The 54053-nt window shown below is 57.4% G+C and carries 37 protein-coding genes, 8 pseudogenes and 1 riboswitch; of the genes and pseudogenes, 18 read left to right on the forward strand and 27 right to left on the reverse strand.

Features of this window, described 5'->3' with window-relative positions:
* A partial coding sequence (locus HA41_RS21200; protein WP_208612758.1) for a hypothetical protein occupies window positions 1-380 on the forward strand: 380 nt, incomplete at its 5' end.
* 109 nt (window positions 381-489) lie between these two features.
* On the opposite strand, the gene nfo is transcribed toward HA41_RS21200, so the two are convergent.
* Both nfo and HA41_RS10515 read right to left on the reverse strand, forming a co-directional pair.
* Complete coding sequence (gene nfo / locus HA41_RS10510) at window positions 490-1335, reverse strand: deoxyribonuclease IV (RefSeq protein ID WP_094120746.1); 846 nt, start codon at window positions 1333-1335, stop codon at window positions 490-492.
* 54 nt (window positions 1336-1389) lie between these two features.
* Entirely contained in the window at window positions 1390-2445 is a 1056-nt protein-coding gene (locus HA41_RS10515; RefSeq protein ID WP_094120781.1) for a YeiH family putative sulfate export transporter, read from the reverse strand.
* Between the two features lie 106 nt (window positions 2446-2551).
* On the opposite strand from HA41_RS10515, the gene HA41_RS10520 reads away from it, so the two are divergent.
* The 5 genes from HA41_RS10520 to HA41_RS10540 all read left to right on the forward strand — a co-directional run bounded on the left by HA41_RS10520 (window position 2552) and on the right by HA41_RS10540 (window position 7633).
* On the forward strand, window positions 2552-2917 hold the full coding sequence (locus HA41_RS10520; protein WP_094120747.1) for a YkvA family protein: 366 nt from the start codon (window positions 2552-2554) through the stop codon (window positions 2915-2917).
* Between the two features lie 18 nt (window positions 2918-2935).
* Window positions 2936-3802: a DNA-binding transcriptional regulator YeiE gene (gene yieE / locus HA41_RS10525; RefSeq protein WP_094120748.1), complete on the forward strand. Its 867-nt coding sequence runs from the start codon at window positions 2936-2938 to the stop codon at window positions 3800-3802.
* Between the two features lie 117 nt (window positions 3803-3919).
* The gene (locus HA41_RS10530; RefSeq protein ID WP_094120749.1) at window positions 3920-5386 is read left to right on the forward strand and encodes an amino acid permease; all 1467 of its coding nucleotides are present in this window, start codon (window positions 3920-3922) and stop codon (window positions 5384-5386) included.
* 382 nt (window positions 5387-5768) lie between these two features.
* Window positions 5769-6845 carry a FecCD family ABC transporter permease gene (locus HA41_RS10535; protein ID WP_094120750.1) on the forward strand — a complete coding sequence of 359 codons (1077 nt, stop codon included), beginning with the start codon at window positions 5769-5771 and terminating at the stop codon, window positions 6843-6845.
* Window positions 6845-7633, forward strand: coding sequence for an ABC transporter ATP-binding protein (locus HA41_RS10540; RefSeq protein ID WP_094120751.1), 789 nt, complete (start codon window positions 6845-6847; stop codon window positions 7631-7633). The genes HA41_RS10535 and HA41_RS10540 overlap by 1 nt, the downstream gene beginning before the upstream one ends.
* A 74-nt stretch (window positions 7634-7707) precedes the next feature.
* Here the strand turns inward: HA41_RS10540 and fghA are convergent, their stop codons facing one another.
* The 3 genes from fghA to ptrR form a co-directional block, all read right to left on the reverse strand.
* A complete protein-coding gene (fghA, locus tag HA41_RS10545) occupies window positions 7708-8553 on the reverse strand; it encodes an S-formylglutathione hydrolase (protein ID WP_094120752.1) in 846 nt (281 codons plus the stop codon).
* Window positions 8554-8565: 12 nt separating this feature from the next.
* The gene (locus tag HA41_RS10550; protein ID WP_094120753.1) at window positions 8566-9690 is read right to left on the reverse strand and encodes an S-(hydroxymethyl)glutathione dehydrogenase/class III alcohol dehydrogenase; all 1125 of its coding nucleotides are present in this window, start codon (window positions 9688-9690) and stop codon (window positions 8566-8568) included.
* A gap of 224 nt (window positions 9691-9914) precedes the next feature.
* A complete protein-coding gene (gene ptrR, locus HA41_RS10560; RefSeq protein WP_094120755.1) occupies window positions 9915-10826 on the reverse strand; it encodes a putrescine utilization regulator PtrR in 912 nt (303 codons plus the stop codon).
* Window positions 10827-10954: 128 nt separating this feature from the next.
* Here ptrR and HA41_RS10565 point away from each other — a divergent pair, with 128 nt between their 5' ends.
* The 7 genes and pseudogenes from HA41_RS10565 to mglC all read left to right on the forward strand — a co-directional run bounded on the left by HA41_RS10565 (window position 10955) and on the right by mglC (window position 19205).
* A complete protein-coding gene (locus tag HA41_RS10565; protein ID WP_094120756.1) occupies window positions 10955-12082 on the forward strand; it encodes a YbfB/YjiJ family MFS transporter in 1128 nt (375 codons plus the stop codon).
* A 125-nt stretch (window positions 12083-12207) separates the two neighbouring features.
* Complete coding sequence (folE, locus tag HA41_RS10570; protein WP_094120757.1) at window positions 12208-12873, forward strand: GTP cyclohydrolase I FolE; 666 nt, start codon at window positions 12208-12210, stop codon at window positions 12871-12873.
* Between the two features lie 50 nt (window positions 12874-12923).
* On the forward strand, window positions 12924-14084 hold the full coding sequence (gene yeiB / locus HA41_RS10575) for a DUF418 domain-containing protein YeiB (RefSeq protein ID WP_094120758.1): 1161 nt from the start codon (window positions 12924-12926) through the stop codon (window positions 14082-14084).
* A 147-nt stretch (window positions 14085-14231) separates the two neighbouring features.
* A pseudogene (galS, locus tag HA41_RS10580) lies at window positions 14232-15271 on the forward strand (HTH-type transcriptional regulator GalS).
* Window positions 15272-15591: 320 nt separating this feature from the next.
* Window positions 15592-16587, forward strand: a complete 996-nt coding sequence (gene mglB, locus HA41_RS10585) for a galactose/glucose ABC transporter substrate-binding protein MglB (RefSeq protein ID WP_094120759.1) — start codon at window positions 15592-15594, stop codon at window positions 16585-16587.
* 68 nt (window positions 16588-16655) lie between these two features.
* Window positions 16656-18175 (forward strand): annotated as a pseudogene (gene mglA, locus HA41_RS10590) (galactose/methyl galactoside ABC transporter ATP-binding protein MglA).
* 19 nt (window positions 18176-18194) lie between these two features.
* Entirely contained in the window at window positions 18195-19205 is a 1011-nt protein-coding gene (gene mglC / locus HA41_RS10595; protein WP_094120760.1) for a galactose/methyl galactoside ABC transporter permease MglC, read from the forward strand.
* A gap of 619 nt (window positions 19206-19824) precedes the next feature.
* On the opposite strand, the gene sanA is transcribed toward mglC, so the two are convergent.
* From sanA to metG, 6 genes and pseudogenes are all read right to left on the reverse strand, one after another.
* Complete coding sequence (sanA, locus tag HA41_RS10600) at window positions 19825-20544, reverse strand: outer membrane permeability protein SanA (protein ID WP_094120761.1); 720 nt, start codon at window positions 20542-20544, stop codon at window positions 19825-19827.
* A 134-nt stretch (window positions 20545-20678) separates the two neighbouring features.
* A complete protein-coding gene (locus HA41_RS10605) occupies window positions 20679-22376 on the reverse strand; it encodes an NAD-dependent malic enzyme (RefSeq protein WP_094120762.1) in 1698 nt (565 codons plus the stop codon).
* Between the two features lie 270 nt (window positions 22377-22646).
* The gene (gene cdd, locus HA41_RS10610) at window positions 22647-23537 is read right to left on the reverse strand and encodes a cytidine deaminase (RefSeq protein ID WP_094120763.1); all 891 of its coding nucleotides are present in this window, start codon (window positions 23535-23537) and stop codon (window positions 22647-22649) included.
* A 120-nt stretch (window positions 23538-23657) separates the two neighbouring features.
* The gene (locus HA41_RS10615) at window positions 23658-24350 is read right to left on the reverse strand and encodes a CidB/LrgB family autolysis modulator (RefSeq protein ID WP_094120764.1); all 693 of its coding nucleotides are present in this window, start codon (window positions 24348-24350) and stop codon (window positions 23658-23660) included.
* On the reverse strand, window positions 24343-24735 hold the full coding sequence (locus HA41_RS10620) for a CidA/LrgA family protein (RefSeq protein WP_094120765.1): 393 nt from the start codon (window positions 24733-24735) through the stop codon (window positions 24343-24345). Before HA41_RS10620 ends, HA41_RS10615 begins: the two co-directional genes overlap by 8 nt.
* 211 nt (window positions 24736-24946) lie before the next feature.
* Window positions 24947-26979, reverse strand: a pseudogene (gene metG / locus HA41_RS10625) (methionine--tRNA ligase).
* 177 nt (window positions 26980-27156) lie between these two features.
* Here metG and apbC point away from each other — a divergent pair.
* Window positions 27157-28268 (forward strand): annotated as a pseudogene (gene apbC / locus HA41_RS10630) (iron-sulfur cluster carrier protein ApbC).
* Here apbC and HA41_RS10635 read toward each other — a convergent pair.
* Window positions 28265-28720 (reverse strand): GNAT family N-acetyltransferase, encoded by a 456-nt coding sequence (locus HA41_RS10635; protein WP_094120766.1) that lies wholly within the window; start codon window positions 28718-28720, stop codon window positions 28265-28267. The pseudogene apbC and the gene HA41_RS10635 overlap by 4 nt on opposite strands.
* 237 nt (window positions 28721-28957) lie before the next feature.
* On the opposite strand from HA41_RS10635, the gene ahpC reads away from it, so the two are divergent.
* Together ahpC and ahpF are read left to right on the forward strand one after the other, a co-directional pair.
* Window positions 28958-29521: an alkyl hydroperoxide reductase subunit C gene (gene ahpC, locus HA41_RS10640; protein ID WP_010617942.1), complete on the forward strand. Its 564-nt coding sequence runs from the start codon at window positions 28958-28960 to the stop codon at window positions 29519-29521.
* Window positions 29522-29592: 71 nt separating this feature from the next.
* Entirely contained in the window at window positions 29593-31161 is a 1569-nt protein-coding gene (ahpF, locus tag HA41_RS10645; protein ID WP_094120767.1) for an alkyl hydroperoxide reductase subunit F, read from the forward strand.
* Window positions 31162-31212: 51 nt separating this feature from the next.
* On the opposite strand, the pseudogene HA41_RS10650 reads toward ahpF, so the two are convergent.
* Window positions 31213-32171 (reverse strand): annotated as a pseudogene (locus HA41_RS10650) (AEC family transporter).
* A gap of 98 nt (window positions 32172-32269) precedes the next feature.
* The gene (locus HA41_RS10655) at window positions 32270-32467 is read right to left on the reverse strand and encodes a hypothetical protein (RefSeq protein ID WP_094120768.1); all 198 of its coding nucleotides are present in this window, start codon (window positions 32465-32467) and stop codon (window positions 32270-32272) included.
* Window positions 32468-32772: 305 nt separating this feature from the next.
* Window positions 32773-32869, forward strand: a riboswitch (TPP riboswitch).
* Window positions 32870-32903: 34 nt separating this feature from the next.
* Here HA41_RS10655 and thiM point away from each other — a divergent pair.
* Together thiM and thiD are read left to right on the forward strand one after the other, a co-directional pair.
* Window positions 32904-33700: pseudogene (gene thiM, locus HA41_RS10660) on the forward strand (hydroxyethylthiazole kinase).
* Window positions 33687-34487, forward strand: coding sequence for a bifunctional hydroxymethylpyrimidine kinase/phosphomethylpyrimidine kinase (thiD, locus tag HA41_RS10665; protein WP_094120769.1), 801 nt, complete (start codon window positions 33687-33689; stop codon window positions 34485-34487). The pseudogene thiM and the gene thiD overlap by 14 nt, the downstream one beginning before the upstream one ends.
* A 38-nt stretch (window positions 34488-34525) precedes the next feature.
* On the opposite strand, the gene HA41_RS10670 is transcribed toward thiD, so the two are convergent.
* The 13 genes and pseudogenes from HA41_RS10670 to HA41_RS10735 all read right to left on the reverse strand — a co-directional run.
* The gene (locus tag HA41_RS10670) at window positions 34526-35212 is read right to left on the reverse strand and encodes a GntR family transcriptional regulator (protein WP_094120770.1); all 687 of its coding nucleotides are present in this window, start codon (window positions 35210-35212) and stop codon (window positions 34526-34528) included.
* A 100-nt stretch (window positions 35213-35312) separates the two neighbouring features.
* Window positions 35313-36775: pseudogene (locus HA41_RS10675) on the reverse strand (mannitol dehydrogenase family protein).
* 67 nt (window positions 36776-36842) lie between these two features.
* A complete protein-coding gene (locus HA41_RS10680) occupies window positions 36843-38126 on the reverse strand; it encodes an MFS transporter (RefSeq protein WP_094120771.1) in 1284 nt (427 codons plus the stop codon).
* An 81-nt stretch (window positions 38127-38207) separates the two neighbouring features.
* Window positions 38208-39218 carry a Zn-dependent oxidoreductase gene (locus tag HA41_RS10685; RefSeq protein WP_094120772.1) on the reverse strand — a complete coding sequence of 337 codons (1011 nt, stop codon included), beginning with the start codon at window positions 39216-39218 and terminating at the stop codon, window positions 38208-38210.
* Window positions 39219-39228: 10 nt separating this feature from the next.
* Entirely contained in the window at window positions 39229-40443 is a 1215-nt protein-coding gene (gene manD, locus HA41_RS10690; RefSeq protein ID WP_094120773.1) for a D-mannonate dehydratase ManD, read from the reverse strand.
* A 145-nt stretch (window positions 40444-40588) separates the two neighbouring features.
* Window positions 40589-41488 (reverse strand): lipid kinase YegS, encoded by a 900-nt coding sequence (gene yegS / locus HA41_RS10695; RefSeq protein WP_094120774.1) that lies wholly within the window; start codon window positions 41486-41488, stop codon window positions 40589-40591.
* 221 nt (window positions 41489-41709) lie between these two features.
* Window positions 41710-43092 carry a prephenate-dependent tRNA uridine(34) hydroxylase TrhP gene (gene trhP, locus HA41_RS10705; RefSeq protein ID WP_094120775.1) on the reverse strand — a complete coding sequence of 461 codons (1383 nt, stop codon included), beginning with the start codon at window positions 43090-43092 and terminating at the stop codon, window positions 41710-41712.
* Between the two features lie 126 nt (window positions 43093-43218).
* Complete coding sequence (gene baeR / locus HA41_RS10710; RefSeq protein WP_094120776.1) at window positions 43219-43926, reverse strand: envelope stress response regulator BaeR; 708 nt, start codon at window positions 43924-43926, stop codon at window positions 43219-43221.
* 6 nt (window positions 43927-43932) lie between these two features.
* Entirely contained in the window at window positions 43933-45321 is a 1389-nt protein-coding gene (gene baeS / locus HA41_RS10715; protein WP_094120777.1) for an envelope stress sensor histidine kinase BaeS, read from the reverse strand.
* Complete coding sequence (gene mdtD, locus HA41_RS10720) at window positions 45318-46724, reverse strand: MFS transporter (protein WP_094120778.1); 1407 nt, start codon at window positions 46722-46724, stop codon at window positions 45318-45320. The genes baeS and mdtD overlap by 4 nt, the downstream gene beginning before the upstream one ends.
* A 70-nt stretch (window positions 46725-46794) precedes the next feature.
* Window positions 46795-49869: a multidrug efflux RND transporter permease subunit MdtC gene (gene mdtC / locus HA41_RS10725; RefSeq protein WP_094120779.1), complete on the reverse strand. Its 3075-nt coding sequence runs from the start codon at window positions 49867-49869 to the stop codon at window positions 46795-46797.
* Window positions 49866-52987, reverse strand: a pseudogene (locus HA41_RS10730) (MdtB/MuxB family multidrug efflux RND transporter permease subunit). Before HA41_RS10730 ends, mdtC begins: the two are co-directional and overlap by 4 nt.
* Window positions 52987-54053 (reverse strand): MdtA/MuxA family multidrug efflux RND transporter periplasmic adaptor subunit (locus HA41_RS10735; RefSeq protein ID WP_094120780.1); only part of this gene is annotated, 1067 nt, incomplete at its 5' end. The pseudogene HA41_RS10730 and the gene HA41_RS10735, both read right to left, overlap by 1 nt.

Raw genomic sequence — 54053 nt, forward strand, 5'->3', positions numbered from 1 at the left:
GAGCACCGCTGCTGCTGCCGGCCGTCTCGCGCCGCTCACGCGGTACCTTCGGCTTTGACGTCGTGCCGACGAACCGTTCGGGGATCGGCCTTCCCTGGCCGGCCCCGAACTCTCCACGCTTCCCGGCGTGGCGTTCTGGCCTGGCGTCACGCCTCTGCGCTGCGGATAGCCCTTTCAGCAGCAGAGGCGCTAAGGCCTCTGCCATCGTGCTCTTTTTAACGACACGCACTGAAGCTTCAGAGCAGGCTGGGGTCGGGCAGGCGCAGGCAATCCGCAGCGCTGAACAGAATGAGTCTGCCAGGAGAGCCCGCAGGACGCGGGCGAAAGGCGGGGCGGCACAGGATGTGCCATCCCCGGCGGTCCGTCAGGCAGACGAATGAAGTGAAGGCACCGCGCAGCGGCGCGAGGACCGCCAGCCCCTGCCCGGCACCAGACTGCGTTATCACCGGTCTCTTAACTGACGAGCATTAAGCCAACTGGCTCCCTGTTTTACCCCTGCTGTTGGGACTTCAGCCAGGCAATTTCATCTTTCCAGATATCCGGGTTGATGGTTTCGAGGATCAACGGAATCCCGTCAAAACGCGCATCCTTCATCATCCAGCTGAACACGATTTTACCGATATTGCCTTCACCCAGGCTGTGATGACGGTCAACGCGGCTGCCAAAGGTGCTTTTTGCATCGTTGAGATGCATCCCGCGCAGATATTTAAAACCAACGATGCGCTCAAACTCCGCGAAGGTGGCGACACAGTCCGCTTCGGTACGCAGATCGTAGCCACCGGCAAAGGCGTGGCAGGTATCCAGGCAGACCCCGACCCGCGTCTTATCCTCAACCTGATCAATAATTTCCGCCAGATGCTCAAAGCGGAAGCCCAGATTACTGCCCTGACCGGCGGTGTTTTCAATCACTGCTGTAACGTTGCGGCTCTGGTCGAGGGCAATGTTGATCGATTCGGCGATGCGCTTCAGACACGCCTGCTCGTCAATCTGATGCAGGTGGCTGCCCGGATGAAAGTTCAGCAGCGTCAGGCCAAGCTGATCGGCACGCTGCAGTTCATCAATAAAGGCAGCGCGGGATTTTTCCAGCGCCTCAGCCACCGGATGACCAAGGTTAATCAGAAAACTGTCGTGCGGCAGGATTTGCTGCGAACTGAAGTGATATTTCTCGCAGGCGGCGCGAAAGGCATCAATCACCTCAGTGGAAAGCGGGGCGGCTTTCCACTGCCGTTGATTTTTGGTAAACAAGGCGAAGGCGGTGGCTTCGATCTCATGGGCGCGAATGACTGCCTGATCCACACCACCTGCCGCACTGACGTGTGCGCCGATATATTTCATGCCGTTCTCCTGAAGGGGCTATGCACTGACGAGCAGGCATGATACCCGATGCGGTTAGCCCATGAAATGTTGCACCAGCAGATTGATGGCACCGCCGCCGACAATCAGCCAGCTAAACACCATCGCACCCAGCAGCAGCGGTTTCACGCCCGCCTCACGTAATGCACTGAAACGAGTCGTTAATCCCAGCGCCGCCATCGCCATCGCCAGCAGTAATCCGGCCAGCTGATTCAGTATCGCGACAACGTCAGCCGGTAACAGGTGCAGCGAGTTAAACAGCGCAACCGCAATAAACAGCAGCGCAAACCACGGAAAGGTCACCGGACCCGAGGCCTGTGCGCGTGGCGTCTGACGGCGCAGCACCGCACTGAGGCAGAGCAGGAACGGCGCCAGCATCATTACCCGCAGCATTTTGGCAATCACTGCGCTATTTTCGGCATCCGGCCCGATGCTGTGTCCGGCCGCGACGACCTGCGCCACTTCATGAATGGTAGAGCCGGTAAACACGCCAAACTGCGCCTGATCAAGGCCAGGGAACAGGCTGTGTGCCAGCGGCCACAGCAGCGGATAGATAAAAATGGCCAGGGTACCAAACAGCACCACCGTGGCGATAGCGACCGCGACTTTTGACGCTGCCGCTTTAACCACCGGTTCGGTCGCCAGCACCGCCGCCGCACCACAGATACTGCTACCGGCACCAATCAGCCAGACGGTATCGCGATCCAGCTTCAGCAGGCGCATCCCCAGCAGACAGGTAATAAAGAAGGTGCTGCTCAGGGTCAGTGCATCAATCAGGATGCCGCTGACGCCGACGTCAGCGATCTGTTGCAGCGTAATGCGGAAGCCGAACAGAATCACTCCCAGCCGCAGCAGCTTCTGTTTCGCCAGTGCCACCCCGGCATCGCACTGTGGGGCCAGCGGTGCGTAGACGCTGTTGCCGATAATAATGCCCAGCACAATTGCCAGCGTCAGCGATCCCAGCCCCCAGGATGCAATCGCCGGTTGCCCGGCCAGCCAGCTGGCGGCAGCGGCAATCAGTGCGGTCAGCAGCAAACCAGGGAGCCAGAGCTGAAGCGGTGGATGCGTTTTGTGAATGCTCAGATCTGCCATGTCGGTTCCTCCTTCTGATTGAGACCCGATCATGGCGCTGACTGGCTTAAAAGTGAAATTGATAATATATTTATAATTGACCAGAATAAACGATAAGGCGGCAATCATGCTATTTTCGCGTCTGCGCCGGTGGGCGACGCTGATCAAACGGGACATCGTGGTGTTGTGGTTTGCCTTTCGCGATCCGCGTACCCCCTGGTGGAATAAGCTGGCGATGCTGGGGCTGGTCGCTTATGGCATCAGCCCGATCGATATCATTCCGGATGTGATCCCGTTTATGGGTCTTCTGGATGATGCGGTGATCATTCCCTCTGGCGCAATGATACTGCTGCGTCTGCTGCCGCGTGAAGTGCGCATCAGCAGCAGCGAAAGGGCGCAGTCCCAGCGTGCGCGTGGCAAAAAGATTGCGGGCTGGCTGGTACTGATCGCGCTGATCTGGCTGGCGGTGGTGATCTATCTCATCAGGCAATAAGTGAGTTAAGGAGCGCCGATGCACATTACGCTGCGGCAGATAGAAGTGTTCACGGAAGTACTGAAAAGTGGCTCGACCACTCAGGCGTCACAGCTGCTGGCGTTGTCACAGTCGGCAGTCAGCGCGGCGCTGGCCGATCTGGAAAATCAGCTCGGCGTACAGCTGTTTGATCGGGTCGGTAAGCGGCTGGTGCTGAATGAGCATGGGCGACTGCTCTATCCGCGTGCGGTTGGCCTGCTGGAGCAGGCCAGCGAAATTGAGCAACTGTTCAAAGAGGACAACGGGGCGATTCGTATTTTCGCCAGCAGCACCATCGGCAACTATCTGCTGCCGGGCATGATGGCCGCTTACCGGCGTGATTTTCCCGGCCTGCCGCTGGAGCTGAGCGTCGGCAACAGTCAGGATGTGATCACTGCGGTGTCCGATTTCCGCGTTGACGTTGGCCTGATAGAAGGACCCTGCCACATGACCGAACTGGTCAGCGAACCCTGGCTGGAGGATGAGCTGGTGGTGTTTGCCGCCCCGGATGCAGCGATCCTGCAACAGCCGGTGACGCTGGAGACGCTGGCGGCTGCGCCGTGGATCCTGCGTGAGCGCGGCTCTGGCACCCGTGAAATCGTCGATTACCTGCTGCTGTCGCATCTGCCGACTTTTCAACTGGGTATGGAGCTGGGTAATTCCGAGGCGATCAAACATGCGGTGCGCCACGGCATGGGCATCAGCTGTCTGTCACGCCGGGTGATTAGCGATCTGCTGGAGGCCGGCACGCTGGCTGAACTGTCGCTGCCGCTGCCGCGTCTGACCCGAACGCTCTATCGTATTCATCACCGGCAAAAGCATATCTCGAAGGCGCTGACACGTTTTTTATCTTATTGTCGCGAGTGATTACTAATAATCCGGGCGCGATCATGAACGTAACTTATAACAGCGCGGCATTCGCTATACAGCGCAGGCTTAGCTGCTACAATCGCGCCTCATTTTTACCCAGCGTAGCGTTTACACATGCATAATGACTCAAATACAACACAACAACCTGCGTTACGACGTGCGTTAAAAGCACGTCATCTGACGATGATCGCCATTGGCGGTTCTATTGGTACCGGCCTGTTTGTCGCCTCCGGCGCGACCATTGCTCAGGCGGGGCCTGGCGGCGCGCTGCTCTCCTATATCCTGATCGGTCTGATGGTCTATTTCCTGATGACCAGCCTCGGTGAGCTGGCGGCTTTCATGCCGGTATCGGGCTCCTTTTCCACCTACGGCGCGAAGTATGTCGAAGAGGGTTTTGGTTTCGCGCTCGGCTGGAACTACTGGTACAACTGGGCGGTGACCATCGCGGTTGACCTGGTGGCCTCGCAACTGGTGATGAACTACTGGTTCCCGGATACCCCTGGCTGGATCTGGAGTGCGCTGTTCCTCTGCCTGATGTTCCTGATGAACTACATCTCGGTGAAGGGCTTTGGCGAGGCAGAATACTGGTTCTCGCTGATTAAAGTAGCGACCGTGATTATCTTTATCGTGGTGGGCGTACTGATGATCACCGGCATCATGCGCGGCGCAGAGCATGCAGGCTGGCAGAACTGGCAGGTGGGTGACGCACCGTTTGCCGGCGGTTTTGCGGCGATGATTGGCGTGGCGATGATTGTCGGATTCTCCTTCCAGGGTACCGAACTGATCGGTATCGCGGCGGGCGAATCTGAAGATCCGGCCAAAAACATCCCGCGCGCGGTGCGGCAGATTTTCTGGCGTATCCTGCTGTTCTACGTGTTCGCCATCCTGATTATCAGCCTGATCCTGCCGTATACCGATCCGCAGCTGCTGCACAACGATATCAATGATATCAGCGTCAGCCCGTTCACCCTGGTGTTCCGCAATGCCGGGCTGCTGTCGGCGGCGGCGGTGATGAATGCAGTGATCCTGACGGCGGTGCTGTCAGCCGGTAACTCTGGCATGTACGCCTCGACCCGTATGCTCTACAACCTGGCAAGCGAAGGCAAAGCGCCACGTATTTTTGCCCGGCTGTCAAAAGGCGGGGTGCCGCGCAATGCGCTGTGGGCCACCACCGTGGTGGCGGGGCTCTGCTTCCTGACCTCGAAATTTGGCAACCAGGAGGTTTACCTCTGGCTGCTCAACACCTCGGGTATGACCGGCTTTATCGCCTGGCTGGGTATCGCCATCAGCCACTACCGCTTCCGTCGCGGCTATGTGGCGCAGGGACACGATCTGAACGCGCTGCCGTACCGTTCCGGCTTCTTCCCGCTGGGTCCGATCTTCGCCTTTGTGCTCTGCCTGATTATCACCCTCGGTCAGAATTACCAGGCGTTTCTCAATGACCGCATCGACTGGTACGGCGTGGCGGCGACCTACATCGGTATTCCGCTGTTCCTGATTATCTGGTTTGGCTACAAGCTGACGCGCGGCAGTCGCTTCGTGAAATACAGCGAAATGGAATTTCCGGTTCACAAAGAGTAATTGTGTGTGCTGACACCGAAACGCGGTGCCTGCCGCCGTTCTGGCAGGCCGCAGATAACGTAAAGCGATAGGAGCATACGCCTGTAGCAAAGCATCGCGGACCACGGACAAAACCGCCGGGCGCGTTTTTGAACAACGTAAAGCGTTGGCCCGGCTACGGGCGCACCTCAGGGATGAGGTGCGTAATCGCCCGCGCTGAACGGCCAGGGATGGCGGTTTTCCGTCTTTGCGAAAGGCGTAGGCTCCCTGAGCCAGCATCCTGCCTGCAACTCCCTTTTTTACTTTTTTTTCACGTCTCGCTTATGTTCACGAATTGATAATTATTATCACCTGCACTATTGTGGCTGCGTTTTCTGACGGGATCGCCACACAGGGTTAATACATGACTACCGAAACTTCGCGGCTGGCGGGGGAAGAGACGCTTCAGCACACCATGCAAAACTACCATCAGGTGCTGCGCCGCCGCCTGTTCTGGATTGGCATACTACTGCTGACGATACTCGCCTCGCTGATCCTCGACTTCACCCTGGGCCCGGCCGGTCTCTCACTGCAAACGCTGTGGAACACGCTGCTTAGTCCTGAGAGCGTCGATGCCGGCACCCGCGTTATTGTCTGGGACATTCGTCTGCCCTATGCGCTGATGGCGATTGTGGTTGGGCTGTCGCTGGGCCTGGCGGGTGCAGAGATGCAGACCATCCTGAATAACCCGCTCGCCAGTCCGTTTACCCTTGGCGTCTCGTCTGCGGCGGCGTTTGGTGCCGCGCTGGCGATCATTCTCGGCATCGGCATTCCCGGCGTCCCTGATCAGTGGCTGATCTCCGCGAACGCCTTCGTGTTTGCGCTGTTTGCTGCCCTGATGCTGGATGCGGTGACCCGCTGGACCCAGGTTTCGTCGGCAGGCGTAGTGCTGTTCGGCATCGCGCTGGTGTTCACCTTCAATGCGCTGGTCTCGATGATGCAGTTTATTGCCAGCGAAGATACATTGCAGGGACTGGTGTTCTGGACCATGGGCAGTCTGGCGCGCGCCTCATGGGAGAAGCTGGGCGTACTGACCGTGGCGCTGGCCATTCTGGTGCCGTTTTCACTGCTGAGCAGCTGGAAGCTGACGGCGCTGCGCTTAGGCGAAGACCGCGCGGTGAGCTTTGGCATTGATGTGCGCCGTCTGCGTCTGGCGACGTTGCTGCGCATCAGTATTCTCTCTGCGCTGGCGGTAGCCTTTGTCGGCCCAATCGGCTTTATTGGCCTGGTGGCACCGCACATCGCCCGCATGATGTTCGGTGAGGATCATCGCTTTTATCTGCCAGCCAGTGCGCTGGTGGGGGCGCTGGTGCTGTCGCTGGCGTCCGTTGCCTCGAAGAACCTGATCCCGGGCGTGATCATTCCGGTCGGCATTGTCACCTCGCTGATTGGCGTGCCGTTCTTCCTGAGCATTATTTTGCGTCATCGGGGGACAGTCTGATGGAACAGGGTCTGACGTTACGTGGTTTCAGCGCCGGTTATCCAAAGCACAAAGTGATTGAAAACCTCAATGTTAAGCCGCTGCCGCGCGGTGAAATCACCGTGCTGCTTGGACCCAACGGCTGTGGCAAGTCAACGCTGCTGCGGGCGCTGGCCGGGCTGAATAAAGGCCGTGGCGAATTGTGGCTCAACGGCGAAAACCTGATGACTCAGCCGTTTGCTCAGCGAGCAAAGCATGTGGTCTATCTGCCCCAGTCGCTGCCTGCCGGCGTGCATCTGCACGTGCTGGAGTCGATTATCGTGGCGCAGCGTGCCTCCGGTGGCCTGCACAGTGCCAACAGCCAGGCGGAAGTGATGCATCTGCTGGAACAGCTGGGCATTGCGCATCTGGCGATGCGCTATCTGGATCAACTATCGGGCGGGCAGAAGCAGCTGGTTGGGCTGGCGCAGTCATTGATTCGTCGTCCGTCGCTGCTGCTGCTGGATGAACCGCTCAGCGCGCTCGACCTGAATTACCAGTTTCACGTGATGGATCTGGTGCGCCGTGAAACGGCTCAGCGCAACATGGTGACGGTAGTGGTGGTGCATGACATCAATATCGCGCTGCGCCATGCCCAGCATGCGTTAATGCTGAAGCACGGCAGCCTGGTCGCCGAAGGCCAGCCGGATCGGGTGATCACGCCCGCCACGCTGGCACAGGTGTATGGCGTGGAGGGCCGGATTGAGCACTGCAGCCGCGGTATGCCGCAGGTAATGATCGACGGGCTGGTACACGACGCGCTGGTGTAACGCTGAAGCGGGGCGGTTAACTGCGAAGAAGAGAAACACCCCATCGCCTCCGGCAGGAGACGATGGGGTGAGGTTTAACGCGCCAGCAGATGCTGCGCGTGGAAGCGCAGGTGATCTTCAACAAAACTGGCGATGAAGAAGTAGCTGTGATCGTAACCCGGCTGAATACGCAGGGTCAGCGGGAAGCCCGTTTCCTGGGCCACCGTCTCTAACCGCTCCGGCTGCAGCTGATCGGCTAAGAACTGATCGCTATCGCCCTGATCGATCAGCATCGGCAATCGATGTGACACTTCGGCCATCAGCTGACAGCTGTCATAGTCACGCCAGGCGGCACGATCGTCGCCCAGATAAGCCTGAAACGCTTTCTGTCCCCACGGCACATCCATCGGATTAACAATCGGCGCAAAGGCCGAGGCCGAGGCAAAGCGGCCGCCCAGACGCAGCGCCAGCATCATCGCGCCATGTCCACCCATTGAATGTCCCATGATCGACTGACGTTCGCTGACCTTGAAGTTATCCGCAATCAGCGCTGGCAGCTCACTGCTCAGATAATCGAACATACAGAAATGGCGGGCCCACGGCTGCTGAGTGGCATTGAGGTAGAAACCGGCGCCCTGTCCGAGATCGTAACCCTCATCATTCGCCACCCCTTCACCACGCGGACTGGTATCCGGCATGATCAGCACCAGACCCAGCTCCGCCGCGACGCGTTGCGCCCCGGCTTTGGTGGTGAAGTTTTCATCATTGCAGGTCAGGCCGGCCAGAAACCAGACTGCCGGCGGCGGTGCATCACCGTGCGGGGGCGGCAGATAGATGCTGAAGGTCATCGGGCAGTTCAGTACGGCCGACTGATGACGCCAGCGCTGTTGCCAGCCGCCGAAAATGCGATGTTCTTCCAGAAGCTCCAGAGTGGATGCCATAACGCCTCCTGATTACTTGTTAAAATGCACCACCGAGCGGATCGATTTTCCTTCGTGCATCAAATCAAAGGCGTCGTTAATCTGTTCCAGCGGCATGGTGTGGGTGATGAAATCATTCAGCGCAAACTTACCGTCGAGATAATCCTGCACGATGCCAGGCAGCTGTGAACGGCCTTTCACGCCGCCAAACGCCGAACCGCGCCAGACGCGACCGGTCACCAGCTGGAAAGGACGGGTCGAGATCTCCTCGCCCGCGCCGGCCACGCCGATAATCACGGATTCGCCCCAGCCCTTGTGGCAACACTCCAGCGCCGAGCGCATCACGTTGACGTTACCGATACATTCAAAGGAGTAATCGACGCCGCCATCGGTCAGTTCAACGATCACTTCCTGGATCGGCTTATCGTAATCCTTCGGGTTAATCAGGTCGGTGGCACCCAGCTTGCGTGCCAGATCGAACTTACTGGTGTTGATGTCGATGGCAATGATGCGTCCAGCTTTCGCCATTTTGGCGCCGATCACCGCGGAGAGGCCAATACCGCCGAGACCGAAGATCGCCACGGTGTCGCCTTCTTTCACTTTGGCGGTGTTCATCACCGCGCCCATGCCGGTAGTGACGCCACAGCCCAGCAGGCAGACTTCTTCCAGCGGGGCTTCTTTACTGATTTTTGCCAGCGAAATTTCCGGAATGACCGTGTATTCCGAGAAGGTCGAGGTACCCATGTAGTGGAAAATCGGCTTACCATCTTTGAAGAAACGGGTGGTGCCGTCTGGCATCAGGCCTTTGCCCTGGGTGGTACGAATCGCCTGGCAGAGGTTGGTTTTGCCGGACAGGCAATATTTACATTGACCACACTCTGGCGTGTAGAGCGGAATCACATGGTCGCCGACTTCGACGCTGGTGACGCCTTCGCCTACAGCTTCAACGATGCCACCGCCTTCATGGCCAAGGATCGCCGGGAAAACGCCCTCAGGATCGGTGCCGGACAGGGTATAAGCATCGGTATGGCACACGCCGGTCGCCACGATGCGGACCAGCACTTCACCTTTCTGCGGCGGCATTAAATCCACTTCTTCAATTTTCAGCGGTTCGCCAGCAGCCCAGGCAACAGCGGCACGGGTTTTGATCATATTCATGCAATCCCTCTTCCAGTCAGATTGTGACGCGCAGTGGCGTCCGGTTGGTCGTGATGATTCAGAGCCTGGCCCGCCAGGCTATTTTATTTGCCAGTCTGAACCTGGGCAGTGCTCACAATCCTCACGTACTACGTGTACGCCTGCTTGTTCCGCGCTGTCCGCGTTCAGACTGCCTGCAACAATTACGCCTGGCCCGCCAGGCTCTTAAACATAGCGTGGAACGCTTATTCCGCCGCCTGTAATGGGTGGATCAGCTCATCGTTGAGCGGACGATCGTCAAATTGTTCAATGATCAGGTACTTCAGCGCTTCGACATTCGGGGTAAACGCATCGCGTCGCCACATCAGCCAGGTGGCCGTATCGCGATAGCCCGGCGGCAGGGTGTGCGCCTGCACCCGTGAGCGATCCGCCATCTGTTTCAGCACCGAGGCGGGGATCATCGCCACGCCCGCACCGCCTGCTACACAGGCCAGCATGGCGTGATAGGACTGAATCTCCATCACGTTGTCAGGCGCGGTCTGGCTGTCGCGATACCAGCTCTCCAGCTTCACCCGATAGGAACAGCTGTTGCGAAAGGCAAACAGCGTATCACCCTGTACGTCTCGCGCGCTGCTGATCGGCGCGTGATCCAGCCCGGTGATCAGCACCATCTCCTCGCGAAAGGCGATACAGCCGTTGAGATCGTCATGAGAAACCGGACCATCGACCAGCGCGGCGGCTAAGGTGCCTTCACGCACCCGATCGATGATTTCGCCCGAGGTGCCAGTGATCAGTGACAGCGCCACTTTAGGAAAACGCTGGTGATAGGCGGCCAGCAGACCGGGCAGTCGGGTCGCCGCGGTACTCTCCATCGAGCCTAAAGCAAAGTTACCGGCCGGTTCGCCGGTGCGTGTCATACTCATCGCTTCTTCGCTCAGCGCCAGGATACGCTGCGCATAATTCAGAAAATTATGGCCCATTGGCGACAGTCGAATGCGCTGCTTCTCACGAATAAACAGATCAACGCCTAACTCTTCTTCCAGCTGGCGCAGCCGGGTGGTCAGATTAGAGGGTACGCGATGCAGCTGTTCTGCCGCGCGCGCCAGCGAACCGCTTTCGGCGACGGAACAGAACATACGTAGCTGAACTAAATCCATATCTTCTCTTCCCGTAAACAACTTGGTTAATATTATTCACTTTCCGTGAGTTTAAACATCCTGCATGCTGTAAGCAAGTCAGAAAAGATCTCAGGTCAGCACCAGTCCAGCACAACAGGAGTTCAGCCATGGCGGTACGCGTCGCGCTAAGCGCATTTTTAACCTTATTTGTGGCAATGGGGATCGGGCGCTTTGCCTTTACGCCGCAGGTACCGCTGATGATTCAGGAGCACCAGCTGACGCTGACCAGTGCCAGCCTGGTGGCGGCGTTAAACTATCTCGGTTATCTGTGTGGCTCCTTTGATGCGATGCGCGCGCACCGTCGGGTAGAGCTGCGGTTGCTGGCCGGCGTCTGGGGGGCGGTGATCCTGACGCTGCTCTCGGCCTGCGTCAGCGGGCCCTGGTTGCACGGCGCGATTCGTTTCCTGATTGGCTGGGCCAGCGGCTGGGCGATGGTGCTGGTGGCTGCCTGGAGCAATGAGCAGCTGCATCGGCATGGCCGGGCAGGGTTATCGGCAGCGGTGTTTGCCGGTCCGGGTTGCGGTATTTTTGTCAGCGGTCTGCTGGCGGTGGTGCTGCACAGCTTTCAGGTGTCGGCCTCGCTGGCATGGGCCGCTTACGGCGCGCTGGCGCTGCTGCTGATTGCGCTGATTAGCCGTCATCTGCCGCGTCGGGGTGAACTGCATCGGCCGGATCAGGCACCTGAACCGCTGGTGCTGAACCGCGATCTGAAACGGCTGGTACTGAGTTACAGCCTGGCGGGCTTTGGTTACATTTTGCCCGCCACCTTCTTATCGCAAATGGCGGCGGCACGCTTTCCTGATGGGGTGTTCGCGCAGTTCGTCTGGCCGATTTTTGGCGGGGCGGCGATGGTCGGGATTGTGATCGGCATTATGACCCGGCGCTGGGGCAGCAGTCAGGCCCGGCTGGCGCTGGTGTTGTGGGCGCAGGCGCTGGGCGTACTGGCGGCGGCGTTGTTGCCGGGCTTCAGCGGCTTGCTGATCGGGGCGCTGCTGGTGGGGGGCGGCTTTCTCAGTGTGGTACAGCTCTCCTTGCTCTGTGCGCGTGAACTCGCTCCGCAGCATCTGCGGTACATGGCCGGATTACTGACTACCGGTTATGCGGTCGGGCAGCTGGTCGGCCCGCTGCTGTCGTTTCTGTCAACCGCGCTGCTGCACCGTCTGGAACCGGCGTTGTGGGTGGCAGGCGCCAGTCTGGTATGGGCCGGGCTGCTGGTCTGGCGACGCGCCGCCTGACGCAGGGTGATCACCAATCTGATTGATTGCTGGATTCCCCGCAAAGAAAGTTTCACAATACGCGCTCAGTAACAGGGCCCGCAGGCATTCACCGGCGGGCGCAACACCAGCCGGAGAAGAGTACGATGAGCACCTTAAGTCAGGAAGCTGCCCTGGTTCATGAAGCGCTGTTAGCGCGTGGCCTGGAAACGCCGTTACGTGCGCCAACGCGCGACCTCGATGACGAAACGCGCAAGAGCCTGATTGCAGGCCACATGACCGAAATTATGCAGCTGCTGAATCTCGATCTGGAAGATGACAGCCTGATTGAAACCCCGCACCGCATTGCCAAAATGTATGTTGATGAGGTGTTCTCCGGTCTCGACTACGCCAACTTCCCTAAAATCACCGTCATTGAGAACAAAATGAAGGTTGATGAGATGGTAACCGTGCGTGACATCACCCTGACCAGCACCTGTGAACACCACTTTGTGATTATCGATGGTAAAGCGACTGTCGCTTATATTCCGAAAGATAAGGTAATTGGTCTGTCGAAAATTAACCGCATCGTGCAGTTTTTTGCGCAGCGCCCGCAGGTTCAGGAGCGCCTGACGCAACAGGTGCTGGTGGCGTTGCAAACGCTGCTGGGCACCAACAATGTTGCGGTGTCGATTGACGCGGTGCACTACTGTGTGAAAGCGCGCGGCGTAAAAGATGCCACCAGCGCCACGACCACCACCTCACTCGGCGGACTTTTCAAGTCCAGTCAGAACACCCGCCAGGAATTTCTGCGCGCGGTACGCCATAGTTGAGTCAACGGCGGGCGCATTCTGGCGCCCGCGTCGTCAATGCAGGGTGCCGCATGCAACGCTATCACGCGCTGGATTTCATACGTGGATGTGCCATTCTCGGCATCCTGCTGCTTAATATTGTCGGCTTCGGACTGCCGTCCGCCGCCTATCTCAATCCTGCCTGGCAGGGCAGTGTCACGCTGTCCGATGCCTGGACATGGGCGATCTCTGACGCGCTGGCTCAACTCAAATTCCTGACCCTGTTTGCGCTGCTGTTTGGCGCGGGCCTGCAAATGCAACTGCCGCGGGGCAGCCGCTGGCTGACCGCTCGCCTGACACTGCTGGTCTTATTCGGTTTTCTGCACGGCGTGTTTCTGTGGGAAGGCGATATTCTGCTGGATTACGGCATTATTGGTCTGGTGGTATGGCGGGTCTTGCGCGATGTGCCTTCCACCCGCAGCCTGATGCACACCGGTATTCTGCTCTATCTGCTGGGCTGTGGCGTGTTACTGGTATTCGGTTCCATTTCCGATCATCAGCCGACCCGTTCCTGGCTGCCGGGCGCGGCCGATTTGCAATATGAACAATACTGGAAACTGACTGGCGGCTGGGATGCGGTGCAGAATCGGCTCGATCAGCTTGCCTCGGGTTTAATGGCGCTGGCGGCACAGTATGGCTGGCAACTGGCGGGCCTGATGATGATTGGCGGGGCGCTGCTGCGCAGTGGCTGGCTGACCGGCGAATTTTCACCACTGCACTATCGTCAGGCGGCGGCGCTGCTGCTGACGATGGGGCTGTCGATCGCGGTGGCCGGCGTGGCAGCGCAATGGCTGTTACATTGGGAATTTCGCTGGACCGGTTTTTATCTGCAAACTCCGCGTGATTTAGCGAGTCCGCTGATCAGCCTCGGCTATGCTGCGCTCTGTCTCGGCTACTGGTCACGCATCAGTCGATGGCGTATTAGCTATGCTATTCAGTGTGTTGGCCGGATGGCGTTAACCAATTACCTGCTGCAAACCCTGATCTGCACCACGCTGTTTTATCGCTTCGGGCTGTTTATGCATTTCACGCGTCTGCAACTGGTGATGATGGTGCCCGCAGTGTGGCTGATCAATCTTCTGTTTTCACTCATCTGGTTACATTACTTTGCGCAGGGCCCGCTGGAGTGGCTATGGCGGCGTCTGACGCTGCTGGCCGCCGGTAAACCTGCCGTCACTGACAACGTCAGATAATGACCGCCATCACAAAGGTTGCAGAATTGTATGTAACCGTTTTCATTGATGTGACGCAATTCACGCTGCCTCTCTCCCGCCCCTGACAAAATAGCGCCGGTGTTCAACCCGGCGTGATGCCTTATTCTTCCTCTGTGGAACTGCTGCATGATAACGATTCGTGATGTTGCCCGTCAGGCTGGCGTGTCGGTAGCGACCGTCTCGCGCGTACTCAACAATAGTAGCGCTGTCACGTCTGATACCCGTGACGCCGTGTTACAGGCTGTTGACGCGCTGGGATATCGCCCTAACGCTAACGCGCAGGCGCTGGCTACTCAGGTCAGCGACACCATTGGCGTGGTGGTGATGGATGTTTCCGATCCCTTCTTTGGCGCGCTGGTCAAAGCGGTCGATACCGTGGCGCAGCGCGTGCATAAGCATGTGTTAATCAGCAACTCCTGGCATCAGGAAGAGAAAGAGCGCCATGCGATTGAGGTGCTGATCCGGCAACGGTGCAGTGCGCTGGTAGTCCATGCGAAAACGCTTTCAGACCATGAGCTGGCTGAATTTATGCAACATGTACCGGGTATGGTGGTAATCAACCGCATCGTGCCCGGTTTGAACACCGCAGCGTCAGCCTTGATAACGTTACCGGCGCGCTGATGGCCTCTCGTACGCTGTTACAACAAGGGCATAGCCGCATTGGTTACCTCTGTTCCAGTCATCCGATTGAGGATGTCGCCCAGCGCCGCGAAGGCTGGCTGCAGGCGATGGCGGAGCAGGGCATCCGGCCGCAGGAAAGCTGGATCGCCAGCGCCGAGCCCGATATGCAGGGCGGTGAAGCCGCAATGGTGGAACTGCTGGGGCGCAATCTCAATCTGAGCGCGGTGTTTGCCTATAACGACGGCATGGCGGCGGGTGCGCTCACAGCATTAAAAGACAACGGCATTCAGGTTCCACAGCATTTTTCTGTCATTGGCTTTGATGATATTCCGATTTCGCGTTACACCGATCCGCAACTGACAACCGTACGCTATCCCATTGTTTCTATGGCTAAACTGGCCACGGAACTGGCGTTGCAGGGCGCGGCAGGGTTGCTGGATGACACCGCAACACACATCTTTATGCCGACGCTGGTACGTCGTCATTCAGTGGCGCAGCGGCAAAATGTGGAGTCCGTCACTAATTCAAGCGATTCAGCCATGTAACCGTTTTCAATCTGTGATTACATTCACAGTTAATTAACATTGCCCTCACTATGATGGCAGCGTCTCACCGGACTGAAACATTATGTAACGCCCGCATAACCGCATCAGGCACCGCTTCAGTCACTGGATGAAATGGTTCATAACATATTCATATTCACGGAAGCGTTTAGGTACAGGGAAGTCAGATTTTGGACGGCGGTCCAGCGGCTTAGCGTAACGTTGTGTCTATTCCGCGTCGCCGATCAGTTTTACCGATTGTTCTCCCGCCTCTGTGGCGCGGCAGAGCTAAAAAGACCCTGCATAAAAAAACCGGAGATACCATGAATAAGAAGGTTTTCACGCTCACAGCACTGGTTGCCAGCATGATGTTTGGTGCAACCGCTCACGCAGCTGACACCCGTATCGGCGTGACCATTTATAAATATGATGACAACTTTATGTCGATGGTGCGCAAAGACATTGAGAAAGAAGCGAAAACCATCGGTGGCGTTCAGCTGCTGATGAATGACTCGCAGAACGACCAGTCAAAACAGAACGATCAGATCGATGTGCTGATGGCAAAAGGCGTGAAAGCGCTGGCGATTAACCTGGTTGACCCGGCAGCCGCCGCGGTAGTGGTCGATAAAGCGCGCGCGAATGATGTGCCAATCGTTTTCTTCAACAAAGAACCTAACGCCAAAGTGCTGGCCGGTTATGACAAAGCCTATTATGTCGGTACCGACTCTAAAGAGTCCGGCATTATCCAGGGCCAGCTGATTGAGAAACACTGGAAAGCGACCCCGGCATGGGATCTGAACAAAGATGGTCAGATTCAGTTTGTGCTGCTGAAAGGCGAGCCAGGTCATCCTGATGCTGAAGCACGTACCAAATATGTGATCGATACCCTGAACAAAGATGGCCTGAAAACCCAGCAGTTAGCAATGGATACGGCGATGTGGGATACCGCTCAGGCGAAAGACAAGATGGATGCCTGGCTGTCAGGCCCGAATGCCAAAAAAATCGAAGTGGTGATTGCTAACAACGATGCTATGGCGATGGGTGCGGTTGAAGCGCTGAAAGCGCACAACATGTCCTCCATTCCGGTCTTCGGCGTCGATGCACTGCCAGAAGCGATGGCGCTGGTGAAATCGGGCGCGCTGGCCGGTACCGTGCTGAACGATGCGGAAAACCAGGCGAAAGCAACGCTGGATATGGCGAAGAACCTGGCTGACGGCAAAGCCGCCACCGAAGGGACTAATTTCAAAATGGTCGATAAAATCGTCCGCGTACCTTACGTACCGGTTGATAAAGAAAACCTGTCACAGTTCCAGAAATAATATCGATAACGGGCGCGGCCAGAGTCGCGCCTTTTTTACGTCACCACCGTTTTTTAGCCAGGTAAATTATGGCCAGTGATAATACGACCGCGCAGCGAGAATATCTGCTGGAAATGACCGATGTCAGTAAATCATTTCCCGGCGTTAAAGCATTAGATAATGTGAATTTAAAAGTGCGGCCTCACTCTGTTCATGCATTAATGGGCGAGAACGGCGCCGGTAAATCCACCTTATTAAAATGCCTTTTTGGTATTTATAAGAAAGATACCGGCAGCATTTTGTTTCAGGGTAAAGAGATCGATTATAAGAGCTCCAAAGAGGCGCTGGAAAATGGCGTGTCGATGGTGCATCAGGAATTAAACCTGGTATTACAGCGTACCGTGATGGACAACATGTGGCTGGGGCGTTATCCCCGCAAAGGCTTCTTTGTCGATCAGGAAAAAATGTATAACGACACCAGGGCGATCTTTGACGAGCTGGATATCGATATCGATCCACGCGACAAAGTGGCGCATCTTTCCGTGTCGCAAATGCAGATGATTGAAATTGCCAAAGCGTTCTCTTATGACGCGAAAATTGTGATTATGGATGAGCCTACCTCCTCGTTAACCGAGAAAGAGGTTAATCATCTGTTCACCATTATTCGTAAGCTAAAAGATCGCGGCTGCGGCATTGTCTATATCTCGCACAAGATGGAAGAAATTTTCCAGCTGTGTGACGAAATCACTATTCTGCGCGATGGACAGTGGATCACCACCCAGCCGCTTGACGGGCTGGACATGGATAAGATCATCTCAATGATGGTTGGCCGTTCACTGAATCAGCGCTTTCCGGACCGGACCAACGTGCCGGGTGAAACCATTCTTGAGGTGCGCAACCTGACGTCATTGCGTCAGCCATCGATTCGCGATATCTCGTTTGATCTGCGTAAAGGGGAGATTCTCGCATTGCCGGACTGGTGGGCGCCAAACGTACCGATATCGTCGAAACGCTGTTTGGCATTCGCGAGAAATCGGGCGGCACCATTAAACTGCACGGTAAACCGATTAATAATCACAGTGCCAACGAAGCCATTAACCACGGTTTCGCGCTGGTAACGGAAGAACGTCGTTCGACCGGGATTTATGCTTTTCTGGATATTGGTTTTAACTCGCTTATTTCCAATATCAAAAAATATAAAAACAGTATGGGGCTGCTGGATAATAAACGCATGAAGAGTGATACCCAGTGGGTGATCGATTCAATGCGGGTGAAAACGCCAGGTCACCATACGCAGATTGGTTCGCTTTCGGGTGGTAACCAGCAAAAAGTGATTATTGGTCGCTGGTTATTGACCCAGCCTGAAATCCTGATGCTTGATGAACCGACGCGCGGTATTGATGTCGGAGCAAAATTCGAAATTTACCAGCTGATTGCTGAGCTGGCGAAAAGAGAAAAGGGCATCATTATTATCTCTTCCGAAATGCCAGAGCTGTTAGGCATTACCGACCGTATTCTGGTGATGAGTAATGGTCTGGTAGCAGGCATTGTTGATACCAAAACCACCACGCAGAACGAAATATTGCGTTTAGCGTCATTACACCTTTAATGAAGCAAGGGCTGTTAACATGAAAGCGACTACAAAAAAGAATGCGCTAACCTGGTTAAAAGAGGGCGGCATTTATGTCGTGCTGCTGGTACTGCTGGCTATTATTATTTTCCAGGACCCGACATTTTTAAGTTTAATGAACCTGAGTAATATTCTGACCCAATCTTCGGTGCGCATTATCATTGCACTGGGTGTGGCGGGGCTGATTGTTACCCAGGGTACTGACCTTTCCGCTGGTCGTCAGGTCGGTCTGGCCGCCGTCGTCGCGGCAACGTTGTTGCAGGCGATGGACAACGCTAACAAGGTGTTTCCGTCGCTGGATACCGTGCCGATTCCTCTGGTGATCCTCACCGTCTGCATCATTGGCGGCGTGATTGGTCTGGTCAACGGCGTGATCATTGCCTACCTCAAGGTGACCCCGTTTATTACCACCCTCGGCACCATGATCATCGTTTATGGCATTAACTCGCTCTATTACGATTTCGTCGGTGCGTCACCGATTGCCGGCTTTGATGCGGGCTTCTCAAAATTCGCTCAGGGCTTCTTGCGCTTCGGTGATTTCAAACTCTCTTTCATCACCTTCTACGCGGTGATTGCGATTGTGTTTGTCTGGGTGTTGTGGAACAAAACCCGCTTCGGTAAAAACATTTTTGCTATCGGTGGTAACCCGGAAGCGGCGAAAGTCTCAGGCGTTAACGTCAACCTGAACCTGATCATGATTTATGCCCTGTCAGGTGTGTTCTACGCCTTTGGCGGGATGCTGGAAGCGGGCCGTATCGGCTCGGCAACCAACAACCTCGGCTTTATGTATGAGCTGGATGCGATTGCGGCCTGTGTGGTCGGCGGCGTCTCCTTCGCCGGCGGTGTCGGTAGCGTGGCGGGCGTGGTGACCGGTGTACTGATCTTCACCGTTATCAACTACGGCCTGACCTATATCGGTGTTAACCCTTACTGGCAGTACATCATCAAAGGCGGCATCATCATCTTCGCCGTGGCGCTGGATTCACTGAAATACTCGCGCAAAAAATAATGCGCTGGCGATGACGTCAGAAAACCAGAGCGACCTTCGGGTCGCTTTTTTTATGGGAACAGTGCTGGCGTTGTTGCTGTGAGATTGGGGCTGCTTAGGGAGGAACACCGCCAGACTGGAAAAACGCTAAGGCCAGTCCATGACACGTCCGGCCCGCGCCATCCCTGGCGCGGGACGCTTTCCTCTTCTGACCGTGTTCCCTGCGCGTTGAGCTTAGTCATTGCTATCAGATTCACTCTGCTTCAACTTCTCAGCAATCTGTAGTGACCCTAAGGGGGATTTGTGCTGAATATGCTGTAGTAGCATCAGAGGTGTGAGCTTAAACATCACAGCAGACTGGTCTTCACTTTTAGACGGCGACAAAAGTTAAAGCGAAGGGTCATACGCCGGTAGCGAAGCATCGCGGACCAGGGACAAAATGTCGGGAGCGTTTTTGAACAACGCAAAGCGTTGGCCCGGCTACGGGCGCGCCTCAGGGATGAGGTGCGTAATCGCCCGCCAGGAATGGCGGTTTTGCGTCTTTGCGGAAGGTGCAGACTCCCTGAGCCAGGCACGTTCCGACCAGACCACAGCATTGGAGTCACAGTCAGCACAGCATAAAGAAGCCGCAGCGCGTCAGCTATTTACGCAGCTTCTGTTCCAGTTCCAGTAACTGTTCCGGTGTCACCGCCGGGTAACTTTGCGCATCCTCGGGGATCTCACGCACCGCCGGAATCGGCACCAGCGGCCCGAGGAAGCGGGGTTCCCGCTTCAGCAGGAACAGGTCAGCCAGCGCACCCAATCGCGCACCGACCTCACGGAAACGCACGCTCAGCATGTTTTTTGGCGAGGGTACGGCATAGCACTGCGCCTGAATGCCGAGCTGCAGCGCGATAAACAGCGCACGCTCACAGTGGAAGCGCTGGGTGATGATAATGAAGTCGTTGGTATCGAATACTTTTCGGGTGCGGACAATCGAATCCAGGGTACGGAAACCGGCATAGTCCAGCACGATATCTGCCGGATCAACGCCTGCCTTAATTAAGTCGCGGCGCATGGTCATCGGTTCGTTGTAACTCTGTAGCGCATTATCGCCGCTCAGCAGCAGGTAGTTGACTTTTCCGCTGTTATAGGCGTTGAGCGCGCCCTGCATCCGATAGAGGTAATACTGATTGATGACCCCGGTACGATAATATTTAGCGGTGCCCAGCACCACACCCACCTGGCGGTGCGGCAGTGAGGAGACATTCTCGTAGATTAAGGGCGCAGTTTTCCAGCTGATCCAGCGATCAAGGCCAAGCGCCGTCGCCACCATCAGCAGGATGATGAAAAGCAGTCCAATAAAAACGCGTTTCAGCATGCGCCTGGAGACTCGATATCAGAATGGTGAGATGGCACAAGGCTACTTGAGCCGCCGCAGCGAAGCAAGTTAGTGCCGGCTGGCTGGTCTCTTTTTGAGCATTGCCGGACCAGTATCGGTCCGGCAGCGCACGATTAGATCGAGGTACGGCGGTAATGACGATATTGCGGCAGCCAGAAGTTGTTGGCAATTGCCTGTGACAGCACATCTTCGGAGGTGACGACAGCCACACCGGCCAGCTGTGCCGCTTTACCGACTTCCATGGCAATGATTTTCGACACGCCCTGGATATCTTTGATTTCAGGCAGGACCGGACCTTCGCCATCGTTGACCAGCGGAGAGCAATCAGCCAGGGCACGGCTGGCGGTCATCAGCATGGTATCCGTCACGCGGCTGGCGCCTGAGGCGATGACGCCCAGACCAATGCCCGGGAAGATATAGGAGTTATTACACTGGGCAATCGGGTAAGTTTTCCCGTTCCAGTTGACCGGCGAGAACGGGCTGCCAGTGGCGACCAGTGCCGCGCCGTCGGTCCAGGCGATAATGTCGGCTGGCGTCGCTTCAACGCGTGAGGTCGGGTTAGAGAGCGGCATGACGATCGGGCGTTTGCAGTGCTTGTGCATCTCGCGGATGATCTCTTCGGTGAACAGCCCTGGCTGACCCGACACCCCAATCAGAATATCCGGCCGGGCGTTGCGCACCACGTCGAGTAGCGAAATCGCGTCGCTGGTGACATCCCAGTGCTGGATATTTTCGCTTTTCTGCACCAGCTTGCTCTGGAAATCGAGCAGGTTAGGCAGCTTGTCGGTCAACAGACCAAAGCGATCCACCATCATGACCCGGCTGCGCGCTTCTTCATCGCTCAGGCCTTCCGATTTCATCTGAGCAATAATCTGTTCCGCGATACCACAACCGGCAGAACCGGCGCCCAGGAACACCACTTTCTGTTCGCACAGGCGGCTGCCGGCGGCGCGGCTGGCGGCGATCAGTGTCCCCACGGTGACCGCGGCGGTGCCCTGAATATCGTCGTTAAAGCAGCAGACTTCATCACGATAGCGGTTAAGCAGTGGCATGGCGTTCTTCTGGGCGAAATCTTCGAACTGCAACAGCACTTTCGGCCAGCGGCGCTTTACCGCCTGAATAAATTCGTTAACGAAGGCGTCGTACTCTTCGCCGGTAATACGGGGATGACGCCAGCCCATATAGAGCGGATCGTTCAGCAGCTGCTGGTTGTTGGTACCGACATCCAGCACCACCGGCAGGGTATAGGCCGGGCTGATACCGCCACAGGCGGTGTAGAGCGACAGCTTACCGATTGGAATACCCATGCCGCCGATGCCCTGGTCGCCCAGGCCCAGAATGCGCTCTCCGTCCGTGACCACAATCACTTTCACGTTCTGTTTTGTGGCGTTCTGCAGCATATCTTCGATACGATCGCGGTTCGGGTAAGAGATGAAGACCCCGCGCGCCCGGCGATAGATTTCAGAGAAGTGTTCACAGGCAGCGCCGACGGTCGGGGTATAGATAATCGGCATCATCTCTTCGAGATGGTTATCCAGCAGGCGATAGAACAGCGTTTCGTTGGTGTCCTGGATGTTACGCAGGTAGACGTGCTTATCGTTATTGTTTTTGAAGTCCTGGAACTGACGCCAGGCACGCTGCGCCTGCTCTTCAATTGACTCTACCGCTTCCGGCAGCAGGCCATTGAGATTAAATTCGTTGCGTTCGTCGATGCTAAAAGCACTGCCTTTGTTGAGCAGGGGAAATTCCAGCAAAATCGGGCCAGCGTAAGGGATGTAGAGCGGACGTTTACTTTCGTAGTCGAGTTCCATGCAGTGATGCTCCGGTTGCAGTGTTGTCTGGCGTCACGCCGGAAAGGTAGCGCCAGTTTACTTACCCGTTATAGCTCAGGCTGCAGGAGCAGTGCAGCGGCCGAGTCTCCGCTGCGAATCATTCACGTACCTGCTGCTATCCTGCAACCCGAATTATTCAGAGTAATTTGTCATGACGTGAATTCTGGCGCCAGATCCTATGAAATTTCCCACAGAAGTACAGCATTTGTTCATATAAGCTGACAAAACTGTGGCCTTTCTGACAGCCGGTTATGCTTTGTGCAACCTGACTGCCAGCAGCTCATTGCAACCAAAGGTCTGTAATGTCGCCTGCGTGGCGGCAAACTGGCTCAGCGTGGCATTTTCGACTTCTGCCAGCACCGCTCTTTTTATCTGGCTGCTGTCTCCGCCCTGCATATTCAGCAGCACCAGCGCGGCCTGCAACGGCGGAAAGCTGGGGTTAAACGCCGCATTCTCAGCATAGCGACCGGTCACAATGGTGCCGGATTCGGTTTCCAGCGCCACGCCGCTATGCGACTGGCTGTAGGGCGCATGACTGGCATTGGCCGCCGCAACCGCAGCCTGCACCAGCGGATCGCCGTCAGCACGATAGCCGTGGTCGACCGCATCCATCAGCAGGGTGGTGATGTCGAGATCGCGCGGGCCAAAAGCATCAGGCAGGTAATCCGCCAGGGTACTGATGGCGCGTTGCGGCAGCGAAATACGAATCTCTGTGCCGCTATTGAGTTCATTCATAAACTGACGGCAGTGACCGCACGGCGTGTAGTTGACCGTGATGGTATCCAGCTGGCGTTCGCCGCGTAGCCAGGCGTGGGTAATTGCACTCTGCTCAGCGTGTACCGTCTGTTGCAGCGGCGTGCCGGTAAACTCCATGTTGGCACCAAAGTACCAGGTACCGCTAACGCCACGGGCGATGGCACCGACGTTAAAGTGTGACACCGTTGCTACGGCACAGGCGGCTGCCAGCGGCAGTAAAGCCAGTGCCAGCGCATCGGCGTCCATCTGGGTCTGGTGCTGCAGCGACGCGACCTGGTCGGCGCTCAGCACTGCCTGGAAATCTGGTGCGTCCAGCAGCGGAGCCAGCGCCGTTTGCAGAGTTGACGGCAACGCCTCGAAGGCGGAGAGAAAACGTGAATGCATGAGAGCCTCATTAAATTCAGCAGGGCGATATGCCAGTCACCGGTTTATATGTGATCCACGTCGCTCTGACAATGCAACCTGCGTTGCATGTTTCAACTTTGCGAGATCTCTCGCAAAGTTTTAGCCAAACCAGAGCAGCAGAACCGGAAAAATAATCGGGGCAAGCAGGGAGGTAATAATGCCGCAGATCACCAGCGCCAGTGAGCTGAATGCCCCTTCCTGATAATCGAGCTCCGCGGCGCGGGCGGTGCCAAGGGCGTGAGAGGCGTTGCCGATCGCCAGACCGCGCGCCGCTTTAGATTTGACGCCAAGCAGATTCAGCAGCATATGACCAAACACCGCGCCCAGCACGCCAGCGATCAGCACGCAGATCGCGCTGATCGCCGGAATCCCGTGCAGCGAACCAGCCACCGCCATCGCTATCGGCGTGGTCACCGACTTGGGAATGATCGTGGCGGCGATTTCCGGCGTAGCGCCCAGCCACAGAGCGATGGCGGTACCCGATACCATCGCCGTCAGGCTGCCAATAAAGCAGACGCCAATGATCGACTTCCAGCGGGCGCGAATCTGATGCATCTGCTCATACAGCGGCAGCGCCAGCGCCACCACCGCCGGTTGCAACAGCTGATTGAGAATCTGACTGCCAGCAAAATAGCGCGAGTAGGGCAGCTGCAATAGCAGCAGAATTGGGATGATAATCGCCATCGCCACCAGCAGCGGATTGAGCAGCGAGATTTTCAGAGTCAGCGCCAGCTTGCGCGCCAGAAAGAATGCCGCCAGCGTCAGCGGCAGCGACCACCAGATATCACTCATCCTCTGACTCCTTCACCGGGCGGCGGCTATGGAGCTGGTGAGCGCTGACGCCGACCACTGCCAGCACCACAAAGGTACTGACGATGCAGGAGATGACGATCGGACCAAACTGGGCGCTGAGAATATCGGTGTGGCTCATCACGCCGACGCTGATCGGCACAAACAGCAGCGCCATGTAACGAATGATCAGGTGGCAGCCCGGTTTTACCCAGCTTACCGGCAGGATTTGTGATGCCAGTAGGGCGAACAGGATCAGCATCCCGAGAATACTGCCGGGAATGGTGATGGGCAGCAGCGAGGCGATGCCGTTGCCACTGTATAAGCAGAGATAAATAATGATAAAGGCACGTAGGTAGCGCCCGCAGACAGACAGCACGGTGAGCATGACAGGCTCCTGTTTTCACTGAGCTTCATCATACGCATTAACCGCTTAGCGTGCTAGCGATCACATAACAGGCGGCAGGCAGACGATCGGTGGCGCAGCGTCGGAGATAAACGCGCGCAGTGTGGGAACGAGGGCGGAGGAAAAAGAGGAGGGGAGAAACGATCTTCCCCTGCTGCGGTCTCCAGCAGCAAAGGAAGATCATCGGTGGCGGTTACTTAACCGGCATTCCCGGTACCGCACCGCTGTCTACCGACAGCACAAACAGATCTTTGCCGCCAGGACCGGCTGACAGCACCATCCCTTCGGAGATGCCAAAGCGCATTTTACGCGGTGCCAGGTTAGCCACGATGATGGTCATCTTGCCGACCAGCACCGACGGATCGGGATAGGCCGCGCGGATACCAGAGAAGATCTGACGCTTCTCGCCACCCAGATCGAGTTGCAGACGCAGCAGCTTATCCGAACCCTCAACCAGCTCCGCCTGCTCAATCAGCGCCACCCGCATATCGACTTTGGCAAAATCGTCGATGGTGATGGTGTCACCCACCGGCGCATCCGCCAGCGGACCGCTGACCGCCGGCGTGCTGGCCGCGGCGGCATCTTCTTTCGACGCCTCAATCAGCCCCTCGACCTTCGCCATTTCAATCCGGCTGTAGAGCGCTTTAAACGGCGCGACCTGGTGATCCAGCAGTGGCTGCGGGATCGCATCCCAGCTCAGTTCGCAATTAAGGAAGCCTTCTGCCCGCGCACTCAGCGACGGCAGCACCGGCTTCAGCCAGGTCATCAGCACGCGGAACAGGTTAATCCCCATCGAGCAGATCGCCTGCAGATCGGCGTCACGGCCTTCCTGCTTCGCCACCACCACGGTGCCTGCTCATCCACATAGCGGTTCGCCAGATCGGCCAGCGCCATGATTTCACGGATGGCACGGCTGTACTCGCGGCTCGCCCAGGCTTCACCGATCTTCTCTGACGCATCCACAAAGGTCTGATAGAGCGCCGGGTCGGCCAGTTCAGCCGCCAGCTTGCCGTCAAAGCGTTTGGTGATGAAGCCTGCATTACGTGATGCCAGGTTAACCACTTTATTCACAATGTCAGCATTCACCCGCTGAACGAAATCTTCCAGATTCAGGTCGATGTCATCGATGCGTGAGGAGAGCTTGGCTGCGTAATAGTAACGCAGGCTGTCGGCATCCAGATGCTGCAGCCAGGTACTGGCTTTAATGAAGGTGCCACGTGATTTCGACATCTTGGCACCGTTCACCGTTACATAACCGTGGACAAACAGGTTGTTCGGTTTGCGGAAGTCGCTGCCTTCCAGCATTGCCGGCCAGAACAGGCTGTGGAAGTAGACGATATCCTTACCGATAAAGTGATAGAGCTCGGTGGTGGAGTCTTTGCGCCAGAACTCGTCAAAGTCGATGTCACCACGCTTGTCACACAGGTTCTTAAACGAGCCCATGTAGCCGATGGGCGCATCCAGCCAGACATAGAAATATTTGCCTGGCGCATCCGGGATCTCGAAACCGAAATAGGGCGCATCACGTGAGATATCCCACTGTTGCAGACCCGATTCGAACCACTCCTGCATCTTGTTGGCGACCTGATCCTGCAACGCACCGGAGCGGGTCCAGGCCTGCAGCATGGCGCTGAACGACGGCAGATCAAAGAAGAAGTGTTCAGAGTCGCGCAGCACCGGCGTCGCACCAGAGACCACCGACTTCGGATCAATCAGTTCGGTCGGGCTGTAGGTCGCACCGCAGACTTCACAGTTATCACCATACTGATCGGCGGATTTACATTTCGGGCAGGTACCTTTGACAAAACGGTCCGGCAGGAACATCCCTTTTTCCGGATCGTAGAGCTGAGAAATGGTGCGGTTCTTAATGAAACCGTTCTCTTTCAGGCGGCCGTAAATCAGCGCCGAGAGCTGGCGGTTCTCGTCACCGTGCGTTGAGTGATAGTTATCATAGCTGACGTTGAAACCGGCAAAATCCGCTTCGTGCTCCTGTTTCATTTCAGCAATCATCTGCTCCGGCGCGATGCCAAGCTGCTGCGCTTTCAGCATAATCGGCGTGCCGTGCGCGTCATCGGCGCAGATGAAGTAAACCTGATTGCCACGCATTCGCTGGTAACGCACCCAAATGTCTGCCTGAATATGCTCGAGCATGTGGCCGAGATGGATTGATCCGTTCGCGTAAGGCAGCGCGCAGGTTACCAGAATTTTTTTAGCGACTTGAGTCATAGTTTGCGTAGCTTTCTGTTGATTGAAAAAACGGGCTTAGATGGTAACCGAAGGCTCCGCTGGCGTAAACACAAGGGATTCGCCATCGCCAGTCGCCGCGAAACCCTGGGCATCTGATATCATTGAGAGGACATCGCTGAAGCACAGCGTAAGAACAGCAGAAAAAAGGAGTGGGGGATGACAGCACAATCCCGGGAACCGCATACGCCTGAAGCCCTGCGCGCCATCGTGGTCGGCGTACTGAGAGGCTTTGAGCATCCAACGCTTCAACAGAATCTCACCGCGCTGAAAGCGTTGCATCACGTGGCGCAGCTCGACGGTAAACTGCATATCGAACTGATCATGCCGTTTGCCTGGGCCAGCGCCTTTGAAGAACTGAAAGCAGAGACCAGCGCCGAGCTGCTGCGCCTGACCGGCACCCGCGCGATTGACTGGCGTTTAAGCATGATATCGCCACCCTGAAACGGGTGAAAAATCAGCCGGGCGTCAATGGCGTGAAGAATATTATCGCCGTCAGCTCCGGCAAAGGTGGCGTGGGAAAATCCAGCACCGCGGTTAATATGGCGCTGGCGCTGGCCGCCGAAGGCGCGCGTGTCGGCATCCTCGACGCCGATATTTACGGCCCGTCGGTGCCGAATATGCTCGGCACCGAACATGAGCGGCCCACTTCGCCCGATGGGACCCATATGGCACCGATTATGGCGCACGGGCTGGCCACTAACTCGATCGGCTATCTGGTGACGGACGATAATGCGATGGTGTGGCGCGGCCCGATGGCCAGCAAAGCGCTGATGCAGTTGCTCAACGAAACCCTGTGGCCGGAGCTCGATTATCTGGTGCTGGATATGCCGCCAGGCACCGGTGATATTCAGCTGACGCTGGCGCAGAATGTCCCGGTGACCGGCGCGCTGGTGGTCACCACGCCGCAGGACATCGCGCTGATCGACGCCCGCAAAGGCATCGTGATGTTTGAGAAAGTCAGTGTGCCGGTGCTGGGCGTGGTAGAGAACATGAGCCTGCACATCTGCAGCCAGTGTGGCTTCCACGAACCGATCTTCGGGACCGGTGGGGCACAAAAACTGGTGGCCGATTACCAGACTCAGCTACTGGCCCAGTTACCGCTGCACATTAACCTGCGTGAAGATCTCGATGAAGGCCAGCCGACGGTGATTCGCCGGCCGGAGAGTGAATTCACTGCGCTCTACCGCCAGCTTGCCGGACGGGTCGCCGCCCAGCTTTACTGGCAGGGCGAGGTGATCCCTGGCGATATCGCGTTCCGCGCGCTCTAAGCCCGGGCCGACCCGCTGGTGTATTCAGATGCCAGCGGGTAGTGCATCAATACATAGCCTCCCTGTTCCCCTTCGCCCTGTGAAATCATCTTCCAGCCATGTTTCAGGTAAAAGGCCTGCGCCGCTTTGTTCATCGACAAACACTTCAGCGCGCCGGTCGAGGTGAAGCGCGCCTGAACCGCTTCCAGCAACGCGCTGCCTGCACCGCGACCCTGCCAGTCAGGCGCGACATAGAGGCTGTGCAGGAAATTGTCGTTCTCCAGCAGGCCGGCAAAGCCAACCCGCTGACCATCGCTCTCAGCCACCAGCACGGTTTCACCCAGGATCACACTATCAAAGTCTTCCAGCTGCCAGTCGCTGCCATCCAGCCAGTGCCAGTTATGCCGACGCGACGCCAGAAACAGCGTACGCAAAAAAGGTCGATCGGCTTCAGTAAACGGACGAATCTCCACAAGTCAGCTCCCTTTATCTCCGGTCTTACAAAGCTAGCAGCGATTGGCGGAAAAGATTTGAAAAAGATAAAGCGGGTTAATTGCCTCGCCATTCGCTGTACACTGCCTCGCGGGCCAGAAAGCATCATGCTTTCTGCGTTTGATAGCTTTCGTTTATTTAATTGATAACGACTGCTTATTAGATGTTGGCCCGAAAATTCTGTAACGTACATCACATAATTCAACGGAGGCCATCAGATGTCTATTATCAATACCAAAATCAAGCCGTTTAAAAACGCAGCATTCAAAAACGGCGAGTTCATCGACGTAACCGAGAAAGACGTTGAAGGTAAATGGAGTGTGTTCTTCTTCTACCCGGCTGACTTCACCTTCGTTTGCCCGACCGAACTGGGTGACGTAGCCGATCACTACGAAGAATTCCAGAAACTGGGCGTAGATATCTACTCCGTTTCAACCGACACCCACTTTACCCACAAAGCCTGGCACGGTTCTTCAGACACCATCGCGAAGATTCAGTATGCGATGATCGGCGACCCGACTGGCGCGCTGACCCGCAACTTCGAAATCATGCGTGAAGCGGAAGGCCTGGCTGACCGTGGTACTTTCATCGTTGACCCGGAAGGTATCATCCAGGCGATCGAAATCACTGCGGAAGGCATTGGCCGTGACGCCTCTGACCTGCTGCGCAAAGTGAAAGCGGCACAGTATGTCGCCTCTCACCCAGGCGAAGTGTGCCCGGCGAAATGGAAAGAAGGTGATGCAACACTGGCTCCATCTCTGGATCTGGTTGGCAAAATCTAATCTCGCTTCGGCCTTTCGATCTTTCTCTCATCGGGTGCCACGGCACCCGATTTTTTGACCAGGATATCACTATGCTCGACACAAATTTGAAAACTCAGCTCAAGGCCTACCTTGAGAAATTAACCAAACCTGTTGAGTTGATTGCCACTCTGGATGAGGGTGCCAAATCAACCGAGATCCGTGAGCTGTTGGTCGACATCGCGGGCTTGTCTGATAAGGTCAGCTTCCGCGAAGAGAACGATCGTCAGGTCCGTAAGCCGTCGTTTTTAATCACTAACCCAGGTTCCAACAGCGGCCCGCGTTTTGCCGGTTCGCCACTGGGTCACGAATTTACCTCACTGGTGCTGGCGCTGCTGCAGACCGGTGGGCATCCATCGAAAGAAGCGCAGAGCCTGCTGGATCAGGTTGCCGCGCTGGATGGCGATTTCCATTTCGAAACCTACTATTCGCTGTCATGCCATAACTGTCCTGACGTGGTGCAGGCGCTGAACCTGATGGCGGTGCTGAACCCGCGCATCAGCCATACCGCGATTGACGGTGGCCTGTTCCAGAATGAAATTCAGGAACGCAACGTGATGGGCGTGCCAGCGGTTTACCTCAACGGTAAAGAGTTTGGTCAGGGCCGCATGAGCCTGGCGGAGATTGTCAGCAAAGTGGACACCAACGCCGATAAACGCGCCGCTGAAGAGCTGAACAAGCGTGACGCCTATGACGTGCTGATTATCGGTAGCGGCCCGGCGGGTGCAGCAGCGGCAATCTATTCTGCCCGTAAAGGCATTCGTACCGGTCTGATGGGCGAGCGTTTCGGCGGCCAGGTGCTGGACACCGTTGATATCGAAAACTACATTTCTGTGCCGAAAACCGACGGGGCAAAACTGGCTGGTTCACTGCGCGCGCACGTCGATGATTACAATGTTGATGTGATTGAGAGCCAGAGCGCCATCAAACTGATCCCGGCAGCCGCTGTGGGTGGCCTGCATGCGGTGGAAACCGCCTCGGGCGCGGTACTGAAATCACGCAGCATTATCCTGGCGACCGGCGCACGCTGGCGTAACATGGGTGTGCCGGGTGAAGAAGAGTATCGCACCAAAGGTGTCACCTACTGTCCGCACTGTGACGGCCCGCTGTTTAAAGGCAAGCGCACCGCAGTGATCGGCGGCGGTAACTCCGGCGTTGAAGCGGCGATTGACCTGGCTGGCATCGTTGAACACGTCACGCTGCTGGAATTTGCCGGTGAGATGCGTGCTGACAAGGTGCTGCAGGATAAACTGCGCAGCCTGAAAAACGTCGATGTGATCCTGAATGCCCAGACCACCGAAGTGAAAGGCGACGGCAGCAAGGTAACCGGTCTGCAGTATATCGACCGTACCAGCCAGACCACTCACGAACTGCCGCTGTCCGGCATTTTCGTTCAGATCGGCCTGCTGCCTAATACCCCGTGGCTGGAAGGCGCCGTTGAGCGCAACAAAATGGGCGAGATCATTATTGATGCCAAATGCGAAACCAGCCTGAAAGGCGTCTTCGCAGCCGGTGACTGCACCACGGTGCCGTACAAGCAGATCATCATCGCCAGCGGCGAAGGTGCAAAAGCCTCGCTCAGCGCCTTTGATTATCTGATTCGTACCAAATCGGCTGAATAAGTTTTGCGATAGCCACGCAATAGCCCCTCGACAGATGTTGAGGGGCTTTTTTTAGTATCCTGCCAGCGTCATCAGCATCATCCACAACGGTGTCGTCACCGCAGCAAACAGGGTTGAAAACAACATGCTGGCGGCAGCCGGGCCAGTAATCACGTTAAACTTCTGCGACATCAGGTAGACATTCACCCCGACCGCCATCGATCCCAGCAGCACCACCACTTTACTCTCCAGCGGCGGCAGGCCGGTCAGCCAGGCGATGGCCCATACCGTCATCGGTTGCAGCACCAGCTTGAGCAGGCAGAGGGTATAACTCTCTTTCAGCCTTCCCGCACCCGATAATGGGCCAGACTCATGCCCAGCGTGACCAGCGACAGCGGGGCGGCGATCGATCCCAGCATCCGTAGCGGCTCAGCGGCCAGCAACGGCAGCGGACGCTGCAGAAAACTCCAGGCGGTGCCGCTGAGAATGCCGATGATCAGCGGGTTCTTCAGCACGCCAATCGCCGTGCGTCCCAGCCCCTGCAGCGAGAAGCTGCCCTGTTTCGCCCATTCAACCGACACCGTTAACAGCGTCCAGAGGATCAGGCTGTTAAACACCAGCACCAGCGCCACCGAGGGCAGTGAGGCGGGTCCCAGCAGCACCGTCGCCACCGGAATGCCCAACATCACGTTATTCGAAAAGATGCCACCCAGCGCGAACACTGAGCCCGCCACGCCATCCAGCTGAAACAGCCGTTTCGCCACGATCCGGCCGACGATAAACACCAGCAGGCAACTGCCAAAGAAGGCCAGCAGCAGCCGCGCGTCAACCGGCGGACTCTGGTAGAAATGGCTCATCACGCCAAACAGCATGCAGGGCAGCGCGACGTTGAACACGAAGCGGTTCATCCCTTCGCTGATGCTGGCGGGCCATTTACCCAACCGTGTCAGGCCGTAGCCGAGCAGGATCAGGATAAACAGCGGGGCGGACAGATAAATTTGATGACTGAGGCTATTGAGCAGAAGAGGCATACGGGCGTTCAATTCAGGCAGCTAATAATTATCAGCCTAACAAATTGTTAACCAACAGGTAACCTGCCGCGGCCATAAATCTTGCTCAGGCACGCTTTTTAGCCCAGCCAGCGACGCGCCTGCCGATCGCTGATATCGCGATAATAGACACGGTGAATCATTTTGCCGCAGCCCGAACAGCGGGCGGAAATATAAGTGGAAAGATAGTGTCTGCCATTTGGCGCAGTGGCACCGTGACGTTCGATAATAATGTCCTGCCATCGATGGCGGTGAGGAATAAGCGCTAACAATCGCATCATACATCCTGAATAGTATGAAGTTCCGCTTCCGGAGTATTTTAACCCCATGAAAATGAATGTTTTTTTGCGATACTGTGCGCAGGCTAATTATTATGGCGTGATGCAGGTTAAAGTGGAAATAACGCCCCCGCAGGGCGCTAATAATACCTACCTCAAAAGAGGTATATTTATAACCCGCAGCATTAAGCCTGTTTTTAACGTGACAGGAATTGATCGGGATCATACGAAGTGTCACCGGCACGATGATTGATCGCGCTGGGGTGACTTGCTTTCGCCGCGGCACCTCCTTATGCTGCAATCTGTAACATGACTCGGGGTGCCCTTCCACGTGAAGGCTGAGAAATACCCGTTGAACCTGAACTGGATAATGCCAGCGTAGGGAAGTCTGATGCCTGACCGCATTCGCCTTCTTGTTCGCCGGTTGGGAGCTATGATGAATCATCAATCTCAACACCTTTCTGCTGCGCAATACGCGCCCATTCTGCACCGCTTCCGTCGCCAGTCACCGCTGGTGCACTGCATGACCAATGATGTGGTTCAAAACTTTACCGCCAATGTACTGCTGGCGCTCAACGCTTCGCCAGCGATGGTGATTGATGCAGAGGAGGCCGCGCAGTTCAGCGGTTTTGCCGATGCCTTGTTAATTAATGTCGGGACGCTGACCGCTGAACGCCAGCAGGCGATGCAGGCGGCAATCACGGCTGCCCGTCAGGCCGGCACGCCCTGGACGCTGGACCCGGTGGCCGTTGGCGCACTGACGCTGCGCACGACTTTCTGTCAGCAGCTGCTGACCCAGCAGCCAGCGGTGATCCGCGGTAATGCGTCAGAGATTCTGGCGCTGGCGCAGCAGACCAGCGGTGGACGTGGTGTCGATAGCCTGCATCAGGCGGATGCGGCGCTGGAGGCGGCCTGCCAGCTCGCTCGTGACTATCAGACGCTGGTGATCGTGACCGGTGAAGTGGACTACGCTACCGATGGTCAGCGTACTTTTGCCATTCACGGCGGCAGCCGCTGATGACGCGGGTGGTCGGCACCGGCTGCGCATTGTCGGCGGTGGTGGCGGCCTTTAGCAGCCTGACCGGTGACCGGCTGCTCAACGTGGCTACGGCCTGTCAGGTGATGGCACGCGCCGGTGAGCAGGCAGCGGCAGGCTCGACCGGCCCCGGCAGTTTTGCCACGGCATTTATTGATGCGCTCTGGACGCTGGAGGTGAACCATGGCGCGCATTAATGCCCTGACCATCGCCGGCACCGATCCCAGTGGCGGAGCGGGGATTCAGGCCGATCTGAAAACCTTTTCGGCGCTGGGCGCGTACGGCACCAGCGTGATCACCGCGCTGGTGGCGCAGAATACCTGTGGCGTCCAGTCGGTTTATCGCATCGATCCTGACTTTGTCGCCGCCCAGCTCGATTCGGTACTGGACGATGTGCGTATCGACAGTGCGAAAATCGGTATGTTATCGGAAACCGCGATAGTAGAACGGGTTGCGGCACGGCTGAAGCGCGCTGAAATTCCCTTTGTGGTACTGGATACGGTGATGGTGGCGAAAAGCGGCGATCCGCTGCTTTCTCCGGACGCGATTGCCAGCGTGCGTGAGCTGTTACTGCCACAGGTGTCGCTGATCACCCCCAATCTGCCGGAGGCGGCGGCGTTGCTGGGATGTGCTGTGGCGCAGAATGAAGCGCAGATGCGGGCGCAGGGCGAGGCGTTACTGGCAGCGGGATGTCAGGCGGTGTTGATGAAAGGCGGACATCTTACGGCTGACGACAGCCCGGACTGGCTACTGACGCCTTCGGATCAGCTGCGGTTCAGCACGCCGCGCGTCAATACCCGGCATACCCACGGCACCGGTTGTACGCTATCAGCGGCGCTGGCGGCGTTACGTCCTCGTCATGCGAACTGGGCGGATACGGTGGCTGAAGCCAAAGCCTGGCTGCAGCAGGCGCTGTTGCAGGCAGATTCACTGCAGGTCGGGCAGGGGATTGGGCCGGTACACCACTTTCATCAATGGTGGTAACAACGGTGCGTCGTCTCTGACAGGGCGACGCAGCGGTATCAGGGGGCTTCAAACCATGCGCTGTTGCGCTCGGCGATAGGGGTAATCGAGAAGATCATCTCCTGCAGATGGCGGCGCATCGCCGCTTCGGCAGCATCGGCGTCGTGCTGTTTTAACGCCGCGAAAATCTCCTCATGCTGCTCAATCAGGCTTTCCGGCGGGGAAACTTCACTCAGGGTCAGAAAACGCACCCGGTCCATCGCCGCTTTGATGTTCTCGACCGTTTCCCACGCCAGCTTACAATCAATACTTTCGGCAATCAGCCGGTGAAACTCATCATCCAGGCTGAGAAACGCCTGGCTGTCGTGCCGCTCAGCGGCCATACGCTGTAGTTGCAGGTTGTGCGCCAGCACCATCAGCGCCGGTTCGCCAATCTCCAGCGCGGCACGACGCACCACAGACACTTCCACCGCTTCACGGATAAAGCGACCATCCGCCACCCGTTTGGCAGAGATCTTACGCACAAAGGTGCCGCGCTGCGGCAATACCTGTACCAGTCCGGCTTCTGCCAGTTTGATGAAGGCCTCGCGCACCGGCTGGCGTGAGACGTTAAAACGTGCAGAGACCTCTTTTTCCGACAGCAGCGAACCTGGCTGAATCGCACAGGTCACGATATCTTTGCGCAGAAACCGGTAAATCTGCTGATTCACCGGTTCGCTGGTGGTAATGGTATAAGCGATCGACATGCAGCAATATCCATATTACGGCTGGCTGATGCCAGCCCGATGGGAAAGGGTCAGTCTAATCAGCACGCTGCGTCTGCGCCAGTGCTTTGTCACCAGGCTGTTATGCCTGGCTCACACACTGTTGTACCGTCGCCCGCGCGCCTGAGTCGTCAGCTGCTGGTAATACGCTGTCAGTCGGGCAACCAGATCGGCGTTTTGCGCCAGATCGTCGCCAAAGATCTCACGCAGACCCAGTAGCGCACGGACACGCGACTCGCCTTCTTCGCTGCTGGCAACCGTCTCTGCCAGCATGGCTTTCAGCGGATCGCGAATCTCAATCGGCTGGCCCTGTTCGTCGATGGCCCCGACATAGCGCATCCAGCCGGCCACGCCCAGCAGCAGCAGCTCGCAGCGGCTGTGGTTACGCAGATGCCAGCGCAGACTGTCCAGCAGACGCTGCGGCAATTTTTGCGATCCGTCAGTGGCGATTTGGTATGTGCGATGTTTGATGGCGCGGTTTTCATAGCGGGCAATCAGCGAATCGGCATAGGCTTCAAGGTCCACGCCCTGGGTGCGCAGAGTCGGCGCCTGCTCATCGATCATCAGCGCACGGGCTGCGGCACGGAAGTGCGGGTCTGCCATACAGTCGCTGATGTGCTGATAACCAGCGAGATAACCCAGATAGGCGAGGAATGAATGGCTGCCATTCAGCATCCGCAGTTTCATCTCTTCATATGGCAGCACGTCGGAGACCAGTTCTGCACCCGCCTTTTCCCACGCCGGGCGGCCGCTGACAAAGTTATCTTCGATGACCCACTGAAAGAAGGGTTCCGCTTCGACCGCCACCGGGTCATGGGAGCCGAGCCGTTCGGCCAGCGCATCAAAGGCAGCATCGGTCATCGCTGGCACAATGCGGTCAACCATAGTCGACGGGAAGGTAATCTGCTGCTGGATATAATCAGCCAGCGCCGCATCCTGGCGTTGTGCCAGCTGCACAATCACGTTGCGGGTGACATGACCATTCTCCGGCATGTTGTCGCACGACATCACGCTGAAAGGCGGCAGATCCAGCTCGCGACGCCGGGCAATAGCGGCCAGAATCAGACCCGGCAACGAACGTGGCGACTGCGGGTTTTCCAGGTCATGGAGAATATCGGGATGATCCGGGTTGAGATTGCCGGTGGCCGGCTGGTGGCAATAGCCTTTCTCCGTCACGGTCATTGAGACAATCGCCACATCGGGCTGACACAGCGCGTCGATCACCGCGTCAATACCGTCGCCTTTGCCATGCAGCGCGGCCGTGATCACGCCGATTACCCGGGTCTGCAGCGCATCATCCGCCATTTCGGTCAGGGTATAGAGCAGTTGCTGTTTGCGCAGCGCCTGAATCAGTTCACCGCTGTTAAGGTTAACTTCGCAGTAACCCCAGTCGCTGCCGTGTTCGGCGGCCAGCTTATCGCTGCACAGCGCCTGATGGGCACGGTGAAAGGCACCAAAGCCGATATGCACCATCCGGGTTTTAAGCTGGCTACGGTCGTAGGCGGGGCGCTGGATCTCAGCGGGCAGGCGATCAATCTGTAACATAGTCCGTCCTTATGGCAAACGGGGCGCGAGGCGCCCCGAAATCAGTGATCATGTCGCGTGATGAAGGTTACACCGAAACCGGTTTATCCTGCGTTTTCGGGCTGCGAATCACAAACAACACCAGGAAAGCACCCAGCGCGGCGACACAGCCAGCCAGCACAAAGGCGCTGTCGAATTTACCGGTATGCTGGACAATAAAGCCGGTGACAATCGGGCCGATGATACCGGAGAGGCTGCCGACCAGGTGGATAAAGCCGCTGATGCTGCCGACCCGACTCTTATGCACCACATCCTGAATAATCGCCCAGTAGATTGCGCCGGTAATGTAGAGGAAGAAGATCGACACCGACATCATCATCACCGCGGGAACCACATCTTTTATCGTACCTGCCAGCGCCACACAAATTGCCGCCGCCAGCAGTGAGACCACCAGCACAATTTTACGCGACAACAACAGCTTGCCGGTGATGTTAAAGATTTTATCGGAGATCCAGCCGCCCAGCGCCAGGCCGACGAAGCCGACAATCCACGGGATCATGGTGGTGATGCTCATCGACTTGATATCCAGACCGTGCGCCTGCACCAGATAGGCCGGGAACCAGCTCAGGAAGAAGAACAGAATGTAGTTGTAGCAGAAGAAGGCAAACGCGGTCACCAGGATGATCGGCTGACGCAGATAGTAGCCAAACGGATGGGCGGTTTCTGACAGATCGGCCTCATCGTTGGGGTTCGCCGCTTTCAGGCGTTCAATTAAAACGCGTTCCTCTTCACTTACTCGTTTGCTTTTCGCCGGGTTATCCGCGGCGAAGAACAGCCAGAAGGTCATCCATACCAGACCGATGCAGCAGACGATAATGAATGCCGGACGCCAGCCATACGCCAGCGCCAGATACCCGATAATCGGACCGGCCACCGCGCCACCCAGCGGCGAACCGGCGCTGAGTAAGCCCATCGCGGTGGCGGCCTGTTTTTTAGGAAACCAGCCGTTAATCGCTTTGTTGGCCGAGGCGCAGATAGGTCCTTCAGCCATACCGAACAGCACGCGCAGGATCAGCAGCGACCAGAAACCGGTCGCCAGTGCGGTCATGCCACAGAAAATCGACCAGGCCCCTACTGCCACGGCCAGCACGATTTTCGGGCCAAACCGGTCAGTGGCGAGGCCACCGACGAAGTTAAACAGCGCGTAGCCGAAGAAGAAGCTGCCGAAGATCATGCCGAACTGCTCAGCGTTGATCGCCAGATCTTTTTCCACCAGTGGCACGGTCAGCGACAGGGCGACACGATCGAGGTAATTGATCATGTAAACCAGGAACAACAGTAAAACGAGGGTCCAGCGCAGATTCTTGAACATACAAACTCCGTGATCTGTTTTCTCTTTATAATCATGCCGGCGGGTACGCACCGGCTGAGGACACCTGGTGTTCAGTGGGCATTAACCCATTTGCAGGATGACTTTGCAGCAGGTGCGCGGATCTTTCTCGAACAGCGTCATGGCACGTTCAATCTCCTGAAGTGGGAAATAGTGTGTGACCAGCTTCTCTGGCTGGATTAACCCTTTTTCCATCCATTCAATCACCTGTGGAAAGCGGTTGCTGTTAAGACGTGAGGTAAACAGCGACAGCTCTTTACTGGTGAGACTTTGCTGCGTAATGCTGCAGGGTTCGCCGGAAAAGCCCAGCAGACCGATGCGCGCCGCCGGTGAGGCAAGGGCGGCCGCTTCGGCCAGAATAGTGGGATGGCAGGCCGCGTCGATAATCAGCGTTGGCTGAATGCCTTCCAGCTGCGCCGCCAGCGGAACTTCGCTGTTATTAAACAGCCGATCGGCCCCATTCTGCTGCGCCAGTGCCAGCCGTTCCGGCAGGCGATCCACCACCATCACTTCTCTGACGTTATAGACGCCTTTCAGCACCTGAATGGCGGTTAAGCCCATCGGGCCGGCACCGTAAATCAGCGCCACATCCTGCGGCTGGGGCTGCAGGAACGCAGTGATGTTGGCGGCGATGGTGAACGGCTCGACCAGACTCGCCAGCTTGTCGGGAATGCTGTCCGGCAGGCAGAAGGCATTTTTAGCCGGTGCCAGCGCATAGTCACTGAAGCCGCCGTCGCGATGGACGCCAATTACCTGCAGTGAGGTACAGACGTTGGGGCGACCCACCGAGCAGGGGTAGCAGTGACCACAACTGACCACCGGATCCACCGCCACGCGCTCACCCAGTCGTGCCGCATCGACACTGTCGCCGACGGCATCAATCACGCCGAAAAATTCATGACCAATTACCCGCGGATATCTGGCGAACGGGTTGTGGCCGTGCCAGATATGGACGTCAGAACCGCAGATACTGGCGTAGGCCACTTTCACCCGAACTTCACCGGTCGCCGGTTGTGGCAGCGGACGTTCAGCCAGCACCAGCTCGCCCGGTTGTTCAATGACTACACTTTTCATCGGATGCTCCTTACCAGTTCCACAGCGTGCCATCTTCGAGACGGGCGACCGGCAGATAGGCGGGTTCGTAGGGATATTTCGCGGCCAGCTTCTCATTAAATTCAATGCCCAGACCCGGTTTGTCGCCAGGATGCATATAGCCCTGGTCAAAGGTCCAGCTGGCATCGAACAGCTCCATCATCTGCTCAGAGAAGCCCATATATTCCTGCACGCCGAAGTTAGGCACCCAGAGATCAAAGTGCAGGGCGGCTGCCATACAGATTGGCGAGAGATCGGACGGACCGTGTGAGCCGGTACGTACCTGATAGAGTGAGGCGAAATCCGCGATGCGGCGCATCCCGGTAATCCCGCCCGCATGGGTAATGGTGGTGCGGATATAGTCAATCAGCTGCTCTTCAATCAGCTGCTTACAATCCCAGATGCTGTTAAACACTTCACCGACCGCAATTGGCGTCACGGTGTGCTGACGGATCAGGCGGAAACATTCCTGGTTCTCGGCTGGCGTCGGATCTTCCATCCAGAACAGGCGATAATCTTCCACACTTTTGCCAAAACGCGCCGCTTCAATCGGCGTCAGACGGTGGTGCATGTCGTGCAGCAGATGCTCATCAAAGCCAAATTTGTCACGGATCGCCGCGAACAGTTTCGGAGTGAAGTCGAGGTATTTCTCGGTTGACCAGAACTGCTCTTCGGGCCAGTTACCTTTGGTGGCGGGTTCATAGGCCAGCCCTTTGCCTTTGGCCATGCCGTAGGTGGTTTTCATCCCCGGCACGCCGCACTGGGCGCGGATCGCCTTGAATCCCAGCTCTTTGTGCTTCGCGTAGTCGTCCATCACTTCATCGATGGAATGACCGGTAGTGTGGCAATAGACCATCACGCCGGTGCGTGAAGCGCCGCCCAGCAGCTGATAAACCGGCATATTGGCGGCTTTGCCTTTGATATCCCACAGCGCCATATCTACGGCGGAGATGGCGGACATAGTCACCGGGCCGCGACGCCAGTAAGCGCCTTTGTAGAAGAACTGCCAGATATCTTCAATCTGATGCGCATCGCGGCCAATCAGCTGCGGGCAAACGTGATCTTTCAGGTAGGAGGCCACCGGTAATTCGCGGCCATTCAGCGTGGCGTCGCCAATGCCGGTCAGGCCCTGATCGGTGGTGATTTTGACAGTGACAAAGTTTCTGCCTGCGCAGGTTACAAATACTTCAGCGTTAACAATTTTCATCCCGATAGCCTTCAGTCAGCATTCAATGATGAAAAAATACGCGCTTTAATACTACCATACAAGTTGATGCGACAGAGTTGTGAAGGCAGTCACAAAGCGTTTACATGCCAAAAAAGAAAGGGGCTTTCGCCCCGGTATTGATCAATCAGGCCAGCAGCGGACACTGCGGCGGCAGGCGACAACTCAGCGCACCGGCCAGTACTTCAATCACGAACTCGCGTCCGGACAGCGGTTCACCGTCAAGGTTAAAGGTCATTTCATGCGGTGAGCGGATAGTCAGCGACTGCAGCTGGGTGGTGACGATGCCTGGGTTGTCATCATCGCCGGTCAGCGAGTGCAGCAGCGTGGGCAGCAGCTCCTGGGCAGTCACAATGCTGACATCCAGCCGGCCATCGTTGATCAGCGCCGATGGACAGAGACGCTGTCCGCCGCCCGCCTGGCGGCCATTGCCAATTCCGATCACCAGCGCATCGCCCTGCCAATGAAAGTCAGGCCCGCTGATTTCACAGGTATCAGGCTTGAGGGCATCCATCCGCATCAGGCCATGAATAAAGTAGGAGACGCCACCCAGGGCCGATTTCAGTTTTTCCGGCGTTTCGGTGGTGATCCGGGTGCCAAATCCGCCGGTCGCCATATTAATGAAATAGTGGGTCTGATTGACCCGCGCCAGATCAATGCTGCTGGCTTTGCCCTGAATGGCCAGCCGCAACGCGGGCTCCATCCCTTCGGGAATGCCAACGCTGGTGGCAAAATCGTTGGCGGTGCCGAGCGGCAGGATGCCGAGCACCGGACGATGGGCCGCTTCAGAGGCTGCCAGCGCGGTAGCGATCTCATTGATGGTGCCGTCACCGCCGCCAGCGACTATGGTCTCTGCCTGTAGCGCAATCGCCTCTTTGACATAGCGGTCGCCGTCACCTTTTTCAAAGGTCACGCGCACCGCGATATCAAAACCTTCTTCACGCAGCGAGCTGATAGCGTCACGCAGATCATCATTGCCTGCGCCTTTTCCATTCAGAATCAGCAGCGTAAGCGATTTTTTATCCATTATCTGTTCCTTGAAGATCTACAGAGTGAGAGGAGGGTTATAACATAGCTGACCGCTGAAAATTATTGGCGAAAGTGAGAAAAAAGAAAACCCGCACGGGGGAGCCGGGCGGGTGAATGAGGTGGTTCCAGTAATAACCTGCTGATTGTTGTTACTCGTTAGCAGCAGGCGGGACTATAAGGCAGCGCCGCTCAGGGGTCTGTGATCCTGTTCTAACTTCATCAAAATGTTTCAGTTGGTAAACGATTTGCATGCGGATCGCGCGTGTCCTGACCGTCAGCAAAGTTGCGCAGCAACAGGCCGAAACGCAGATCAACCTCCTCCGGCACCCGCAGCCAGACGCGATGCCCGTCACCGGGTGCGACATCGATCGCCTCGCCGCGCGCATTCTGCAGCGCATCCAGCTGACACATCAGATTCCCGGCAGGCGTCATGATCTCCAGCTGATCGTGCAGCATGAATTTGTTTTTCACCGCCACTTCTGCCCAGGCATCCCGTCGCTCACCGGTAAATTCGCCCACGAACTGCTGACGATCGGAGACTGAAAAGCCCTGCTGATAGTTCTGGTAGCTGTCGTGGGTATGACGACGCAGGAAGCCTTCGGTGTAACCGCGATGGGCCAGCCCTTCCAGCGTTTCCAGCAGCGATGGATCAAAAGGTTTCCCGGCGGCGGCATCGTCAATCGCCCGACGATAGACCTGCGCGGTGCGGGCGCAGTAATAGTAAGATTTAGTGCGGCCTTCGATCTTCAGCGAGTGGACGCCCATCTGACTGAGGCGCTCAACGTGTGCCACCGCGCGCAGATCTTTGGAGTTCATGATGTAGGTGCCGTGCTCATCTTCAAAGGCGCTCATCACCTCGCCCGGCTTCATCTTCTCTTCCAGCAGAAAGACTTTGTCGGTTGGCTGCCCCACGCCGAGTGTCGGCGTGACATCCTGCACCGGGATCGGCTGGTGGATACCGACGATGTTGCCCACCTCATCCTGCTGACCTTCGGCCACCTTATACTCCCAGCGGCAGGCGTTGGTGCAGGTGCCCTGATTGGGATCGCGTTTATTCATGTAACCGGAGAGCAGGCAGCGGCCGGAATAGGCCATGCAGAGCGCGCCGTGAACAAACACTTCCAGCTCCATCTCCGGTACCTGCTGGCGGATTTCGGCAATCTCTTCCAGCGACAGTTCGCGAGACAGAATCACCCGGCTCAGCCCCATCTGCTGCCAGAACTTTACCGTCGCCCAGTTAACCGCATTCGCCTGCACCGACAGATGAATCGGCATCTGGGGAAAGGCTTCCCGCACCAGCATGATCAGGCCTGGATCGGACATAATCAGCGCATCAGGCTGCATCGCCACTACCGGCGTTAAATCACGAATAAAGGTTTTCAGTTTGGCGTTATGCGGCGCAATGTTGACCACCACATAGAACTTTTTGCCTAGCGCGTGCGCTTCATCGATCCCTTTGGCGAGGTTTTCGTGGGTAAATTCATTGTTGCGCACCCGCAGGCTGTAGCGTGGCTGGCCAGCATAGACCGCATCGGCACCATAGGCGAAGGCGTAGCGCATGTTTTTCAGCGTGCCGGCAGGGGAAAGCAGTTCGGGTTTCATCGGGTTCTCACTGATGTCAGGTCAGTATGCCGCCTCAGGCGACAGCGGCAGGGCCGGTCAGAGGCCCTGCTAAAGGTGCGGAATTGTAGGCAGTGAGAAAACGGAAGTAAATTGATCGGGATCAAACTAGATCAAATGACAGACGTCGGCTTCCCAGCGATAGCCCATGCCGTAGACGGCGCGGATAAAAGGTTGTTCGCTATCAAGGCTTTCCAGCTTGCGGCGCAGATTTTTGATATGGCTGTCAATGGTCCGATCGGTGACCACACGGTAGTCGTCATACAGATGGTTGAGCAGTTGCTCACGCGAAAACACTTTGCCAGGCTCCAGCGACAGCGTTTTCAGCAGGCGAAACTCTGCCGGGGTCAAATCCAGCGGCCGATCGCGCCAGCTGGCAACAAAGCGGCCTTCATCTATCGTCAGCAGCGAGCTGTTCTGCACCTCTTCGGCACTGCGTTTCACCCGGCGGAGAATGGTTTTCACCCTGGCCACCACTTCGCGCGGGCTGAATGGCTTGCAGATATAGTCATCGGCGCCAATCTCCAGCCCAAGCAGTCGATCGATCTCTTCGGTGCGAGCGGTCACCATGATGATCGGCAGTTCAGAGTGGCGGCGGATTTCGCGGCACAGCGTCAGTCCATCAGTGCCGGGCAGCATCAAATCCAGCAGCATCAGGTCGGGCGGTGACTGGCGTACGTAATCCAGCACCGCATTGCCATCGGCAATATGGTGGGTGCGGTAATTGGAGGCGTGCAGATAATCGATCATCAGCTGCGCCAGTTTTGGCTCATCTTCGACCACCAGAATTAAAGGGTCGTGGTTTGGCTGGCTCATAAGCAGTTACACAGAGGGAACGTAGCGCAAGTGTAGCGCGATTTTCAGTCCACCTAAATCAGAGTGCTCTGCAGAGATGTTACCACCGTGCGCATCAACGATGTTTTTACAGATCGCCAGGCCGAGTCCCGACCCGCCGCTGGCCCGGTTACGCGAGCCTTCGGTACGGAAGAAGCGTTCGAAAATCTGCGTCTGGTGTTCTCCGTCGACGCCGGGCGCACTGTCTTCCAGATCGATACGCCAGTAAGGGGCTTCATACCACAATTTCACCTCGACCCGGCCCCCGCTGTCGGTATAGCGCAGGCTGTTTTCCAGCAGGTTGGTGAACAGCTGCATCAGTCGATCAGGATCGCCAAAGAACGGGGCTTCATCTGGTAATTGCAGCTTCAGGGTTAAGCCATAGGCGCGGTAGCGTTCCGCAAAGCTGCCAGCGGTCACCTCCAGCAACTGCACCAGATCGGTCGCCTGCTTACGGTAGGCGAGGGCGCCCTCATCAGAAAGGGAAAGCTGATGCAGATCGTCCACCAGCTTGGTCAGCACCACGACTTCACTCTGCAGCGAGGCGATTGCCTCCGGCGTAATTTTACGCACACCATCCTGCATCGCCTCCAGCTCGCCGCGCAAAATGGCCAGCGGGGTACGCAACTCGTGCGAGATGTCCGCCATAAAGGCGCGGCGCATGCTTTCGTTTTTTTCCAGCGAGCTGGCCAGCAGGTTGAAGTCGCCGGCCAGCTGTCCCAGTTCATCCTGGCTGCCAACCTCAACCCGGGTGGCAAAATTACCGGCCGCCAGATGATGGGTACCATCAACCAGCCGTTTGACCGGTGCCAGCAGGCCGCGCGCCATCAGCCAGGTGGCCAGCGCTGCCAGCAGCGTGGACAACGCGACGATATACCAGCTGGTACGCCGCTGCTGTTGATCAAAATTGATGTCGGTGCTGCGCGTCAGCCGTTCCGGCGGCGAGCCAATCACCCAGCCGACCACTTTGCCGTTGCTGGTGGTGATATTACGCCGCGATCCCTCTGGCGGCACCGGCGAGCGCGGGCCGACCATCACTTTATATTGCTGGTCAAGGATCCAGAACTGGGTACGCCAGCCGTGTGGCGGCAGCTGATTATTGCTGTCGGGATTCTGCTCCAGCGACCGCAGAATATTAAACACCAGCCGATCGTTGTGGCGCAGGAAATCCCAGTTGCCGTGCTGCTCATACTGATCGGCCAGCGCGTCACCGAGCATGCTTAACCGTTGTTCGTTGCCGCGCTTGATGTAATCAACAAAGCCGTGTTCAAAGCTCAGGCGCACGCCCCAGTGCATGGTGATTAATACCAGCATGCAGGTCGAGAAAATCGCCATAAACAGCTTGGCGCCAATGCCGATGCGCAGGTTAACTCTCATGACTTTCTCCGGCGTCGTAAGTCGACGTTTTTACTGACCTGCTGCGGCACGCGCCAGAACACCAGCGCTGGCAGGATAATAATCAAGGACATGCACAGGTAGGCATAAATAAACATCTGATGTTCTGCACTGCTGTCGCTGGCACCATCCTGAGCAAAGGCACCCAGCAGTAAACCCGCCACGGTGACACCGATACTCATCGACAGCTGCATAATCATCGACAGCAAGCTATTACCGCTGGAGGCGAGTTCATCGGGCAGCTCTTTCAGCGTCAGGGTATTCATTGAAGAGAAGCGGATGGCGTTGACCATGCCCTGCAGAAACAGCACCAGCGGCAGCAGCCAGACCCAGCCCAGTATCGCCACCAGCGGAAACAGCACCACCACCAGTGCCAGCGCAATGGTCGACACCACCAGCACGTTGCGATAGCCGAACAGGTTTACGATGCGCACCACGATGCGCTTCATCCCCATATTGCCCAGCACCATCGGGATCATCATCAGCCCGGCGTGAAACGGACTGTAGCCCATGCCGACCTGCAGAAAAATCGGCGTCATAAACGGCAGCATGCCGCTGCCGATGCGGCCGGTAAAGCTGCCGAGCAGGCCAATCGAGTAGATGCGGTTATCAAACAGTTTCAGGCTGAACAGCGCATTGTCATTGCTGCGCGCATGCATCAGATAGAACAACAGTGAGAATATCCCGACCAGGATCATCGCGCCGAGCAGTAACGGCGAGCCGCCGCTGCTGCGCTGACCATCCAGCGCCAGGGTTAAGGTCGCCATACCCACCGCCAGCAGGATAAAGCCGCTGAGGTCAAACCGTCGGGTTTGCATCGCATAGTTCGGCATCAGCATCAGGGTCGCGACGGCACCCGCAATACCGACCGGAATGTTGATCAGGAAAATCCAGTGCCAGCTGGCGTACTCCACCAGCACACCGCCCAGCGCTGGCCCCAGCAGCGGACCGATCTGACCCGGCAGCGTCACAAAGGTCATTGCCGACATATACTGCTCACGCGGCACGATTTTCATCACCGTCAGACGCCCGACCGGTACCATCATCGCGCCGCCAATGCCCTGAACCACCCGCGACATCACCAGTTGGTCAAGTGTGGTGGAGAGGGCGCACAGCAGTGAGCCGAGGCTGAACAACACAATGGCGCTGAAGAAAATATTGCGTACCCCGAAGCGGTCGGCCAGCCAGCCGCTGACCGGCAGCATTACCGCTACCGTCAGCACGTAATAAACAATCACCGAGTGCATATGCAGTGGACTGACGCCCAGATCGTGCGCCATCGCCGGAATGGCGGTATTAACAATGGTGGTATCCAGCGTCTGCATAAAGAAGCCGATCGCCACTATCCATAATTGCCAGCGGACATTTGCGCTCTGTGTGTTCATCGTTCAGCCCCGAAAATCACGTCACTTCGCTCTGTTCACCCCGCGCGACGCTGCTGCGTCGCACACCCCGTTATTGCTGCTGCGCTGTGACCAGCGGACGTTTTTTACGCCGCAGTTTATCCATCATCAAATAGACCACTGGCGTGGTGTAGAGCGTCAGCAACTGGCTCATTACCAGACCACCGGCAATGGTAATGCCGAGCGGCTGGCGCAATTCCGCGCCGTCACCGCTGGTCAGCACCAGTGGCAGCGCACCAAACAGCGCCGCCAGCGTGGTCATCAGAATCGGCCGGAAGCGCAGCAGACAGGCCTGAAAAATCGCATCGTGCGCGCTGAGCTGGCCGTTGCGTTGCGCCTCAAGGGCGAAATCTACCATCATGATAGCGTTCTTTTTCACGATGCCGATCAGCAGTAAAATCCCGATCAGCGCAATCAGGCTGAACGGGGTATCGAACAGTTCCAGCGCCAGCAGCGCGCCGACCCCGGCCGATGGCAGCGTCGACAGAATGGTCAGCGGATGAACATAGCTCTCATACAGAATCCCCAGCACGATATAGACCGCGCCAATCGCCGCCAGCATCAGCCAGAGCTGACTGCTCTGCGACTGCTGAAACACCTGAGCGGTACCGGCAAAGCTGCCGCGCACGCTGGAGGGGACACCAAGCGCGGTCATGGTGCGATCGATCGCTTCGGATGCCTGCGACAGCGATACCCCTTCCGGCAGGTTAAACGAGATGGTCGATGCTGCCGAGAGCCCTTCATGGTTAACCGACAGTGGGGCGTTGGCCGGTTGCCACTTCGCAAACCACGACAGCGGAATCGCTTTGCCTTCGCTGTTGATGACAAACATCTGCGACAGGGCGCTGATGTCCTGGGTGTAGCGCGGATCGACCTCCATCACCACTTTGTACTGATTCAGTGGCTGATAGATGGTGGAGATCTGACGCTGACCAAAGGCGTTGTTCAGCAGGGCGTTAGCGTCAGAGACGCTGATGCCAAGCCGTGCCATGCTTTCACGATCGTAGGTCAGGTCCATCTCACTGCCTTTATCCTGCTGATCGGAGTTGACGTCCGCCAGCTGCGGCAGGGCGGCGAAGGCCTGACGGATTTTGGGCTCCCAGGTCCGCAGGTCATTGAGATCGTCCGACAGCAGCGAATACTGATAGCTGGCATTCGACTCCCGTCCTCCGACGCGCAGATCCTGCACCGCATTCAGGTAGAGGTTAGCGCCTGGCTCCTTCGCCAGTTTGATCCGCAGGCGGGCGATCACCTCCTGGGCGCTCTCTTTACGCTCGGAGAGCGGTTTCAGCGAGATAAACATTGAGCCACTGTTGGTGCGCATCCCGCCGGTAAAGCCGACCACACTTTCGACGGCCGGATCGGCACCGACGATCTCCATAAAATCCTGCAGCTTGCTGCGCATCGCCTGGAACGAAATGCTCTGATCTGCCGAGATAAAGCCGGAGAGCCGGCCGGTATCCTGTTCAGGCATAAAGGTTTTCGGAATGCTGATAAACAGCCAGATGGTCAGGCCGATGGTGGACAAAAACAGCAGCAGTACCCAGCGGGCATGGTTCAGCACCACGCTCAGCGATCGGCCATAGCCCTGCTGGATCGCCAGCAGTAGCCGGCCTGAGCCATGCCGTCGTGGCTGGCTGCCCGGCGCAGTGGGTTTCAGCAGATACGCACACATCATCGGCGTCAGGGTAACCGAGATAAACAGCGAAATCACGATCGCGACCGACAGGGTGACGGCAAACTCGGCGAAGAAGCGGCCAATCAGCCCGCCAATCATCAGCAGCGGCAGGAAGACCGCAATCAGCGACAGACTCATTGAGAGCACGGTAAAGCCGACTTCACGTACCCCTTTCAGCGCCGCGGGCAGCGGTTTCATTCCCGCCTCGACGTGGCGGGCGATGTTCTCCAGCACCACAATCGCATCATCCACCACAAAGCCGGTGGCGATGGTCAGCGCCATCAGCGACAGGTTATTCAGACTGAAGCCGCACAGATACATCGCGGCGAAGGTGCCAATCAGCGAAACCGGCACCGCAACAGCGGGGATCAGCGTGGCGCGACCGGAACGTAAAAAGGCGAACACCACCAGAATCACCAGCCCGACGGCAATCACCAGCGATTGCTCTACTTCATGCAGTGAAGCGCGAATGGTCGGCGAGCGATCCTGCGCAATCTGCAGATCGATAGCGGCCGGGATCACCTCGTGCAGCAGCGGCAGTTCGGCACGGATGCGATCGACGGTATCGATGACGTTAGCTTCGGGAGTTTTGCGAATCAGCAGCAGCACCGCCGGTTTACCGCGCGACATCCCGGCGTTGCGCACGTCCTGAACCGAATCCTCGACTGTCGCCACGTCCGACAGCCTGACCGCCGCGCCGTTGTTGTAGTGCACCACCAGCGGCTGATACTCACTGGCGGTCTGCAGCGCGTCATTGGTACGCAACTGCCAGCGCTGCTGCGAATCATCCAGTGCGCCCTGCGGCCGCCGCTGGTTGGCATTGCTGATGGCGGTGCGCACCGCATCCAGCGACACACCCTGATTAAACAGCGCCTGGGGATTAAGCGCCACACGTACCGCAGGCAGCGAACTGCCGCCCACGGTGACATCGCCCACGCCCTCAATCTGTGACAGCTTCTGCGCCAGCTGGGTCGAGGCGTAGTCATACAGCTGACCCGGATTGTAGCTGTCCGAGGTCAGCGTCATGATCATGATCGGCGCATCAGAAGGGTTTACTTTGCGCCAGGTCGGACGCGACGGCATCCCGGTCGGCAGCAGGCTCTGCGCGGCATTAATCGCCGCCTGCACATCACGCGCCGCGCCGTTGATATCCCGATCAAAATCGAACACCAGGATAATGCGGGTGCTGCCCAGCGAGCTGGTTGAGGTCATTTCACTGACCCCGGCGATGCGGCCCAGCGAACGCTCCAGCGGCGTGGCGATCGACGAGGCCATGATCTCCGGCGCAGCGCCGGGCAGTGAGGCTGAGATGACGATCACCGGGAAATCAACCTGCGGCAGCGGGGCGACCGGCAGCAGGCGAAACCCGAGAATGCCGGCCAGCGCAATCGCCAGCGTCAGCAGGGTAGTAGCAACCGGCCGATGGATAAACAGCGCAAAGAACTTCACTCTGCGGCCTCCGTGCGGCCAAAGCGACGGCGGGTCGCCAGCGCCAGCCGATCAAACAGCAGGTAGATCACCGGCGTGGTAAACAGGGTCAGAACCTGACTGACAATCAGCCCGCCGACCATCGCAATCCCCAGCGGATGACGCAGTTCCGCGCCAACGCCGGTACTGAGCATCAGCGGTAAGGCGCCCAGCAGCGCCGCCAGGGTGGTCATCAGAATCGGCCGGAAACGCAGCAGGCAGGCCTGATAAATCGCATCGTAAGGCCGCATCCCCTGTTCACGTTCGGCCGCCAGCGCGAAGTCGATCATCATGATGGCGTTCTTTTTCACAATACCGATCAGCAGAATGATGCCGATGATCGCCACAATATCCAGCTCGTTGCCACTGAGCATCAGCGCCAGCAGCGCCCCGACGCCAGCGGTCGGCAGCGTCGACAGGATAGTGATTGGATGGATAAAGCTCTCATACAGCACCCCGAGCACGATGTACATCGCCACGATGGCCGCCACAATCAGCCAGACGGTGCTGCTTAGCGCCGCTTCAAACGCCAGCGTGCTGCCCTGGAACTGGGTCATCATGTCGGCTGGCATACCGAGCTGCGCTTCCGCCTGCGACACCGCGTTGACCGCATCCTCCAGCGAATAGCCGTCAGCCACGTTGAACGAGAAGGTAGCTGACGGGAACTGGTCGAGATGGTTAATGCTGAGCGGCGTATAACGCTGCTCAATCCGGGCGAAGGTGCTTAGCGGCACGCTGCCGCCGTCGCTGCTGGCCAGACGAATGCCGTCCAGACTTTGCAGGCCGGGCGTGGCGCGGTTGTCCTGCTCCAGCACCACGCGATACTGATTGGCCTGGGTGTAAATGGTGGAGATCAGTCGCTGGCCAAAGGCGTTATACAGTGCGTTATCCACGTCAGCCATGCTGATGCCCAGCCGGCTGGCGCTGGCACGATCGACATTGATATAGGCTTCCAGCCCCTGATCCTGCCAGTCGCTGCTGACGTCCCGCAGTTGCGGCAGGGTGTTGAGCTCGGCCAGCAGCGCAGGCACCCAGGTGGAGAGCGACGCCAGCGAGCCCGACTGCAGCGTAAACTGATACGGCGTGCGACTCGCCTGAGTATCGATGGTGAGATCCTGCACCGCCTGCAGCCATAACTGTACGCCCGGGATCTGACTGACCTGCTGTTGCAGCCGTTGCTGAATCACCGGAATCCGGTCTTCACGCTGGTCGAGTGGCTTGAGGTTAATTTGCAATCGTGCGCTGTTCAGCGCGGCGTTGGTGCCGTCGACGCCGACAAACGAGGTCATGCTCTGCACTGCCGGATCCTTCATGATAATCGAGGCGACGTCGCGGGTACGCTCGGCCATGCTGGCGTAGGAGACCGACTGCGGTGCCTGCAGCGTACCCTGAATAATGCTGTTGTCCTGCTGCGGGAAGAAGCCTTTTGGGATCATCATCCACAGCAGCAGCGTCAGTACCAGAGTGCTGAGCGCCACCGATAAGGTCAGCCACGGATGATTAAGCACCCGGCGCAAACCGCGGCCGTAGACGGCAATAATGCGATCAAACATCGCTTCGCTGGCGCGTGAGAAACGGTTCTGCTTACGCAGCGACTCGGCGCTCAGCATCCGGGCGCACATCATTGGCGTCAGGGTCAGTGAGACCACCGCTGAAATCAGAATCGCCACCGCCAGCGTCACGGCAAACTCGCGGAACAGACGTCCAATCACATCGCCCATAAACAGCAGCGGGATTAATACCGCAATCAGCGAGAAGGTCAGCGAGATGATGGTAAAACCGATTTCGCCTGCGCCTTTCAGCGCCGCGGTCAGCGGTTTTTCCCCTTTTTCGATGTAGCGGGAGATGTTCTCAATCACCACAATCGCGTCATCGACCACAAAGCCGGTGGCGATGGTCAGCGCCATCAGCGTCAGGTTGTTGATCGAGAAGCCGAGAAAGTACATTGCCGCAAACGTGCCGATCAGCGACAGCGGTACCGCTACCGCCGGGATCAGTGTGGCAGGCACGTTGCGCAGGAACAGATAGATGATCATCACCACCAGCGCCATCGCCAGCATCAGCTCATACTGGGTATCGTTCACTGACGCGCGAATATTGGTGGTGCGATCGGTCAGCAGTTTAACCGAGACCGATTTTGGCAGCGCCGCCGTCAGCGCCGGCAGCATGGCGCGGATGTTATCGGCGGTGGCAATAATATTGGCACCCGGCTGACGCTGTACGTTGAGTACAATCGCGGCGTCGCGGTTGGCCCAGGCTCCCAGCCAGCTATTCTCCGCACCCTGCTCAATGGTGGCGACATCACCCAGCCGCACCGGTGCGCCATTGTTGTAGCTGATGATCAGCTGGCGGTAATCTTCTGCCGACTTCATCTGATCGTTGGCCGACAGGGTAATCGAGCGCGCTGGCCCATCCAGACTGCCTTTGGCCGAATTGACGTTGGCGTTACTGATGGCGGTGCGCACCGTCTCGCTGGTCAGGCCCAGCGCCGCCAGCGCCTGGGCGTTCATTTTGACCCGCACCGCGGGCCGCTGACCGCCGGACAACGTCACCAGGCCCACACCGCTGACCTGGGAAATTTTCTGTGCCACCCGGGTTTCCACCATGTCCTGCACCTGGGTCAGCGGCATACTGCTGGTGGTAACGGCCAGCGTCATGATTGGCGGATCGGCCGGGTTCACTTTACTGTAGACCGGCGGGTTAGGCAGATCGTCAGGCAACAGGTTGGTGGCGGAGTTAATCGCCGCCTGCACTTCCTGCTCCGCCACGTCGAGCGGCAGACTGAGCTGGAACTGCAGCGTCACCACCGATGCGCCGCCTGAACTCTGCGATGCCATCTGCTTCAGGCCCGACATCTGGCCGAACTGACGCTCCAGTGGCGCGGTAATCGACGAGGTGACGACATCCGGCTGGCGCCGGGATAGAGTGTGACTACCTGAATCGTCGGGTAATCGACTTCCGGCAGCGCTGAGACCGGCAGAAAGCGGTAACCCAGCACGCCCGCCAGCAGAATGGCAATCATCAACAGCGTGGTGGCCACCGGACGCAGAATAAACTGGCGTGACGGTCCACCGCTGTGATCGGGAGGCATCACCTGCATTACTCACGCTCTCCCTTCGACGGCAGGGTCGCACGGCTGCTGTGCGGGGCGGTACTTTGCGGCGCGACAATCTCCACTGTTGCCCCTTCGGTCAGGCGATCCAGACCGTCAGTCACCACCCGCTCACCGGCTTCCAGACCAGCGCTGATCACCACTTTCTGGCTGTCCTGCAGACCGGCAATCACGCTTTTCTTACTGACTTTATTGTCACTGTTAACCACCCAGACGAAGTGGCCTTCATTGCCCATCTGCAGCGCAGCGGCCGGGATCACTATCGCATCCTGCAGCGTGTTGACCTTCAGCCGGACGTTAACGAACTGATTCGGGAACAGAGCGTCGTCCTGATTATCGAACCGCGCTTTGATTTTGATGGTGCCGGTGGTGACATCAATCTGGTTATCCAGACTCAGCAGCTTACCGCTGGCGATCAGCGTCTGATTACTGCGATCCCAGGCTTCGACCTGCAGCGTTTCGCCGCTTTTCTGCGCCTTGAGAATCTGGCTGATATTGTTTTCGGCAAGCGTGAATACCACGTCGATCGGCTGCGTCTGGGTGATCACCACAATGCCGGTGGTATCGCCACTGGTGACGTAGTTGCCGACATCAACCTGCTTCAGGCCGACCCGGCCAGCAATGGGCGCGGTGATACGGCTGTAGGTCAGATTAAGCTGGGCGCTGGCGACGCTGCCTTCATCTGCCTTCAGAGTGCCCAGGGTTTCGCTCACCAGCGAGCGCTGGGTATCCAGCTCCTGTTGTGACACCAGTGAACTTTTCGCCAGTTTCTCAAAACGCGCCAGGTCGCGCCGGGCATTCGCCAGCGTGGCCTGATCTTTCGCCAGCTGGCCCTGCGCCTGGGTTAACGCCACCTGATAAGGACGCGGATCGACTTCCGCCAGCAATTCACCGGCTTTGACCTGCTGGCCTTCAGTAAAGTGAATCGCTACCAGATCGCCATTTACCCGGCTGCGTACCGTAGCAGTATTGGCTGCGGTCACGGTGCCTAATCCGCTCAGGTATTGCGGGACGCTCTGGCGAGTGGCGCTGGCCGCCTGGACCGGGGCCAGCG

The sequence above is a fragment of the Pantoea conspicua genome (genome assembly GCF_002095315.1).
Taxonomy (GTDB): Bacteria; Pseudomonadota; Gammaproteobacteria; order Enterobacterales; family Enterobacteriaceae; genus Pantoea; species Pantoea conspicua.

Excerpts from the sequence above, each read along its gene's own strand:
- nfo (WP_094120746.1), bottom strand. The coding sequence starts at position 1,335 with ATGAAATATATCGGCGCACACGTCAGTGCGGCAGGTGGTGTGGATCAG.
- HA41_RS10515 (WP_094120781.1), bottom strand. The coding sequence starts at position 2,445 with ATGGCAGATCTGAGCATTCACAAAACGCATCCACCGCTTCAGCTCTGG.
- HA41_RS10520 (WP_094120747.1), top strand. The coding sequence starts at position 2,552 with ATGCTATTTTCGCGTCTGCGCCGGTGGGCGACGCTGATCAAACGGGAC.
- yieE (WP_094120748.1), top strand. The coding sequence starts at position 2,936 with ATGCACATTACGCTGCGGCAGATAGAAGTGTTCACGGAAGTACTGAAA.
- HA41_RS10530 (WP_094120749.1), top strand. The coding sequence starts at position 3,920 with ATGCATAATGACTCAAATACAACACAACAACCTGCGTTACGACGTGCG.
- HA41_RS10535 (WP_094120750.1), top strand. The coding sequence starts at position 5,769 with ATGACTACCGAAACTTCGCGGCTGGCGGGGGAAGAGACGCTTCAGCAC.
- HA41_RS10540 (WP_094120751.1), top strand. The coding sequence starts at position 6,845 with ATGGAACAGGGTCTGACGTTACGTGGTTTCAGCGCCGGTTATCCAAAG.
- fghA (WP_094120752.1), bottom strand. The coding sequence starts at position 8,553 with ATGGCATCCACTCTGGAGCTTCTGGAAGAACATCGCATTTTCGGCGGC.
- HA41_RS10550 (WP_094120753.1), bottom strand. The coding sequence starts at position 9,690 with ATGAATATGATCAAAACCCGTGCCGCTGTTGCCTGGGCTGCTGGCGAA.
- ptrR (WP_094120755.1), bottom strand. The coding sequence starts at position 10,826 with ATGGATTTAGTTCAGCTACGTATGTTCTGTTCCGTCGCCGAAAGCGGT.
- HA41_RS10565 (WP_094120756.1), top strand. The coding sequence starts at position 10,955 with ATGGCGGTACGCGTCGCGCTAAGCGCATTTTTAACCTTATTTGTGGCA.
- folE (WP_094120757.1), top strand. The coding sequence starts at position 12,208 with ATGAGCACCTTAAGTCAGGAAGCTGCCCTGGTTCATGAAGCGCTGTTA.
- yeiB (WP_094120758.1), top strand. The coding sequence starts at position 12,924 with ATGCAACGCTATCACGCGCTGGATTTCATACGTGGATGTGCCATTCTC.
- mglB (WP_094120759.1), top strand. The coding sequence starts at position 15,592 with ATGAATAAGAAGGTTTTCACGCTCACAGCACTGGTTGCCAGCATGATG.
- mglC (WP_094120760.1), top strand. The coding sequence starts at position 18,195 with ATGAAAGCGACTACAAAAAAGAATGCGCTAACCTGGTTAAAAGAGGGC.
- sanA (WP_094120761.1), bottom strand. The coding sequence starts at position 20,544 with ATGCTGAAACGCGTTTTTATTGGACTGCTTTTCATCATCCTGCTGATG.
- HA41_RS10605 (WP_094120762.1), bottom strand. The coding sequence starts at position 22,376 with ATGGAACTCGACTACGAAAGTAAACGTCCGCTCTACATCCCTTACGCT.
- cdd (WP_094120763.1), bottom strand. The coding sequence starts at position 23,537 with ATGCATTCACGTTTTCTCTCCGCCTTCGAGGCGTTGCCGTCAACTCTG.
- HA41_RS10615 (WP_094120764.1), bottom strand. The coding sequence starts at position 24,350 with ATGAGTGATATCTGGTGGTCGCTGCCGCTGACGCTGGCGGCATTCTTT.
- HA41_RS10620 (WP_094120765.1), bottom strand. The coding sequence starts at position 24,735 with ATGCTCACCGTGCTGTCTGTCTGCGGGCGCTACCTACGTGCCTTTATC.
- ahpC (WP_010617942.1), top strand. The coding sequence starts at position 28,958 with ATGTCTATTATCAATACCAAAATCAAGCCGTTTAAAAACGCAGCATTC.
- ahpF (WP_094120767.1), top strand. The coding sequence starts at position 29,593 with ATGCTCGACACAAATTTGAAAACTCAGCTCAAGGCCTACCTTGAGAAA.
- HA41_RS10655 (WP_094120768.1), bottom strand. The coding sequence starts at position 32,467 with ATGCGATTGTTAGCGCTTATTCCTCACCGCCATCGATGGCAGGACATT.
- thiD (WP_094120769.1), top strand. The coding sequence starts at position 33,687 with ATGGCGCGCATTAATGCCCTGACCATCGCCGGCACCGATCCCAGTGGC.
- HA41_RS10670 (WP_094120770.1), bottom strand. The coding sequence starts at position 35,212 with ATGTCGATCGCTTATACCATTACCACCAGCGAACCGGTGAATCAGCAG.
- HA41_RS10680 (WP_094120771.1), bottom strand. The coding sequence starts at position 38,126 with ATGTTCAAGAATCTGCGCTGGACCCTCGTTTTACTGTTGTTCCTGGTT.
- HA41_RS10685 (WP_094120772.1), bottom strand. The coding sequence starts at position 39,218 with ATGAAAAGTGTAGTCATTGAACAACCGGGCGAGCTGGTGCTGGCTGAA.
- manD (WP_094120773.1), bottom strand. The coding sequence starts at position 40,443 with ATGAAAATTGTTAACGCTGAAGTATTTGTAACCTGCGCAGGCAGAAAC.
- yegS (WP_094120774.1), bottom strand. The coding sequence starts at position 41,488 with ATGGATAAAAAATCGCTTACGCTGCTGATTCTGAATGGAAAAGGCGCA.
- trhP (WP_094120775.1), bottom strand. The coding sequence starts at position 43,092 with ATGAAACCCGAACTGCTTTCCCCTGCCGGCACGCTGAAAAACATGCGC.
- baeR (WP_094120776.1), bottom strand. The coding sequence starts at position 43,926 with ATGAGCCAGCCAAACCACGACCCTTTAATTCTGGTGGTCGAAGATGAG.
- baeS (WP_094120777.1), bottom strand. The coding sequence starts at position 45,321 with ATGAGAGTTAACCTGCGCATCGGCATTGGCGCCAAGCTGTTTATGGCG.
- mdtD (WP_094120778.1), bottom strand. The coding sequence starts at position 46,724 with ATGAACACACAGAGCGCAAATGTCCGCTGGCAATTATGGATAGTGGCG.